Here is a 51,910-nt window from a genome sequence, read left to right on the forward strand (position 1 = left end):
TCGCCCGAGCCTGCTAGGTCGGCTATAACCAGGGCATGCCCTCGGAGGAATGCTCTCGGAGCTAGCAAACGAGTGATGATGAAGCGGGCCGACTCACGTCGCCCGCCATTGCCGTTCTGGGCTCGCGTGCCGTCGCGCATGTTCCAGCGCGGACCAGAATCGTTCAATGAACCGGTCTGGGTCGTGGAGGTCCGCCCACGTCCACCGGTGCACATGCCAGCCTGCCGCGCGGATCGCGTCCTCTCGGCGCTTCTCCCTCGCGAGCGCATCACCTGGCGTTTCGCCAGGAAGTCGATGCTTCGCGTACTTGCCCATGCCGTCGAACTCGCCGACAAGACCGTCGTCGTGGACGAAATCACCACGGGCAATGATGGTTCCATCAGGGCCAAGGATCGCTCCTTGCGGGTGCACGTCCTGAATTCCTGACATATGCATGAGCACGCGGCTACGGGACTCGCCGACGCTCTCGGACCGTCCGTCGAGCAGTCTCACGACTTCGCGCGCTCGCGGAATGCCTACGCGCCCCCGTGCTCGCTCAAGGGCGATCGCGAGGGCCGCGCGCGTGACGGCATTGCGGTGCAGCGCTGCATCGCCCACCACGACAGCCTGCTCGAACATCTCTGAGCGTGCGATATCGACTATGGTGCGAGCGACGTTGGTTACGCGTATTCCTTGCTGGACCACCAGCTCATCCGCCATCACTGGCATCGAATGGATTCGGCACTCGCTTCGCGAACGGCCTTGGAACGAGCCTGCATGAGCAAGATGGACCGTTCGAAGATCGATTCCCCAGACTGGTAGGCCGTGCGCGACCGCGGCAGACACATGGCACGCCACCGCATCGCGCCGTTGTTGCTGCTCCAGGACTGCCCGTGCTCGTAGTAGATGCCTGGCCTCCGGCAGCAGTGCATCCCATTCCCTCTCGGCAACGTAGCAACCACGCCTGATGCGGACCAACTCGCGCGACCGCGGCCCTGGGCCGCTCGCAGCGGGAGCAGGGCGATGCAGAATCCTGGGCAACCTGGAACTCGGGGGAGTCGACATGGGACCAGCATCGGGCTATCTGGCACACATTCCAAAGCGTTGGCACCGGTCTGTGGAGAACTGGGGTGAGTGTGGATAACTGCCTTGGCGCAGCTTTTGTTGCCGTACCGGTGTGCTCCTCGGTCGGCGGACTTAATGCGGGCAGTGCGAGGCGCTGGCCGCCGCGCTGGCCGCCGGGGCTGGCCGCCGCGCTGGCCGCCGGGGCTCGAAGGCTGCTGTGGCAGCCACCGATGCGGGCGAGCAGCCACCGATGAGGGGGAGCAGCCACCGAAAGGACAGTGCGACCACCGAAATATCCGTGGCACCTGCAGATAGGGGTGCCGGCCGTGCCGCAAGGGTGGCAGCTCCGGGCCGCCCGTGGCGCAAGGGTGGCAGCCCCAAGCCCAAACCCCCAAGCCGCTAGGCCCAGTCGTAGGTGCGCTCGACGGCCTTGTTCCATTGCGCGTAGAGGTGCTCGCGCTCGTCGGCATCCATGCTGGGCTCCCAGATCTTGTCCTCGACCCAGTTCTCCCGGATCTCGTCCTCGCTCGACCAGTAACCGACTGCGAGCCCGGCAGCGTATGCCGCTCCGAGAGCGGTGGTCTCGGAGACGACGGGCCGGATGACGGGCACGCCGAGGATGTCGGCCTGGAATTGCATGAGCAGCTCGTTGGCGACCATGCCACCATCGACCTTGAGGGCGGACAGCTGCACGCCCGAGTCGGCGTGGGCGGCCTCGAGCACCTCGCGGGTCTGGTACGCGGTGGCCTCGAGGGCCGCGCGGGCGATGTGGTGCTTGGTGTGGAAGCGGGTGAGCCCGACGAGAGCGCCGCGGGCGTCGGGCCGCCAGCGCGGAGCGAAGAGCCCGGAGAACGCGGGAACGAAGTAGACATCCCCGTTGTCGGGCACTTCGCGGGCGAGCACCTCGACCTCGGGGGCGTCGCGGATCATGCCGAGGTTGTCGCGGAGCCATTGCACGAGGGAGCCCGTGACGGCGATCGAGCCTTCGAGCGCGTACACAGCGGGGGCGTCGCCGATCTTGTAGGCAACCGTGGTGAGCAGGCCGTGGGTGCTGGTGACGGGCTCGGTCCCGGTGTTGAGGAGCAGGAAGTTGCCAGTGCCGTAGGTGTTCTTGGCCTCGCCGGGGGAGAGGCATGCCTGGCCGAAGGTGGCGGCCTGCTGGTCGCCGAGGATGCCAGCGATGGGGACGTCGTCGAGGCCACGGCGCGGACGGATGGTGCCGTAATGCTCGGAGGAGCTGCGGATCTCGGGAAGCATGGCCATGGGGATGCCAATGGCCTCGCACAGCTCCGGGTCCCACTCGAGGGTGCGCAGGTCCATCAGGAGCGTGCGCGAGGCGTTGGTGACGTCGGTGACGTGGATGCCGGCGGGCTCGCCATTGCGCCCCGGCCCGCCCGTGGCATTCCACAGCACCCACGTGTCCATGGTGCCGAAGCACAGCTCGCCGTTCTCGGCGCGCTCGCGGGCCCCCTCGACATGGTCGAGGATCCAGCGGATCTTGGGTCCCGCGAAGTAGGTGGAGATCGGCAGGCCGGTGCGGTCGCGGAACCGATCGGCGCCGTGCTCGGCGGCGAGCTCCTCGCAGATCGGCTCGGTGCGGGTGTCCTGCCAGACGATGGCGTTGTAGAGGGGCTTGCCGGTGGCGCGCTCCCACACGACGGTGGTCTCGCGCTGGTTGGTGATGCCAAAGGCGGCGATGGCATCCTTGGGAAGGTCAGCCTTGGCGATGGCGCCACCGACGACCTCGCGCACATTGGTCCAGATCTCGAGAGGATCGTGCTCGACCCATCCGGGGTGGGGGAAGATCTGCCGGTGCTCCTTCTGCACCGTGGTGATGATGCGCCCGGCGTGGTCGAAGATGATGCAGCGGCTCGAGGTGGTGCCCTGGTCGATCGCGGCGATGTACTTCGAGGGATCTGCGGCGGGGGTCGCGGTCACGTCTGCTCCTGCGGATGGGGCGTGCATGTGGTGCCCAAGCTACTAGGCGGACGGGCATTCCACGGTCGTTCCGCGTCTTGCAGGGCTTGCCGGGCGCATCACGTTCGTGTGTCGCTGTTAGTGAGGCCATGCAGGATCGTGCAGGTGCCTCTAGCCTGGGCATTGAGGCGACAATGCACCGTGGGCCCGGACAGGGGCGCGCGGGACGATGCCGAGGGAGACATGGTGGCACACCGTTCGGACAACCATGTGCTGGGGCCGCGCCAGCGCGCCGAGGCCTGGAACGCGCTGACGACCGAGATGTTCGACGTGCTCGTCATCGGAGGTGGCATCGTCGGCTGCGGGGCCGCGCTCGACGCTGCGACCCGGGGCCTGCGGGTGGGCCTGGTGGAGGCTCGTGACCTGGCATCGGGCACGTCCAGCCGATCATCGAAGATGTTCCACGGTGGCCTGCGCTACCTGGAGCAGCTCGAGTTCGGCCTGGTCCGAGAGGCCCTGCACGAGCGGGAGCTATCGATGAGCCGGCTCGCGCCGCACCTCGTCAAGCCGCTGGAGTTCCTTTTCCCCCTCACCAAGCGCTACTGGGAGCGGCCCTACGTCTCCGCGGGCATCTTCCTGTATGACCGCATGGGCGGCGCCAAATCAGTGCCAGCGCAGAAGCAACTCACGCGGGCCGGGGCGCTGCGCCTGGCGCCCGCGCTCAAGCGACGCTCCCTGATCGGCGGGATCCGTTACTTCGATACCGTCGTCGACGACGCCCGGCACACCATGACCGTCGCCCGCACCGCCGCGAACTACGGGGCGATCGTGCGCTCCTCGACCCAGGTCGTCGGATTCCTCAAGGAAGCGGACCGCGTCGCCGGGGTGCGCGTGCAGGACTGCGAGACCGGCGAGATCGGCCAGGTGCGCGCGCACGCCGTGGTCAACTGCGCCGGGGTGTGGACCGATGAGCTGCAAGAGCTCTCGGGGCAGCGCGGCCGCTTCCGGGTACGCGCCTCGAAGGGCGTGCACATCGTGGTGCCGCGCGATCGCATCATCAGCGAGTCCGCGATCATCCTGCGCACCGAGAAGTCCGTGCTGTTCGTCATCCCTTGGGGCCGGCACTGGATCATCGGCACCACCGACACCGACTGGCACCTAGACCTCGCTCATCCGGCCGCGACGCACGCCGACATCGAGTACATCCTCGCCCACGTCAACAAGGTGCTCGTGACCCCGCTGCGTCCCGAGGACATCACCGGTGTGTACGCAGGCCTGCGTCCACTGCTCGCCGGCGAGAGCGACAGCACCTCCAAGCTCTCCCGCGAGCATGCCGTCGCGGAGGTCGCGCCCGGGCTCATCGCCATCGCCGGCGGCAAGTACACCACCTACCGGGTGATGGCGGCCGACGCGATCGAGGCTGCGGTCCAGTACGTGCCCGTCCGGGTAGCGCCGTCGATCACCGAGCAAGTGCCACTGCTCGGCGCGGACGGCTACCACGCGCTGGTCAACCAGGCCGATCACCTTGGCGCGCAATATGGCGTGCACCCTTACCGGGTGCGCCACCTGCTCGACCGCTACGGATCCCTCATCGGCGACGTGCTCGCCCTCGCCGAGAACGATGCGACGCTTCTCGAGCCGATCACCGAGGCTCCCGACTACCTCAAGGTCGAGATCGTGTATGCCGTCGCCGCCGAGGGAGCCCTGCACCTCGAGGACATCCTCGCCCGGCGCACCCGCATTGCCATCGAGTACTCCCACCGGGGCGTCGACTGCGCCGAGGAGGTCGCCTCCCTCGTCGCGCCGGTGCTCGGCTGGAACGAGGAGGAGCGCCGCCGCGAGGTCGAGCTGTTCGACGCGCGGGTCAAGGCCGAGATCGACTCCCAGCAGCAACCCGACGACGCCTCCGCCGATGCGCTGCGCGCTGCCGCCCCCGAATCACGCGAGTACCTCCTCGAGCCCGTCACTGCGGTGGTCGAGGCGCGGCGGTAACGGGGGCGGGTGCTTCCCGCCAGGGTGCGATTTGCTGGCTCAGCCGCACGAGTGTGCGAAGAACGACAGCGAATTGCGCTGGACCTGTCGTTTTTCGCACACTCGCGGCCATTTCGCGGCCGCGAGCCAATCGCCGGCCTCCACCAGCTAGACGACTCCCGTCAGCTGGCCGCGTCGTGCCGCTCGTCGATCTCGAGGTCGACGAGCAGCTCCGCGGCGATGCGCTCGAGGTCGGAACGGATGGAGGACACTTCGATATCGCGTGGCAATCGCACCTCAAGGTGCGCCTCGAAGAGCATGCCCCCGGCCATGGGTGCCTCGCGGGTGCTGGTGGTGACCTTGTCGATGCTCAGCCCACGCGAGCTGAGGGCGGAGGAGAGCTCGTGGACGATGCCGGGATGATCGTTTCCCAGCACACTGATCGCGAGATGCCGCGGCTTCTCACCGGCCGCGGCGGGCCTGGCGCCCTCGTGCACCGAGACATCGAGGAGCCCGTCGAGCGCCCGGGTCGCGGCGATCAGTTCATCAGCCTGCTCAGCCGGAACGGTGACGACGAGGATTCCAGCGAACTTGCCCGCTAGCTCGGCCATCTGGCTGCGTTCCCAGTTGCCGCGATGGGCGGTGATGACGTTCGCTAGCGCCGATACGAGGCCGGCGCGGTCATCGCCGATGACGGTCATGACGAGATTTCGCTGCACCCGCGAATGCTAGCAATAATCGGTGGTTGCTCGCGGTGCACCAGGCCCACCCAACCGGCCCGCAACGCCGCCGCGACTTACGGATCGTCGCGCTTCAAGGAAGCCTGGAGTTCTTGCCCGCTATAGCGGCATGGGTAACACTGGTCTTGTGCTGGGCGCAGGCATGGGCGAGCTATCGCTGGTCAGGCGAGGCCTGTGGATCGGTCGCGCTCCCGAGCATGGGGACCCGGGAATGCCGGGGGAACTCGTCGGAGCCTATGCGCGCCACGGTATCCGCTCGGTCGTGGACCTGCGCGCCGACGCTGACGACAGTGCGTTCTGGGGTGCCGGAGGGATCGAGTACTTCAACCACGGCATCGAGGACTCGGGCGCGCCCATTCCGTTCGCCTGGTTCAGCATCGGCGTCGAGCACATCCTCGATCGGTGGGTAGGGCACCGCAAGCATCTTCTGGTGCACTGCGAGCACGGTGCGCACCGGAGTCCCTCGCTGGTGTACGCCGTGCTTCTGGTGCTTGGCCATCGCCCGGAAGTGGCCGAGCACATCGTCCTGCGGGCGCGCCCCGATGCGTTCCTGCGCTACGCCGACGATGCGGTGCGGTGGTTCGAGCACTACTCCGGCACGCCACCGGCGACGTGACCGCCGACAGGGCTGCTAGCAGTTTCCTGCCACGGGGCGGTCAGCGATCCGGTCGTTGATGAAGGTGATGGATTCGGCGATGCCCGCGACGTAGGGGACGGCGTGGTTGACGGCGAGGCCGGGCAGGATCGGCGGCAGCGGGTTCTCGGTGAGCTGGACGGTCGCGCCGCGGGAGCACCAGTCGGCGGCGAGCTGGCGGACCTGCCCGGCGGGGACGAGGTCGTCGGCGGTGCCGATCTGCAGGAGCACGGGGGCGCTGGGGCCGAGATTGCCGAGCTTCTGGTCCTCGAGGATGCGCGCGGCGACCTCGTAGCGGGCGATGACAGCGGAGAGGGGCTCGCCGGTCCGGGTGAAGCTGCTGGTCTGCTGGAAGCCGTAGGTGAGGGCGGTCTCGGCGACGCATTGCCCGGCCACGTCGCGGAGCATGGTGGCGCCACGCTCGTTGATCTCGGACTCGATGATCGGGGTGACCTCGGGATAGGTCTCGGTGATGCCGTTGAGGGCGTAGCCGATGGCGCCGGTGAGGATGGTGCCGTCGATCTCCTGGAGGACGGCGGCGAGGTCGGCGGGTGGTGCCCCGGCGTAGGTGCCCTTGAGGTCCAGCTCGGGCGCGTAGGTGGAGTGCAGCTCGGCGGCGGAGGCGGCGGCGGATCCGCCCTGGGAGTAGCCCCATAGCGCGACGGGGCCGTTGTTGGTGATCCGGGTTCCGGGGAGCTTCTGCGCGGCGCGTGCTGCGTCGAGGACGGCGTGGCCCTGGGCGAGGCGGTTGACGTAGGTGTGGTGGCCGGGGGTGCCGAGTCCTTGGTAGTCGGTGACAACGACGGCGATGCCCTGGGCGAGCATGGCGGTGATGAACGGGATCTCGTACTCGCCGCGCAGGTCGAGTGGCGGGGTGTACTGGATGAGCTGGCTGGCGAGCTTGGATGGGGCGCACTGGTCGCCTTGACCCTGGGTGCCGGGCGCGAGGCTGACGAGGGGGCGCTGGCCGGGCCCGTTCCAGGGAACAGCGGGGTCGAGATAGGTGCCGGTGACGGCGGTGGGTTGCCCAGCGCCGTCGGTGCTGCTGTACATGATGCGGGTGCCCGCGGCGGGCAGGATGCCCTCGGGGGTGGGGATCTCGAGCAGGAGGGTGAGGGGCTCTGCCTTGACGATGTTGCCGGGACTGGAGGTGCTGGCCGCAGCGGGTGGTGTGTAGAAGCCGGGCGATTGGGCCTGCGCGGTGGTGGCGAGGCTGGTCGCGGCGACGGCGGTGAGCGCGGCGAGCGCGATCGCGCCCCACTGCTTCGATAGTGTGATCCCCGGCATCATCGCAGTGTAGGCGATGGGATTCGTTGCCGTATCGAGACCTTCGATCTTGCTAGATCTTGCTGATGGCAAACTTCATGTAGCCGGGATAGCGCAGGGGATGCAGCGGATTGCGGCGGCGTTGCAGCTCAACGGCCCGCACATGCTGGAGGCGGGCGAGCGAATCTCGATTGCGGGAGAGCCGGGGCACCAGCCCGGAGGACTTGGTCTCCTTGCCCACTTCGTTGAGGCACTCGCGGGCCGCGTGGAGGCGGCGGCGAATGCGCCGGTCCCGGACGGTGCGGGCGAGGATCTGGAGCTCCTGCTGCACGGCGCGGAGGATCTCCGCATCGCTCGCGGTGAGCACCGGCGGCTCGGGCTCGGGCGCCGGGCGGGGCGTCAACGAGTGGGAGGCATGCACGATGGCGTTGCGCGCCGGGGTGAGCGCGCCCTTCGCGGTCTTGCCAAGATGGCCGGGGACCGACGCCACCGAGCGCAGCGCATCGGGGACCCGCCCGTTCGTCGTGGCGGAATCGTCGTCGATTGGCTCGAGCGGCTCGGGATCGGCCGAGCGGCCCGGGCTGTTGATACCAAGCGGGAGTGGCAGCCTCAGGCGGACGCGCGATGCTCTCGCTACCGGGCTGGCCGGTGCGGAGGCCTTGTCGCGCGCATTGCTCACAGTAGCTACTCTACCGCTTCCGGCGCGCGGGGAAGCGTGCCCCGGGCGTGCTGCCGGGGGAATCGCTCGCCTGGTGGACGGTACTTGCACAGTCACGCCGGTTCCTCGCTTCGTGCGTCAAATAGCTTGGTGTACAACAGGATTCCCATTATCGCACCCACTGCATCGGCGATAGCATCCAACGGATCCGGTGACCGATCGATGGGCAGCGCGCCTTGCAGCACCTCCGAGAGCGCCGCGAACACCAGCAGCCACACGAGGGTCGCGAACACCGGGATGCGGGCGAAGCGAGATGCCACGGCGAGGGCGAGGAACATGCCCGCATGGATCGCCTTGTCGATGTGCGGTATCGCGCTGCTGGTCTCCGGCGCGGGGGCAAACAGCATCACGCACACCACCCCGAAGGTGATGAGCAGCGGCAGCGCGCGCACCACGATCACCCCGGCAGCAGCCCGAGAGCCTCGACCGCCGCGCGCTCCTCCTCGAGCTCCGCCACCGATGCCGCGATCCGCCGCCGCGATAGCTCGCCATGCTCGAGCCCCTCGACGAGCTCCCACTCGCCGCCCCGCGAGACCACCGGGAACGAGGACACCAGGCCCTCGGGCACGCCGTACGAGCCGGGGGAGGGCAGGGCCACCGACGTCCAGGTGCCCTCGGGCGTGCCGAGCACCCAGTCGCGCACGTGGTCGATCGTCGCGTTCGCCGCGGATGCCGCCGAGGACGTGCCGCGCGCCTCGATGATCGCGGACCCCCGCTGCGCCACGGTGGGGATGAACTGCTCGGTCAGCCACGCCTCGTCGCGGGCGAGCTCCGCGCCGGGAGCCCCGGCGACGTCGGCATGGAAGATGTCGGGGTACTGGGTGGCGGAATGATTGCCCCAGATGGTCACGTTGCGAACCCGCCCCACCGGTGCCCCGGCCCGGATGGCGAGCTGCGCCAGAGCGCGATTGTGGTCGAGCCGCGTGAGCGCGGTGAACCGCGACGCCGGGACATCGGGGGCGTGCGCCCGCGCGATGGCCGCGTTGGTGTTCGCGGGATTGCCCACCACCGCGATGCGCACATCGTCGGCGGCCACGTCGTTGATCGCGCGCCCCTGGGGGCCAAAGATCGCGCCATTGACCTCGAGCAGGTCCTTTCGCTCCATTCCCGCGGCGCGCGGGCGGGCGCCGACGAGCAGTGCCACGGAAGCGCCCTCGAACGCGAGGCGCGGGTCGTCGGTGATGTCCACGCCGTCGAGCAAGGGGAACGCGGAGTCCGCGAGCTCCATCGCGACGCCCTCCGCGGCGCGCAAGGCCTGCGGGATCTCCAGCAGGCTCAGGCGGACGGGGACATCCGCGCCGAGCATGGCGCCCGAGGCGATGCGGAACAGCATCGAGTAGCCGATCGTTCCCGCCGCGCCCGTGACCGCGACCCGGATGGGTGAGCGAGTGGACATGAGCACCTCCCTGCGCCTCGTCTCACTAGTACGCTACCCGCGGCGACGGTATCCAGGCCTGCTTGGCCGACAAGATCACATCGGCTGAGCCACATCGACGCCGAGCCCGCCGCGCGCGAACCGCAGCACCGAGTCGCGGCCGGTGGCGATGGCCTCCTCGGTCCCGTCGAGCCCCCAGGACTCCAGGCGCGCCGCGCCGCCCTCGCGCAGGGGCGGGTCCACGGGCTCCACGATCACCTCGCCCAGCATCTCTCCCGTGGTGGGCTCGCACACGGCCCAGGTGAGGCGCCGCTCGCTGGCCCAGTCGCTCGAGCATCGGGCCACGTACGCGGCGGGATCGGCGATGCCATGGGCGAGCAGGGCAGCGGAATCATTGACGCGCTCGTCATGGCGCAGGGCGCGCAAGTACCACTGGCCGGCATTGATCTCGACGGGTTCCATGCTCCCCAGTCTGCCGTGTGGCTAGCCTCGCGTATCGCCAGGCTTGCCAGAGTCCTTGTCGTCGTCCTCGTCACCGGCGTACAGCACGATGCCCATCACCGGGATCAGCAGGAACAGCAGCCAGTCGTTGGGGAAGTCGACGATGATGAACAGCGCGAGCGTCACGAACGGCGTGAGCGCCATGATCGTGTCGCGGGGGATCCGCTGCCGCAGCGGCGTGCTTTGCTGCTGCTGGCCAGGCACTGCGGGCGCGGTGGATGCGGTGCCGAGCGCGGGCAGGTCCTGGAACAGGGGCTCGAGCTCGGCCCGGGTGATGGCCGCGATGGCACGTGCGGTCCGCTCGTCGAACTCGTGCAGCGTGAGCCTGCCCGCGCTGAAATGCTCGTTGAGCGCATCGAGGGCAGCTTGCCGCTCGGCATGCCCGATGCGCACTTCTGGACGCCTATCCGGAGAATCCCCCATGCCGCCGAGTCTATCGGTGGAATGGGGGATCCGTGGACCGTGGGGCTGGCTCGTGCTACTTGAGCTCGAACAAAACGGTGCCCTGGGTGACGGCGGTGCCGGGGCTGACCTCGAGCCCAGTGACGGTGCCGCTCTTGTGCGCGGTGACGGGGTTCTCCATCTTCATTGCCTCGAGGACCACCACGAGCTCGCCCTCCGCGATCTCCTGGCCTTCCTCGACCGCGACCTTCACCACGGTGCCCTGCATGGGGGCGACAACGGCGTCGCCGGAGGCTCCAGCACCGCCGGCAGCTCCGCGGGCGCGCGCCTTCGGCTTCTTGCGGGCGCCGCCATTGCCGTTCGCGGCGACGGAGAAGTCACCGGGCAGCGCGACCTCGAGGCGCTTGCCACCGACCTCGACGACGAGCTTCTGCCGGGGCAGCGCCTCCTCCTCGGCGGCGAGCCCGCCACCGAACGGCTCGACGTTGTTCTCCCACTCGGTCTCGATCCACCGGGTGTGCACATCGAACCCGTTGGCATCGCCGACGAAGGCGGGATCCTCGATGACGGCCCGGTGGAACGGGATCACCATGGCCATGCCGTCGACGACGAACTCGGCGAGGGCGCGGCGGGAACGCTCGAGCGCCTCCAGGCGAGTGGCGCCGGTGACGATGAGCTTGGCGAGCATCGAGTCGAACTGGCCACCGATGATGCTGCCTGCCTCCACGCCCGAGTCGACGCGCACGCCGGGGCCGGACGGGAGCTCGTAGGTGGTGATCGCGCCGGGGGCGGGCAAGAAGTTGCGGGCCGCGTCCTCGCCGTTGATGCGGAACTCGAACGAGTGGCCGCGCGGCTTGGGATCTTCTTTGAGATCGAGGACCTGGCCCTCGGCGATGCGGAACTGCTCGCGCACGAGGTCGATGCCCGAGGTCTCCTCGGTCACCGGGTGCTCCACCTGCAGGCGCGTGTTGACCTCGAGGAACGAGATCAGCCCATCCTGGCCGACCAGGTACTCCACGGTGCCAGCTCCGTGGTAGTGGGCCTCCCGGCAGATGGCCTTCGCGGAGCTGTGGATCTCATCGCGCTGCGCATCGGAGAGGAACGGCGCGGGGGCCTCCTCGACGAGCTTCTGGAAGCGGCGCTGCAGCGAGCAGTCACGCGTGCCCACGACCACGACGTTGCCGTGCTTGTCGGCGATCACCTGCGCCTCGACGTGGCGGGGCTTGTCGAGGTAGCGCTCCACGAAGCACTCGCCGCGACCGAACGCGGAGACCGCCTCGCGGGTAGCGGAGTCGAACAGCTCGGGAATCTCCTCCATGGTGCGAGCGACCTTCATGCCGCGGCCACCACCACCGAAGGCTGCCTTGATCGCGATGGGCAGGCCATGCTCCTTGGCGAAGGCAACGACCTCGTCCGCGTTCGCTGCCGGATCGGCGGTGCCGGGCACGAGCGGGGCACCGGCGCGCATCGCGATGTGGCGGGCGGTGACCTTGTCGCCGAGATCGCGGATGGACTGCGGGTCCGGACCGATCCAGATCAGCCCGGCGTCGATCACGGCCTGCGCGAAGTCGCCATTCTCGGAGAGGAACCCGTAGCCGGGGTGGATCGCGTTCGCGCCGGACTGGCGGGCGGCGTCGATGACCTTGTCGAAGACGAGGTAGGACTCCGCCGAGGTCTGCCCACCGAGGGCGTATGCCTCATCGGCGAGCCGCACGAATGGAGCGTTGGCATCGGGCTCGGCGTACACGGCGACGCTCGCGATGCCCGCGTCCCGCGCCGCCCGGATCACCCGCACCGCGATCTCGCCACGGTTGGCAACGAGGACCTTGGTGATGCGTGCAGTCGACTCGCTGGGCACTGACCCTCCTGGGTTCACCAAGGTTGCTCACCGGGGGCCGGCACGGTTGTGCGACAACCCCCGGGAACAACGGATCGAGGTTGCGTCGGTGATGAGTCTATGCAGTCGGTGCCGCGATGTGTGAGCCGGCTGCCGATCTGGCGAGAACTCGTTCCCCCTGACTCTCGCAGAACCGGGGGCGCGACGGCGTGACCGACGCGACAGAAAATCCGCCCGGATCCTGTGCGCGCCGGTGCTGGACCTGTCGCCTCAGCCCTCGCGGACCCGGCGCTTGACCCGCGTGAGCATCGCTGACATGCCACGCAGCCGCAACGGGCTGACGATCGACTCGAGGCCGAGGCTCAAGTAGAAGTCGTCGGGCACGCCGAGGATCTCGTCGGCGCTGAGCCCGTCGAGCCCTTGATGGAGGATGGAGGCGAACCCGCGAGTGGTCGGTGCCTCCTGTGGCGCGCTGAAGTGCAGCACGACCGCCGACCTGTCGGTGGCATCGACGGACAGGAACAGCGGCGACTGGCATTCCGGCACCGGTTCCATCGCTGCCTCCTCGAGCTCGGGCGGCAGCGGCGGCAGCTCGCGGCTGAACTCGAGGAGCAACTGCACCCGCTGCTCGCCCTCCATGGCCTGGAAATCGTCGATGATCTCCTGCAATGACTCGGGAACCGTGGCGCTGGTCATGAGGATGCGGGGGCCGGACCGGGCTGCTCGCCCTTGGCGATCGGGACGCGCACCGTGTTGCCCCACTCGGTCCACGAGCCGTCGTAGTTGCGGACGCGGGTGAAGCCGAGCAGGTAGGTGAGGACGAACCACGTATGGCTCGATCGCTCGCCGATGCGGCAGTACACGATGGTGTCGTCGGCGGGATCCATGCCGCCGTAGACCTCCTCGAGCTGGGCGCGCGGCTTGAACCGGCTGTCGCTCGCCGCGGCCTTCGCCCACGGGATGCTCACCGCGGTGGGGATGTGCCCGCCGCGCAGCGCGCCCTCCTCCGGGTAGTCGGGCATGTGGGTGCGCTCGCCGGTGTACTCCTGCGGGGATCGCACCTCCACCAGCGGGCCCTCGCCAAGATGCTGGAGGACCTGGTCGCGGTAGGCGCGGATCACGGTGTCATCCCGCTCCACCACGGGGTAGTCGGTGGGAGGGAAGCGAGGCACGTCGAAGCTGGTGTCGCGCTCCTCGGAGATCCACGCATCGCGCCCGCCGTCGAGCAGGCGCACATCAGGATGCCCGAACAGGGTGAAGACCCACATCGCGTAGGCGGCCCACCAGTTGGACTTGTCTCCGTAGATGACGACAGTGTCGTCGCGGCTGATGCCCTTGCGGCGCATCAGGGCGGCGAACTGCTCGCCATCGATGTAGTCGCGCCGCACGGGATCATTGAGATCCAGGTGCCAGTCGATCTTGATGGCGCCGGGGACATGGCCGATGTCGTAGACGAGCACGTCCTCATCGGACTCGACGACCTTCAGCCCGGGCCTGCCCAGGTTCGAGGACAGCCACTCGGTGGACACCAGACGCTCGGGATGGGCGTATTCGGCAAACGCTGGGTTGTTCTCAGGAGGTACAGGCACGGTGTCAACTCCTTTTGAATGCCCGTGGGAATGTTGTCACCACAACGGTAGCGGTTTCCGCGCGCGGCGACGATCACCTCAACCGCATCGCCGCCCGCCCAGCCGTGAGCGGAGTCACACTTTTGGTCGCCGTGCTAGAGGCCCAGCAACCGGTCCATCTGCACGAGGATCTCCAGGGCGGTGTAGACCGAGCCGTACGCCACATCCCCGGTGACCACGAGACGTCCATCACGGACCGCGGGAACCGTGCCGAACACCTCATCGCCAGCGAGGGAGGCCGCATCGAGGCCCGGCTCATTGGTCACCACCAGCAACCGGCCCGCGCGCGCGAGCAATTCCCCGGCCTCGCGCCCGAGCTGCTCGTCCGCCGAGGGCGTGAAGCGCAGCACCGGCACGTCGAGGTCGGCGAGCACGGTCGAGGGCACTCCGGGAGGATGGCTGAGATCGCCCACCTGGCCCGGTGCGCGCAGGTCCACGACCGCGACCGGCTCCGTCATCGCAGCGGTCCCGTGCCGCTCCCGGACGCGCTCCAGCCGATCCTCGTACCGGTCCAGCGCTGCGCGCGCGGCCTGCTCCGCGCCCAGCCACCCCGAGACCGCCCGCAGGTTCTCCGGCCACGGCGCGGCGGGATCGATCGGGAGCACCGGCGCCACATCGACCAATCCCGGCGCGAGCCAGTACTCGTCCTCGATGCTCGTCGCCAGGATGAGATCAGGGCCCAGCTCCCGGATCTCCTCGACGTCCACCGGAGATTCCAGCCGACGCGCCCCGCCGCCGAGCGGCACCCACGGCTGCACCATCCGCGACGTGTAGCCCACCACGGGGAGACCGAGCGCGAGGGCGATCTCGAGATCCTGCCGCGAATCGATCGCCACGACGCGCCGGGGCTCGGCCGGGACCTCCACCGCGCCCAGGGGCGTGGTCACGGTCCGGGCCGGCACCGGCGCCTCGCCGGAGGTGCCGGCATCACCGTCCCCGGAGCATCCCGCGAGCAGGACCGTCGTGGCGGCGAGGGCGAGGAAATCACGGCGCGTGGGCATGCGGATCGTCAACCGTCCGTTCGTAGGGCTGGGACGGCCCCATCATGCCAGCCATGCGCGTGCCGGGCCGTCACCTGCTGATGCGGGGCGGCAGCTGCGCGCGCGCCAGCTTGCCGGGGTTGCGCACTAGGTACACGGCCGTCACCGGGCCTTCCGCGGCAGCGGCCTCGATCAGCATGATCACAGTGATCTGGCCGTCCTCGCGCACCACGACGCCAGGGAGCGCGTTGAACACGCCGAGCTCGACCTCCACCTCGTCGCCGCCCTTGCGCGCGAGCCCAGCAAGGAACCGTGCCACGCGCTCCGCCCCGTGCACCGGGCGCCGCGCGGCCGAGACCACGCCGCCACCGTCGGACATCGCGACGGCATCAGGGGCGAGCATGCCGATGAGCCCGGCGATGTCGTTGCCGCGCGCCGCCAGCAGGAACCGTGCCGCCAGCGTGCCGGCCTCGCGCGGGTCCGGCGCGAAGCGGGGCTTGCCCGCCTGCACCCGCGTCCGCGCGCGGTGGGCGATCTGCCGGATCGCGGGCTCGCTGCGGCCCAGCGCCGTGCTGATCTCGGAGTAGGGGAAATCAAAGACATCGCGCATCACGAGCACGGCCCGCTCGACTGGTCCAAGGGTCTCCAGCATCAGCATCATCGCCATCGACACCGACTCCGCGAGCTCGGCGTCATCGCCGATATCCGGGCTGGTCGCGACCGGCTCCGGCAGCCATGGACCGATGTATTCCTCCCGCTTGCGGCGGGCCGCGCGCAGCACATCGATGGCCCGCCGGGATACCGCGCGCGCCAGGTAGGCCCGCGGGTCCGCCACGTCCTCCCCATCGATCCGCATCCACGACAAGTACGTGTCCTGCACGGCGTCCTCGGCGTCCGCCGCGCTGCCCAGGATCTCGTAGGCGATCGTGAACAGGAGCCCGCGATGCTCCTCGAACACGGTGGTGAGGTCGGGCATGGCGCTTACCTCCTCGATGCGGCCATGGGGCCACGGGGCCATTGGGTCGCAGGGCCGGACGGCCAGCGGTACGAGCCGGGCCTGCGTGCTTCCCGGGCTAGCCACCGCGCGGTGGCCGCGCAGATCTGCTCCTTCACCAGCGCCGCGGGGCGCCCGGACAGCGCCCACCCGCGGGGCTGGTCATCGCGGTGCACGGGCTGCACGATGCCGCCCCGGCGCCCGGCACTGACGCATTGGACCACGAAGCCCCCGGAGAACGGCGCGGGATCGCGCCCCTCCATGAGGTCGATGACGGTCCGTGCCGCGGAAGCGCCCAGCGGTAGCGCCGCGGCGCAGCTCATCCGCAGATGATCGCCTGCCCGGCCCGGCAGGGCTACCGAGTCGCCGCAGCCGATGATCGTTCCCGCGTCGATCGAGCGCAGCGCCGCATCGACACGGAGCCGTCCGAGCTCATCGGTGGCGAGACCGCTCGCGGCGGCGAGGCCGCTCGCGCGCAGCCCCGTGGCGAGGACCGGCACCGCGTGGCCGGGCGGCTCGACGGTGGTGCCCTCCTGCACGGCGACGCCGAGGCGCTCGAGCTGCTGGCGGGCGGCCCGCTGCCCGCGCGGGGACAGCCCCGGCCCGATCTCGCCCTTCGTGATGAGCGTGACCGTGCCCGCGAGCCCGGCCTCGGCGATCTCGGCCGCGGTCTCGATCCCGGTGAGGCCACCGCCAATGACAGTGACCTCCCGCGGACGCTGGCGCAGCACCGCGGCGAGCTGGATGGCGTCCTCCAGGGTGGTGACGCCGTGGACGTGCCCCGGGGCCGCCTCCAGCGGAGCGGCTGCCCGGCTACCGGTGGCAAGGACGAGGTAGTCATAGCCGAGCGCGCGGCCATCGCCGAGCAGCACCCGCTGGTTCGCGGCATCGATCCGCTCGGCCGTGGCGATCTCGAGGGTCGCGCCGGGATGCAGCACGTCGGTGAGCGGGAAGCGCGCGGAATGGTTGCCCGCGGCGAGCTGGTGGAGGCGGATGCGCTCGACGAACTCGGCGCGGGGATTGACCACGGTGACGTCGGCGCGGGGATGCGCTGCCAGCCTCGCCGCGGCCATGACCCCGGCGTAGCCGGCGCCAATGATGAGGATCCTGGTGCGTGGAGATGTAGTCATGCCCATAGGACGATCGGGGCGCCCGAGTTGTGACAGCCGCGCTGTCGTCGTGGCTAGCGCCACAGCGTGGCGACGGTGACCCCGACCTTGCCGAGCAGTTGCCGCACCAGGGGGCGGCCGATGCCGATGACCGACGAGGGATCGCCCTCGATGCGATCGATGAACCAGCCGCCGCGGCCATCGAGGGTGAACGCCCCGGCCACCTCCAGGGGCTCGCCGGTAGCCAGGTACGCCTCTAGATCCTGCTCGGACGGCGTACCGAAGTGCACGCGCGTGGTGGAGCACCCCGTGGCCTCATCGACGACCGCGCCGTCGCGGATCCGCACCACGCAGTGCCCGGTCAGCAGTTCGCCGGTGGTCCCCATCATCGACTTCCAGCGCTCCCGCGCCACCTCCGCGGAGAGTGGCTTGCCCTGTAGCGCGCCGCCGATGCGCAGCATGGAGTCGCACCCGATCACCACGCAATCGAGCACGTCCGCTGCGCCCGCCCAGCACACCCCATCGAGGTCGGGAACAATATCGTTCGCCACCGAGTGCGCCTTGGCCTCGGCGAGGCGGATCACGGTCTCCTCCGGGCCCGCTCCCGGCCCGAGGCTATCGATGATCGCGTCCTCGTCCACCGCGGAGACACGCACGAGCGGCTCGACGCCTGCCGACCGCAGCACCGCGAGCCTCGCGGGCGACGCGGAGGCGAGCACGAGCCGGGTAGTCACCGCCACGCGCGACCGTACACGTACGCGCGCGGGGGCAGGGGCGGGTTGTGCCGCAGGTTGTCCACCGGATCCCCCCACAGCTCGCGGGGGCGCGGGTCCTGGCTCCCGGCCCGGGCGCTCGAGGCGGCCGCGCCGGCCAGCACCGCCACCAAAGCGGCGAGCTCCTCGGCAGTGGGCTCGCCCCGCTCCACCCGGAGGAACACGGGTGCGCCCCCTTCTGTGTTGCCCACTTCTGGGTTGCTCTCTTCTGGGTTGCTCGCTCCGGAAGTGCTCACAGCGGAATGTTCCCATGCTTCTTCGCCGGAACATTGACGACCTTGCGCTCGAGCAGGCGCAGCGCGGTCGAGACATGCCAGCGTGTGTGCGACGGCGGGATGACCGCGTCGAGGTAGCCGCGCTCGGCCGCCATGTAAGGATTGACCAGCGTGTCCTCGTACTCCTGTTGCAATTGCAGGCGCAACGCGTCGACGTCCTCGCCGTTCTTCGCGGCCTCGAGCAGCTTGCGGCGGTAGACGAACCCGACGGCGCCGGATGCGCCCATCACGGCGATCTGGGCGGTGGGCCAGGCGATGTTGACGTCCGCGCCCATGTGCTTGGAGCCCATCACGTCGTAGGCACCGCCATAGGCCTTGCGGGTGATGACGGTGATCTTGCCGACGGTGGCCTCGCCGTAGGCGTAGAGCAACTTGGCGCCACGGCGAATGATGCCATTGAACTCCTGGTCGGTGCCGGGCAGGAAGCCCGGGACGTCGACGAGGGTGAGGATCGGCACGTTGAACGCGTCACAGGTGCGCACGAACCGGGCGGCCTTCTCCGACGCGGCGATGTCGAGCGTGCCCGCGAACTGGGTGGGCTGGTTGGCGACGATGCCGACGCTGCGGCCCTCCACGCGCGCGAACCCGCACAGGATGTTCATCGCGCGCTGCGCCTGCACCTCGAGGAACTCGCTGTCGTCGACGATGCGGGCGATCACATCGTGCATGTCGTACGGCTGGTTGGGGGGGTCGGGGATGATCGTGTCGAGCTCGAGGTCCTCGGCGGTCAGGGAATCCTCGGCACTGCCGGAGATGGGGGAATCGGCGGGGAAGCGAGGTGCCTCGCCGCGGTTGTTGCTCGGCAGGTATCCCAGCAGCTCCCGCACATAGTCGAGGGCATCGGTCTCGTCGTTGGCGACATAGTGGGCCACGCCGGACTTCACCATGTGCGTGTGGGCGCCACCAAGCTCCTCCATGGTGACTTCCTCGCCGGTGACGGTCTTGATGACGTCGGGACCGGTGACGAACATCTGGGACTTCTGGTCCACCATGATCACGAAATCCGTCAGCGCGGGGGAGTAGACGTGCCCTCCCGCCGCGGCGCCCATGATCAGCGAGATCTGCGGGATAACGCCCGAGGCCAGCACGTTGCGGTGGAAGATCTCGCCGTAGAGGCCGAGGGAGACGACGCCCTCCTGGATGCGCGCGCCCGCGCCCTCGTTGATGCCGATCAACGGACGGCCGGTCTTGATGGCGAGGTCCATCACCTTGACGATCTTCTCGCCATACACCTCGCCGAGGCTGCCGCCGAACACCGCGGCGTCCTGGCTGAACACGCAGACCTCGCGGCCATCGATCGTGCCGTAGCCGGTGACCACGCCATCGCCGAGCGGCCGGTTATCGACGAGCCCGAAGTTGGTGGACCGGTGCCGGGCCAGCGCGTCGAGCTCGACGAAGGAGCCGTCATCGAGCAGCAGCTTGATCCGTTCCCGCGCGGTGAACTTGCCCTTGTCGTGGACCTTCTGCACCGCGGCCTCGCCCACCGGGTGCTTGGCCTCCTCGAGGCGGCGCTGCAGGTCCGCGAGCTTTCCCGCTGTGGTGTGGATATCCGCCTTCGCCGCATCAGTGCCGGGGGACGCGTCGGGCGAGGTTCGCTCTGGCTCGGTCACACTGGTCATGGCGGCGAGTGTATCGAGAAACCCGGGCCCCACGGGGACAGAGGTCTCCAAAACCCGGGACGTATACCTAAGCGATACTGCCAAAAACCTGCCCCGGCGCGGATCTGGAGCGCCCGGATCGCCCCTTGGGACGGTGCCCGGGCGTAACGTCACCACCATGCCCGAGAACCAGCCGCCCGAACCTGCTAGCCCCACCCCCGGCGGAGGGCCCCCACCCCTGGACGCGGCCCAGCTCGCCCCCCGGCTCGCCGAGGCCGGGTGGAACAGCGTGCACGTCATGGGCACGACGGGCTCCACGAATGCCGACCTGCTGGCCAGCGCCCCCACGGCCACCGATCGCACCGTGCTCCTCGCCGAGCAGCAGACCGCTGGGCGCGGTCGCCACTCGCGTACCTGGGAGACCACCCCGGGGACCTCCCTGATCGCGTCGGTGCTGCTGCGCGCCGCGGGCGTGCCGCCGGCGCGGCTTGGCTGGCTCCCGCTGCTCACCGGCGTGGCGCTCGCCTCGGCCATCCGTGACGAGACCGGCGTGCGCGCCACCCTCAAATGGCCCAATGATGTGCACGTGGGCGGGCGCAAGGTGGCAGGCATCCTCGCCGAGGTCGCGCCCGTTCCGGGCCCGGCGACCGTGGTAGTCGGATTCGGCATCAATGCCTCGACCGAGCGCGACGAGCTTCCGGTGACCGATGCCACATCGCTCTATCTCGAATCCGGCAGCCACCCGGACCGCTCCGGGCTCGCCGTGGCCGTGCTGGCCCGGCTCTCCCGTGCTCTGGACGTGTGGATCGCGAGCGGCGGGGCACCAGGTCCCTTGCGGGAGCAGTACGTTGCCCTCTCCTCGACCCTCGGGGAAGAGGTATCCGTGGCGCTACCGGGCGGAACCGTCACCGGGCTGGCCGAGCGCATCGACGAGGCTGGTTGCCTGGTCCTCTCGGTGCCCGGGGAAGGGGAGCACGTGGTCTCCGCGGGTGACGTTACGCACCTGCGCAAGGCACAATAACGCTCATGGAGCATTCGGGTGGAGCGCTGGGGGAGCGCGTGCTGCTGCGCCGCCATCCGCATTGGAAGATGATGCTGGGCCCCGCCGTCCTGACGATCATGCTGACCGGCATCGCAGGCGTGATCGTGGGGTTCCTCGACGCGCGGGCCCCGGACGGGGTGCGCGGGATCGCCATCCTCCTCGTCCTCGCCCTCTGGGCACTCATCGTCGCGCGGCGGTTCGTCAAGCCCTTCGTCGGGTGGTGGCGCACCGCGCTGATCGTCACCTCGCACCGCATCGCCGTCCGCGAGGGGCTGCTGCGCGCCCGCGGGTTCGACATCCCGCTGCAGCAGGTCGCGGGGGTCCGGTACCGCCGCGGCATGCTCGACCGCTTCGCGGGCACCGGCACGTTGCTCATCGCGCCGATCGGCGAGCCACCGTTCGAGTTCGCGCACGTGCCCGAGGCCAGGCTCACCCATGCGTTGATCCACCATCAGGTATTCGGCAACCAGCCCGTGGCACGGCCCCGGCGGTTCCTCCATGCCTTCCGCCCGCGCTGAGCCGGAGCCGGAGCCGGAATGTGACCCCTGCCATGATCTTCGGCCAGCGTGGCGCTGCGCATTGTCAACGGGGATGCGAGCCATTGCGGGGCATTCTCACTAGGCTGGTTCCGTGAGGACCGTTCTGCTCGCCGAAGATGATGACGCCATCGCTGCCCCGCTCGCGCGGGCGCTCGAGCGCGAGGGCTATGAGGTACGCATCGCGCCCACCGGCGATGAGGCATTCGCGCGCGTCGTCGCAGCACCGCCGGACCTGCTGCGCCTCGACCTGGGCCTGCCAGGCATGGACGGGCTCGAGGTGTGCCGCAAGATCCGCTCGCAGGGCATCGACGTGCCCGTGCTCATGCTGACCGCCCGCACCGACGAGGTCGATTTCGTGGTGGGCCTCGATGCTGGTGCCGATGACTACGTCGGCAAGCCGTTCCGCCTCGCGGAGCTCCTCGCGCGGGTCCGGGCGCTCATGCGCCGCCGCGGCAGCAGCGCCGACGATGCCGTCATCGAGATCGGTGACATCACCCTGGACAAGCCCGCCCGCCGCGTCACCCGCGACGGCCGGGAGCTGACGCTGGCGAACAAGGAGTACGAGCTACTGAAGCTCCTCATGGAGCACGCCGGCGAGGTCGTCGAGCGCGAGGAGATCCAGCGCGAGGTATGGGGCGATGTGGATCTACGGGGATCCAAGACCCTCGACATGCATATGTCCTGGCTGCGCCGCAAGATCGGGGACGAGGGCAAGGAGCTGGGGCGTCACATCGCCACCGTGCGAGGGGTAGGATTCCGCTTCAATGCGGACCAGTAGCGCGACACCCCCCGAGCATCCATCGCCAGGGGATCCACCGAGCCCCGCCGCGGGCCAGGAACAGCCAGGATCGCGCGAACAGGAAGCGGTGCGGTGAAGCGGCGGATCCTGCTGTCGACCATCGCGGTGGTCGTTGTGGTCGTGCTCATGCTCGGCCTCCCGCTGCTCCTCGCCTCCTGGCGCCTCGTCGAGGACTTCACCCGTGCTGATCTCAAGCTCAGGCTCGATCAGATGGCCGCCGAGGTCCGGAACCAGCAAGGACAGGAAGGCCTCGTGCCGGGCCGCCTCAACACCGAGCCGCTGCGGCTCGTCGTGCCGCCCGGCGGTCGGCTCGAGGTGATCTATCCGAGCCCCCTCGACAGTGCGTCCCGCGCCTCCGTCGGCGCCCCCTACGTGGAGAACGCGATCATCGAGTCCTTGTCGCTCGGCGTCTCGGGATCGCTGCGCCTCGAGGTTCCCCCGGGAGAGATGCGGGCCTCGCAATGGAGGTCCGCGGCGATCGTGACCGCCCTCGTGCTGGCGTCCGTGTTCGCCGGAACCGTCGTCGCGATCGTCACGGCGCGCCGACTGTCCGATCCGCTGCGCGATGTTGCTGCCCGCGCCGCGCGACTCGGCGCCGGTGACTTCCGGCCCGATCCGAGGCGCTACGGCATCGCCGAGCTCGACCGTGTGTCCGACGTGCTTGACGCCGCGAGCGTGGAGATCTCCGAGCGGCTGCAGCGCGAGCGCAGCCTCGTCGGCGACGTATCGCACCAGCTGCGCAGCCGCTTGACCGCCGTGCGGCTGCGCCTTGACGAGCTTTCCGTCCACAGTGACCCCGACGTCGTGGAGGAATCGACAGCAGCGCTCTCCCAGGTGGACCGGCTCACCCAGGCCGTCAACGATCTCGTGCGCGCCTCGCGCGACCAGAACCGCTCCGATGTCTCCGCGATCGAGGTCATGCACGAGCTCCGCCTCGCGATCAAGGACTGGGAGAAGCAGTTCGCCGAGGCAGGGCGGCACATCAAGCTGTACGGCCACGAGGGCACCCTCGCGCACGCCACTGCAACCCGGCTCCGCGAGGCCGTCGCCGTCCTGGTGGACAACGCGCTCGCCCACGGCGATGGCACGTGCACGCTCTCGGTGCGCCACGTCAGCAGCGGTGAGCGTCGCCCCATGGTGTGCGTCGAGGTCAGCGACGAGGGGTCCGGCGTGCCCGACGACATCGCGTCGCGGATCTTCGAGCGGGGCTTCTCCGGCCGCGGCTCGTCCGGGGTGGGGCTCGCGCTCGCCCGCGCGCTCGTCGAGGCGGACGGCGGGCGCATGGAGCTGCAGGATCGCAGCCCCGCGCGGTTCGCGATCTTCGTGCCCGCGCGCGATCCGCACCTGCCGCTCGGAGCCGGAGGCGCCAGCATTCTTCCCGTGATGCCGCCGGAGCCGCGCTAGGCATCGATGCTGGCCGGCGCGGGGCGCCGTCGCTCGGGGCGCCACCGCTCGGCGCGCCGTCGCTCGGCAAAAAGCACCGGAAACCGCCAAACGCGATAGAAGCTGACCTGCGATTCGCGCAGCTTCTATCGCGTTTGCGGAAGGGCGCACCCGCGCGCCACAAGCCCGCGCCAATAGCGGCAGCCGCGATCCCGGCTCAGCTATGCCCGAGCTGCTCCTCGTAGAGGTCGACCGGGGTGGGCAGCACGATCGTCGATCCAGCGGCGGCGCCGCGCACGTCCTCGTCCGGGAACACCCACCGGCGCATCGCCCAGAACCGGAACACCATCTGCAGGATGTTGCCGATCAAGTAGGCGCTGATGAAGTCGGCGATGTTCTCCACGGTGAGCGACACGTTCGGCTGGCGGAACCCGAGCATGTACGACGAGATCCACAGCGGGATGAACGCGAGCACCACGCCACCAGCACTGACCAGGAAGAACAGGAATGCCTCATGGTGGCGCTCGCGGCCGCCCCGGTTCTTGAACGACCATTCCCGGTTGAGCACGTACGACAGGATCACGGCCATCACGCCGGCGATGATCTTCGCGGTGACGGGATTGCTGTCGAGGATGGTCAGCTTGAGGGTGTAGAAGATCGCAAGGTCGAAGATGAACGTGGTCCCGCCGACGATGGCGAACTTGATGAACTCACGATGCTTCAGCGCGATCGCCCGGTAGGGCTGCGGTATGCGCGTGATGACGCTGTCGGCCAAGGACACAAACCCGGAGTCTACTGAACGCTTCCTTCGCTGTACGGCCATCGGTGGTGTTCGGCGTGGGGAGGGACGCGTTTTCCATCCCGGCGCATCGTCTGCCACCATAGGTGCTTGTGGAATCAGACCAGTTCACGCCTGCTGCCGGGACGGCTCCCCGCTATCACCGCGATGCCTCCGGTGTGCCCACTGTCACCATGATCGGTGGCGGCCAGCTCGCTCGCATGACCCACCAGGCCGCGATCGCGCTCGGCCAGTCAGTGCGCGTGCTCGCCGCGGGCGCCGGGGAATCCGCCGCCCAGGTGGCGCGCGATGTGGTCCTCGGGCGCCACGATGACCTCGCCGCGCTGCGCGAGGCGGCGCAGGGCAGCGATGCGCTGACCTTTGACCATGAGCATGTGCCACCGCAGCATCTCGAGACGCTGATCAGCGAGGGCGTCAACGTCCAGCCGCCACCCACGGCCCTGATCCACGCCCAGGACAAGCTCGTGATGCGCGAGCGCCTCGCCGCGATGGGCGCGCCCGTGCCCCCGTTCGTGCCGGTCCGGGCGGTCAGTGACGCGCTGGCGTTCGGCACCGAGCACGGGTATCCGTTCGTCCTGAAGGCCACCCGCGGTGGCTACGACGGCAAGGGCGTCTGGATGATCGACACCCCGGAGCAGGCCGAGGAGCGGGTCGCCGAGCAGCTCGGCGCGGGCGTGCTGCTGCTCGCCGAGGAGAAGGTCGCGATGCGGCGCGAGCTCTCCGCGATGGTGGCGCGGTCCCCGTTCGGGCAGGGGGCCACCTGGCCGGTGGTCGAGACCGTCCAGCGCGACGGAGTGTGCGCGGTCGTCACCGCTCCCGCCCCCGGGCTCGATGAGCGCACCGCGACGGAGGCGCAGGCACTGGCGCTGCGCATCGCCACAGACCTCGGGGTGACCGGCTGCCTCGCGGTGGAGCTGTTCGAGACGATGGACGGCGGCATCCTCGTCAACGAGCTGGCCATGCGCCCGCACAACTCCGGGCACTGGACGATGGACGGGGCCGTGACCTCGCAGTTCGAGCAGCATCTGCGCGCGGTCCTCGACTATCCCCTCGGCAGCACCGCGACCACGGCGCCGGTGACGGTGATGGCGAACGTGCTGGGCGCGGCCGAGCCGCCCGCGATGAGCATGGACGAGCGGGTGCACCACCTGTGCGCGCGCATGCCGGACGCGCGCATCCACCTCTACGGCAAGGGCGAGCGGCCTGGCCGCAAGCTCGGGCACGTCAACATCGTCGGCCCGCCCGGAGGCAGCAGCGAGGACCCCGACTACGTCCGGGCAGTCCGGGAGCGAGCGGAGCTCGCCGCGCAGTGGCTCATCCACGCCACCTGGGCCGACGGGTGGGACCCGCACACGGGCAGCTAGCCTGCTCTACGCTCCACAACGACAGCGATCATGCTCTCGCGCCCCGGTGCGCGTCCCACGGAACGAGGAGGCAGGATGACCCCCCAGGTCGGCTTGATCATGGGCAGCGCCTCCGACTGGCCCGTCATGCAGGCCGCGGCCGAGGCGCTCGCCGAGTTCGAGGTGCCTTTCGAGGTGGGGGTGATCTCCGCGCACCGGACCCCGCAGCGCATGCTCGACTACGCCACGGGCGCCGCGGCGGCGGGCATCAAGGTGATCATCGCTGGCGCTGGGGGAGCGGCACACCTTCCAGGCATGGTCGCGTCGGCCACGCCATTGCCCGTGATCGGCGTGCCCGTGCCGCTCAAGCACCTCGATGGCATGGATTCCCTGTTGTCGATCGTGCAGATGCCGGCTGGTGTGCCGGTGGCGACTGTCTCCATCGGCGGTGCCCGCAACGCGGGATTGCTCGCGGTGCGCATCCTCGCTGCCCAGGACCCCGCGCTGCGCCAGCGCATGGAGGAGTTCCAGCAGCAATTGCACCAGATGGTGCTCGGCAAGGACGAGAAGCTGCGCCGCTCCCTGCTCGGCGGCTAGGCACGCTGCCGCATCGCCGGACGGCAATCGATGCTGCCTTCGTGCTCCGCGCGTTCCGCCGGTATTGTCAGCACCAGGGCATGCTCCCGCACGATGGGGAAGGCATGGCCGCTGCGTACGCAAACCCGTACTGGATAATCGCACTATCGCACGCGAAGGAGCTGCACGAATGGCCGGCAACCCCGATTTTGATCTCTTCCAGCTCGCTGACGAGCACAACGAGCTGCGGGCCGCCATCCGGGGCCTGTGCGAGAAGGAGATCGCGCCCTACGCCGCCGATGTCGACGAGAACGAGCGCTTCCCCCAGGAAGCCCTCGATGCGCTCGTCGCCTCCGGCTTCAACGCGATCCACGTGCCCGAGGAGTATGACGGCCAGGGCGCTGACTCCGTCGCCACCTGCATCGTCATCGAGGAGGTCGCCCGCGTGTGCGGGTCCTCGTCGCTGATCCCCGCGGTCAACAAGCTCGGCACCATGGGCCTGATCCTCAGTGGCTCGGAGGAGCTCAAGGCGAAGGTCCTGCCCTCCATCGCGTCGGGCGAGGCGATGGCGTCCTACGCGCTGTCCGAGCGCGAGGCCGGTTCCGACGCGGCCGCCATGCGGACCCGCGCCAAGGCCGACGGCGATGACTGGATCCTCAACGGCTCCAAGTGCTGGATCACCAACGGCGGCAAGTCCTCCTGGTACACCGTCATGGCCGTCACCGATCCCGACAAGGGCGCGAAGGGCATTTCGGCGTTCATGGTCCACAAGGATGATGAGGGCTTCGTCGTCGGGCCCAAGGAGAAGAAGCTCGGCATCAAGGGCAGCCCCACCGCCGAGCTGTACTTCGAGGATTGCCGCATCCCCGGCGACCGCATCATCGGCGAGCCCGGTACCGGATTCACGACCACCCTGCAGACGCTCGATCACACCCGCCCCACCATTGGCGCGCAGGCTGTGGGAATCGCCCAGGGCGCCCTTGATGCGGCGATCGAGTACACCAAGGACCGCAAGCAGTTCAAGACCGCCATCGCGGACTTCCAGGGCGTGCAGTTCATGCTCGCGGACATGGCGATGAAGCTCGAGGCGGCGCGCCTGATGGTGTACCACGCCGCAGCGCGCGCCGAGCGCGGCGAGAAGAGCCTCGGCTTCATCTCCTCCGCCTCGAAGTGCTTCGCCTCCGATGTCGCCATGGAGGTCACCACCGACGCCGTGCAGTTGTTCGGCGGCGCCGGGTACACCCGTGACTTCCCGGTCGAGCGGATGATGCGCGACGCTAAGATCACCCAGATCTACGAGGGCACCAACCAGATCCAGCGGGTCGTCATGGCCCGGTCGCTGCTGCGCTGACCGGTTTGCGCTGACCAGCTCCACGACCATGGCACCGGCACCAGCCTCGCCGCGCGATCAGCGGCGGGCTGGTGCCGGTCTCGTCGAGCGATGGTTCCGGTTCACGCGAGCTCGTTGGCTGGGCATCGACATCGCCATCGCGGCGGTCGTCACGCTGGCCGCGCTAGCGTCACAGAGCGGACTGTTCACAGGCCCGCACGAGGTAGTGCTCGCCCTGCTGATGACGGTGCCGCTGGCATGGCGGCGCCTGCGACCAGCTTGGTCCGGCTTCACCATCGCCGCCGCGGCGTACCTGCACCTGTTGATATTCCAGGACTCGACCAGCGCCGGGCTCGGCGTGCTCTTCGCTGTGTACGGGCTCGCCGCCTATGCCGGCCCCTGGGCGAGCCGGATCGCCTGGCCACTGGCTGCTCTGGGCGTGGGCGTGTCCGCGTACCTCAGCGCGGCCGAGTTCGACCGCGAGCCGCGCTCGGCCGCGATCAACATCGTCTCCGTCGTCGCCCTGACCACGGTGGTCTACTTGTTCGGCCTGATCCGGCGCTTCCGGATCAACGAGGTGTCCGGGCTCACCGAGCGGGCGCGGCTCCTCGAGCTCGAGCGGGAGCAGGAGACCAAGCTCGCCGCCATCACCGAGCGCACTCGTATCGCCCGCGAGATGCATGACATCGTGGCGCACTCGCTCACTGTCGTTATCGCCCAGGCCGACGGCGGCCGCTACGCCGCCCGGGCCAGCCCGGAGGCAGCTACGGAGGCGCTCGAACAGATCTCCGCCACCGGTCGGCAGGCGCTCACCGACATGCGCGCGCTGCTGTCGGTCCTGCGCGACGGGTCTCCCCGCGAGACCGGAAGCACCCCGTCCGCCGAGGACATCCCCGCGCTGATCGAAGACATGCGCCGCAGTGGACTTGACGTCGAGCTCGTCATCGACGGCGAGGCCCGCGAAGTGCCCGCGGGACCCTCGCTCACCGCCTACCGGATCGTGCAGGAATCCCTCACCAACGTGCTCAAGCATGCCGGGCCCCGCGCGCGCGTGACCGTGGCGATCGAGTGGACGGACACGGCCCTGCGGCTGCGCATCACCGACGATGGCCAGGGTCTCGCCGGGATCCTCCCGCGGCCGGAGACCGCGGGGCAGGGCGTGCGCGGGATGCAGGAACGCGCCAGCCTGTACGGCGGCGACGTTACTGCCGGGCCGCTCGACGGCAGCGGGTACGAGGTCACCGCCCGGTTGCCCCTCGCCAGCCCGCGCTAGCCCCCGGCAACCACACCCGCCAGGACGGCGAGCCCAGCGCATCCCGCCAGCACCACCACACTGATCCGGGCACGCTCGACCAGGATGGCGACGAACTCCCGGAGGAAGGCGCTCGGAAGGAAGTAGGCGGCGGTGCGAGATCCGACCACATCGGCGTCGAGCCCCACTGCCCGGGCCGTCAGGGCGGCGCGCAGCGCGTGATAGTTGCTTGTCACCACGACCACTGGTCCGGGGATCTCGTTGGCGGCGAGCACGCGCGACGAGTAGCGCAGGTTCTCCTCCGTGTCCCGGGCCTGGTCCTCCACCAGGATGCAGGCGCCCGGAACTCCTTGTGCCAGCAGGTATTCCGCCATCGCCGTGCCCTCGGCGCGGGGCTCGTCCGGCCCTTGCCCGCCGCTCGGCACCAGCACTGGCCGCGTCGCGGCATCCGAAGAGCGCCAGAGCCTGATCGCCCGGTCGAGCCGATGCCGCAGCAGCGGCGGAATGCCGCCATCGAGCAATCCCGCGCCCAGCACGACGATCGCGCCCGGGGCCGCAACCCGGACCACCAGGCCGTAGAACACCGCGTAGGCAGCAACCACGAGGAACAGCACGGTCAGGTACGTTCCCGCGAGGAAGAGGAACACTGCCAGGCCAGTCAGGGCTGGCTGGCCCGCCATAATGAGCTGCAACGCCACTAGCGGCAGCACCAGCAGGGCGAGGCCGGCGAGGAACGACAGAAGGTTGCCCAGGTTGCGCCCCTCCCGCTGCATCATGACCACGCCGTTGGCCAGGAGTAACCCCACCAGCGCGATCGCGAGGAACGGAAGCAGCAGGAACGCGGCGAACCATACGATCCGCACCCCGGGAATCGCTGTTGCCACCAGTTCCACCAGCGCGATCGTGCCGAACCACACGGTGCCCAGCAGCAGGAACCCGTTGCGCAGTCGCCGTTTCTCGGTGCTCCAGCTGCGCCACAGGGCGAGACCGAGCACCAGGGCCATCACGAGGCTGAGCACGACCCATTAGATCACCGCGCTGGCCATCGTGCCGATCGCCAGCCTGGCCGCATAGGGTGAATCCATGGTGGAGCAGCCGATCAAGGTAGCACTCGTCGACGACCAGCAGCTCGTCCGCGCGGGATTCCGCATGGTGATCGATTCCCAGCCCGACATGCACGTGGTGCTCGAGGCCTCCGACGGCCAGCAGGGATTGCGGGAGATCGACCGCGTCGGCTGCGACATCGTGCTCATGGACGTGCAGATGCCCACCATGAACGGCATCGACGCAACCCGCGCCATCACGAGCCACAGCGCGGGCGCTCCGCGCGTGGTGGTGCTGACGACCTTCGACAACGACGAGTACGTGCTCGGCGCGATCAGCGCCGGGGCAAGCGGATTCCTGCTCAAGGACGCCGATCCCGAGCAGCTCCTCGACGCCATCCGCACCGTCCACCGTGGCGATGCCGTCATCGCGCCCCGCGCCACCCGCAACCTGCTGCGCCCCCTCGGCCCCCTGATCGCGCCCGGATCCACTCGCGCGGAAACGTCCGCCCGCGCGCTGCCGAGCGAGCTCACGCCCCGCGAGGTCGAGGTGCTCGCCGCGATGGCGCGCGGGCTCACCAACGGCGAGATCGCCGAGCAGTTCTTCGTCTCCGAGGCAACCGTGAAGACCCACGTCGGGCGCATCCTCGCCAAGACACAATCCCGCGATCGGGTGCAGGCCGTCATCCTCGCCTACCAGGCGGGCCTCGTCGATCCCGACGACGTGCTGCGCGGCGACTAGGCGTCCCTGCCCTCGGCATGGTTGGGCAGCGGGCGGCCGGCGCGGCAGAATGGACACGCACACCATCCGGCCCCGCCAGCCCGCGCGGGGGAAGAAGCCCCAGGAAAACTCGCTGTGTCGATACCCAAGATCGTGCTGTTCTACGTGTTCGCGCCATTGCCCGACCCCGAGGCGATCCGCTTGTGGCAGCTATCCCTGTGCCAGTCCAATGGCCTGACAGGGCGCATCATCATCTCTGGGCACGGGATCAACGCGACCGTGGGTGGCGAGCTCGCGGCGGTCAAGCAGTACGTGCGAGCCACGCGAGAGTACGCCCCGTTCAAGAAGGCCGACATCAAGTGGTCCGACGGGACGGGCGAGGATTTCCCCAGGCTGAGCGTGCGGGTGCGCTCGGAGATCGTCACGTTCGGCGCGCCCGAGGAGATCAAGGTCGATGCGGACGGCGTCATCGGTGGGGGAGCTCGACTGCGTCCCGAGGAACTGCACCAGTTGGTCGCTGAGCGTGACGATGTGGTGTTCTTCGACGGCCGCAACGAGCTGGAGGCACGCCTCGGTCGCTTCCGCGGCGCCGTGGTGCCCGATACCTCGACGACCCGCGATTTCCTCGCCGAGATCGAATCCGGCAAGCTCGATCACCTCAAGGACAAGCCCGTGGTCACGTACTGCACGGGCGGCGTTCGCTGCGAGGTGCTGACCGTCCTCATGCGCAACCGCGGCTTCTCCGAGGTGTACCAGCTCGACGGCGGCATCGTGCGCTACGGGGAGAAGTACCGCGACGAGGGCCTGTGGGAGGGCGCGCTCTACGTCTTCGATGGCCGCATGACCACTACGTTCTCCGACACCGCCCGCATCATCAGCAGGTGCGAGCTGTGTGACGCTCCCACGACGCGGCTGGAGAACTATCCCGATCCGCACGGCCGCGAGCTGACCCTGGTGTGCGAGGCGTGCAGCCCGCGAGCACAGGCGCTGGAGCGAGCAGCATCCGATGGCAGGTAGGACACCGCTGCCCGCGCGGGACGGCCTCGGCCCCGCTCGGGTGCGCATCGAGCACGGGGCCAGTGCGGCAACGATGCTCGACTACCTCCTCGAGCGGTTCCCCGGCAGCGACGGCTTCTGGCAGGCCGAGATGAGCCGCGGGCACGTCGTGGACCAGCACAGCCGCGTGGTGACGCAGTCCAGCCCCTACCGGCCCGGCCGCATCCTGTACTACTACCGCCAGCCCGTGCCCGAGCGCACGGTGCCGTTCGAGTTGCGGGTGCTGCACCAGGACGAGGCGATCGTGGTGGTGGACAAGCCGCACTTCCTGGCGACCATCCCGCGGGGGCAGCACATCACCGAGACGGTGCTGGTGCGCGCCCGGCGGCAGCTAGGGCTCGACGATCTGGTGCCTGCGCATCGCCTCGATCGGATGACCGCGGGCGTGCTGGTGCTCGTCGCCGACCCGCGCTGGCGCAAGGCCTACCAGGAACTATTCGCGCAGCGCCAGGTGCGGAAAGCCTACGAAGCGATCGCTCCGCACGATCCGGCGCTGGGACTGTCCCGCGCAGGGCAGGGCCCGCCGCGCACGGTTCGCAGCCGCATCACCAAGCAGTCCGGGGTGATGGTCGCCGAGGAAGTGCCGGGCGAGCCAAACAGCGAGACCCTCGTCGATCTCCTCGAGGTACACGGTGGCCTCGCCCGCTACCGGCTTCGGCCCGTCACCGGCAAGACCCACCAGTTGCGCCTGCACATGTCATCGCTCGGGGTGCCGATCCTCGGGGATACCTACTACCCGGTGTACCGGCCCTCGCGCGGCGACGACGACTTCACCGATCCGCTTCGGCTGCTCGCGCAGTCGCTGGAGTTCACCGACCCGATCACTGGCGCGGAGCGTCGTTTCGACAGCAGCCTCTCGCTGCGGTTCTAGAGTGGACGGCGTGGGCGAGACGTTCTGGGGACGAGTCCGTGCGGCGGCGCGCGGCCGAGCCTCGGTGATGCTGGTGACGATGCTGGCGCTCGGGTGGGCCCGCGTGTGGGGCGGGCGTCCGCGGTTCGTGCCAGAGCATTGGTTCTTTATCGCGCCCGGAATGCGCGGCGGTTTCGCGCGCGGCGGCACCACCGTCGGTGGAGTGTTCCTCACCGACCGGGAGCCATCGCCTCGCGTGATCCGGCACGAGGCGATCCACGCGGACCAGTGGGCACGCCACGGTCTGCTGTTCCCGTTGCGCTACTGGCGGGAGGAACTGCGGCACCCGATGGCGCGCAACCGCTTCGAGATCGAGGCGGGGCTCGAGGACGGCGGCTACCGGGCGCCCCGTGGCGGGGATTCTGCCTAGCGCGGGTTGCGCCGGGTCGACAGCGGGCCGGGTCGTGGAGTGGGCCGGGCCCAGAGTGGGCCGGGCCCCAAAAGCACCGGAAACGGCCAAACGCGATAGAAGCGGCCCTGGGTTGAGGGCTGCTTCTATCGCGTTTGCGGCGCCAGCGGCTCCAGCGGCGCCAGCGGCGCCAGTTGCGGCGCAAGCGGCACCAGCGTTCCCACGACTGGGCGCTACCCGATGCGGTGGGTGGCCTTCTCGCTGGCGGAGATCCTTCCGAGCGCGGCGGCATCGGCGTTGGCGACCTGGATGAGCGAGGCGCCCGCGGCGAGGACAGCGATGAATCCTTCGATGATCGACCCCGCATCAGTCCACGCTCGCGTGGAGATGATGCGGGAGCTGCTGTCCCAGCCTTGTTCCTCCGCGAAGGCACGCCCGCGGGCAAGCACGCTGGTGGCCGTCATTCCGTCGAGGGCCGGGGCATCGCTGCTAGGTGTCGCCTGGAACTGATCGCCATGCCCGGGCACGGTGGTCGCGAAATCGGTGACGCCGACGGGCAGGCCGGGCAGTGCGCGACCGAACGGGTCGAGCGAGAGCGCCGCGATCTCCTCGGCGTCACCGGCACCAGCGAGGGTGTCCGCGGTGGTGAACGCGAGCTGGGCATCCTCCGCCGCGCCGGCAAGCACCTCGCACCCGGCCCACCAGGCGCCGAGCAGGACGGTGGCAGTCTGCCAGTGCGCGGGAAGCAGCACCGCCACGCGATCGCCGGGGGCGAGCCCGAACTCGTCGCGCACCATGTTGCCGGTCTTTGCGGCCCAGTTGGCAGCGGTGGTCCCGGAGAGCTCGATGCGCTCCCCGGATGCCTGGTCGTAATAGGTGATCAAGGGGCGGGCGGCCTGGGCGCGGAGGATCGGGTCGAGCAGGGTGTCGGTCACATTCATGGTTTTCCCATCGATCGAGGGATCAGTCCGCGGAGGGTTTCATCAACGCCGGGATCAGTCCACGCAGGGTGGCCCGGCGTGCTCGGCGCTGACCGGGGGCGGAACGTCGCCCTCAGCGAGCACCACCTGCTCGTCAGGCTGGGGCATCTCGGGCGGGGCGGCTGCACCGGGGCCATCGTAGCGGGTGGTGAGCACTACCTGGATCTGGTCTTTGCGCAGGTCGAGGTCCTGCTCGAGCGGCAGTCCGCCCAGGTAGTCGGCGATGGCCCGCGCGGCGTCGCTACCGGTGTCGGCGGTGATGACCTTGCTGCCCATGGTTGGCTTGCCCAGCCAGTTGCCCACCTCGCCCTCGACGAACCCGACGCGGGTGAGCTCATCGACGACGCGAGTGGCGAGGCCCTCGAGGAGGCTGGCGTTGGCGACATTGACGGTGATATCGGAGGGGTCGAACCCGAAATCGGGGAGCGGTTCCTCCTGCTCGACCGAATCCGCGAGGACCTGCGCGAGCCGGGCCTCCACCTCTTCCGGATCGACCTCGACGACGCTTTGCGAGCCGTCGCTGCTCCAGGCGTTGGTGGTGACCACCGGGATGGTCTCGAACTGCACGTTGCCCGCGGCGAGGTCCTGGAACTGCTTGGCGAACGCCAGGATGTCCCAGTTGTCGTCGATGACCACGGATCGCTGGATGGCACTGCTCAGCTCACTGAGCTTGGAGGGGCTAGTGAGCACGTCCGTGCTGAGGACGCGGCGGGAGAGCGACGCCATGAATACCTGCTGGCGGTGGATGCGGCCGATGTCCATGCCCGGCAGGCCCTCGCGCTGCCGGACGAAGCTCAGGGCATCCGCGCCATCGAGCACCTGGCGCCCGGCGGGGAAGTCGGCTCCCGAGAGGGGATCGTACACGGCATTGTTCAAGCAGACCTCCACGCCGCCGATCGCATCGGTGAGCAGGAGGAAGCCCAGCAGCCCGATCTCGGCGTAGTGATCGACCGAGACACCGGTCAGCTCGGCGACGGTCTTGATGAGGGCGTCGCGGCCCGCGGCGGTAGCGATCGTCGCCGCCTCGTCGCGATCCATGCCCTCCTCCTCGACGAGCCGCACCAGCTCCTGGAAGCGGGTGGAGCCAAAGACGCTATTGATCTTCACCCTGCGGTCGCCCGGCCAGTCATCGCCCGGAACCTCGTCAGGAACGGTCACGTAGGAGTCGCGGGGGATCGAGAACGCGGAAGCGGACTCGCCATTGTCGGGCACCCGGATGAGCACGATGGTGTCCGTGTTCGTCGCATCCGCGTCGCCGGCATGCAGCTTGTCCCGTTCCTCCTGGGTCAGGGCGTTTCCATGCGCATCGGTGCGGCTGTCTGTGCCCACGAGAAGAATATCGATAGCGCCGTCCGCATCCTGCCCGAGCTCGAGGCCAGCGGCGGTGGCAAGGCGCGAGGCGAACGCGTCGTATTGCTGCCAGGCGAGACCGGTGGAGAGGAGCACGATGATCGAGGCCGCGGCAACGAAGGCCTTCGCCCGGCGCTCGAACCGGGCGCGGCGCGCGCGGGGGCCGTCCTGGTGGCCACGAGCAACGCGGGCCCGCTGCGGAGGCGGCGACCGGCGGGCTTGACGGGCAGGGGGCGGGGTACGGCCGCTGCGGGAGCGTGCCTGGTCCGGACGCGGAGCCCGCGCTCCCGGGCGGCGTCCCGTCCCGCGGGGGCGTCCTGGCTCCTCCCACTCGGGCACGATGCTGGTCCTTCCTTGGCGCTGCGGGCGATCGTTGATAACAAGTTAGGACTCTCAGGCTAACGAGGAGTCATCAACTATCGTTGGCGGCGCTCCGGAGCAGGTGGTGACGTGCAACACTGGATCCATCGAGTGGGCCGAAGCGTGCCGGACCGGCACGACCAGACATAGGGACAGGTGCTGAGCGTGCGGATCATCGTGATCGGAGCATCGGGACAACTCGGCAAGCAGGTGGCGCGCCTCGCGGCGGGCGCGGCCCACGACGTGCTGGGGTGGTCCTCGCGGGATGTCGACGTCACCGACGAGCATGCCGTCGCTGCGGCCATCGAAGCGGCACGGCCTTCCGTGGTGATCAATTGCGCGGCATACACGGCGGTCGATGCCGCGGAATCGGATTATCGCGCCGCCGCGGCGGTCAATGTGTCGGGCGCGGGGAACATCGCTGCGGCGTGCACGCGATCGCGGGCGCACCTGATCCATGTCTCCACCGACTATGTCTTCCCGGGGGATGCCCGCGAGCCCTATGAACCGGGATCGCGAGTGGGGCCGCGCACCGTGTATGGCCAGACGAAGTACGCCGGGGAGCTCGCTGTGCACGCGGTCCTGCCCTCGGCGCACATCGTGCGCACCTCCTGGGTGTTCACCGGGACAGGCAGCGACTTCGTGGCCACGATGCTGCGGCTCGAGCGCGAGCGCGACACTCTCCGCGTCGTCGATGACCAGTGGGGCTCGCCCACCTATTCAGTGGATCTCGCGGCTGGACTGGTGGAGCTCGCGACCAGCCGACGAGCAGGCCCGCTGTCCACCCAGCAGGCCACGTCGACGGCGCAGGAAGGCACGATCCTGCACGCCACGAATTCCGGCATCACCACGTGGTGGGGCCTCGCGCGCGAGGTCTTCGCCGCGGCGGGCGCCGACCCGGAGCGGGTGCAGCCCTGCTCGACCGCTGAGTTCCCGCGGCCCGCTCCACGGCCTGCCTCCTCCGTGCTCGGTGGCGAGTCCTGGCGGGCCGCCGCGCTCCGTCCCCTGCGGCCGTGGCGCGACGCGGTGCGGGAGGCCGTGCGGGTGGCTGTGGCGGACCCCCAGCGAATGATCGTCTCCGAGTCCCCGTGATCGACGTCCCCATGATCGACGTCCCGGTGATCGACCCCTTCGGGAACAGGCTCCCCATCGGAGCGTCGTAGTGGCATCGCACGCGCCGCGGGCCTCGTTGGCTACGCTGGCCGGTGTGCAGACACGACTTCCCGTGGTGACGGTGACCTACTCTCCCGGCGAGCATCTGGCAGGGTTCGTGACGTCCCTGGCGGAGGCGACCCGGCTCCCTGTCGATGTGATCCTCGCCGACAACGGCTCGGTCGATGGCGCGCCGGAGGCCGCGGAGCGCGACTATCCCAATGTCCGGTTGCTGCGCACGGGCGCGAACGTCGGCTACGGGGGAGCGATCAACCGCGCGGTGGCCGAGGTCGATCCGGCTGCCGAGTTCGTGATCGTCGCCAACCCCGACGTGCGGTGGGGGCCTGGTTCGATCGACGCCCTGCTCGAGGCCGCGCTCCGATGGCCGCGAGCCGGATCCCTCGGCCCCCTGATCCGCGATCCCGACGGCACCATCTACCCCTCCGCCCGGCATGTGCCGACGCTCTGGGGCGGCGCGGCCCACGCCATCCTCGGCGGGGCCTGGCCGTCGAACCCCTGGACGCGGGCGTACCGGCAGGAGGACGAGGACATCAGCGAGCGCCCCGTCGGCTGGCTCTCCGGATCGTGCTTGCTGCTGCGCCGGGCCGCGTTCGACTCCGTCAACGGATTCGACTCCCGCTACTTCATGTACATGGAGGATGTGGATCTCGGTGACCGCCTCGCTCGGGCCGGTTGGCTCAATGTGTTCGTGCCGACCGCCGAAGTGACGCATGCTAAAGGGCATGCCGCGGGCCGGCATCCCGAGCTCATGCTGCCCGCGCATCACCAGAGCGCGTACCGGTTCCAGGCGGATCGGCATCCAGAGTGGTGGCAGGCCCCTTTGCGCCTGGCGCTGCGTGGTGGCCTCGGCGCGCGATCGCGGATCGCGGTCGCGGTGGCGGAACGCAAGCAACGCGGGCAGAGAGGACAGTAGAAGGTCATGGCAGGCAGAGTTTTTCGCTTCACCCAGGGGCCGAGCGCGCAGGCGACGCCGAGCGCGGTGGACCGCAGCCTCGCGGACAACACCGACGCGGTGGTCCTCGTCGGGGGCAAGGGAACCCGATTGCGCCCCCTGACCCTCTCCGCGCCCAAGCCGATGCTGCCGACCGCGGGCCTTCCGTTCCTGCAGCACCTGTTGTCCCGGATCAAGGCGGCGGGCATCACCCATGTGGTGCTGGGCACCTCGTTCAAGGCCGAGGTGTTCGAGCAGCATTTCGGTGATGGCTCCGAGATGGGCCTCGAGATCGATTACGTGATGGAGGAGGAGCCACTCGGCACGGGCGGCGGCATCCGCAACGTGTACCCGAAGCTGCGGGGCGACACGGTGCTCGTGTTCAACGGTGATGTGCTGGGCGGCACCGATCCGCTCGCGGTGCTTGGCACGCACCACGAGAAGGACGCCGACGTGACGATGCACCTCGTGCGGGTGAGCGATCCGCGCGCGTTCGGCTGCGTCCCCACCGACGGCGACGGCCGCGTGCTGGAGTTCCTCGAGAAGACCCAGGATCCGCCGACCGATCAGATCAACGCGGGCTGCTACGTGTTCAAGCGCTCGGTGATCGAGAAGATCCCCGCCGGGCGCAACGTCTCCGTGGAGCGGGAGGTGTTCCCGAAGCTCCTCGCCGATGACGCCCGCGTGTACGGCCACGTGGATTCCGCCTACTGGCGCGACATGGGCACCCCCGAGGACTTCGTGCGCGGATCCGCTGACCTCGTGCGTGGCATCGCGCCGTCCCCAGCTCTGGAGGGGCAGAGCGGGGAGTCGCTCGTCCACGAGGGGGCGGGCATCGCCCCGGGCGCGCTGCTCATCGGCGGCACCGTCGTGGGCCGCGGCGCGGAGGTCAGCGGCGGCGCGCGGCTTGATGGCGCTGTCGTCTTCGATGGCGCGAAGGTCGATGCCGGCGCGGTCGTGGAACGCTCGATCATTGGCTACGGGGCGCACATCGGTCCGCGCGCGCTGATCCGCGACGCGGTGATCGGCGACGGCGCGCAGGTCGGCGCGCGCTGCGAGCTCATCGGTGGTGCCCGCGTGTGGCCGGGAGTGATGATCCCCGACGGTGGCCTGCGCTTCTCCACCGACGTCTAGCAAGCCCGCTGAATCGGTCGTCCTCGCAGCATGCGGTGGACTACGGTTGGCGTGGACGCCCGTTCCTGGGGCGGCCGCTGCGTAACCACGTATGAGGAGTGATCGCTGTGGGACATCGGCATGCTCAGCCAGGGCGGCACCATGTCGTCATCATCGGATCCGGCTTCGGCGGCATGTTCGCCGCCCAGAAGCTGAAGAACGCTGATGTGGACATCACGTTGATCGCCCGCACCACCCATCACCTGTTCCAGCCCTTGCTCTACCAGGTCGCCACCGGCATCCTCTCGGTCGGCGAGATCGCCGTGCCGAACCGAGTGATCCTGCGCAAGCAGAAGAATGCCCAGGTGCTGCTCGGCGAGGTCATCGACATCGATGTGCGCAACCAGACGGTGACCTCCGAGTACTCCGACCAGCAGCGCGTCACCTCGTACGACAGCCTGATCGTCGCGGCGGGCGCCGAGCAATCGTATTTCGGCAACGATCACTTCGCCGAGTTCGCCCCCGGCATGAAGACCATCGACCATGCGCTCGAGCTGCGTGGCAAGATCATCGCGGCTTTCGAGGAGGCAGAGCTGTCGGCCGACCCCGCCGAGGTGGAGCGGCTGCTCACCTTTGTCGTTGTTGGTGCGGGACCCACCGGAGTCGAGATGGCCGGGCAGATCGCCGAGCTCGCTCGTGACACCCTCGCCGGCGCCTACCGCAACATCGACACCTCGATGGCCCGGGTCATCCTGCTCGACGCCGCGGGCCAGGTCCTGCCGCCCATGGGCAAGAAGCTCGGCGCGAACGCGCAGCGCCAGCTCGAGAAGATCGGCGTCGAGGTGATGCTCAATACGTTCGTCACCGATATCGACGACCGTGGCCTCGTGGTCAAGCAGGGTGACGGCGAGCCGATGCGCATCCCGGCGAACTGCAAGATCTGGGCGGCCGGGGTCTCCGCGAGCCCGCTCGGGAAAGTCCTCGCCGAACAGACCGGGACCGAGCTCGACCGCGCGGGGCGAGTCCAGGTCAACCCTGATCTGACCATTCGCGATCACTCCAACATCTTCGTCGTCGGCGACATGATGGCGCTTGAGGGCATCCCCGGCATCGCGCCGGCCGCGATCCAGAGCGGGCAGTACGTGGGCAAGCTGCTCCGCGCGGAGGCCGAGGCGGCGAGCAACGGCGAGCAGCCAGCGGAGCGCAAGCCGTTCAAGTACCTCGACAAGGGCAGCATCGCCGTCGTCTCCAAGTACAACGCCGTCGGCAAGGTCATGTTCGGCAAGCTCGCTGTCTCCGGCGTCATCGGCTGGTTCATGTGGCTCGCGGTGCACCTGTTCTACCTCGTGGGCTTCAAGAACCGCTATGCCACCCTCTTCTACTGGCTCGTCACCTTCATGTCGAGCTCCCGCGAGCAGCTCAACGTCACCGAGCAGTGGATGCACGGCCGCAACGCGATCGAGCAGTACGAGGAGGATCGCAAGCAGCTCGACGGCAAGAACGGCTGAGCATCCGGCCGCGGTCGCCCACCGCCTGCCGCCCTTCGGCAAACGCGATAGAAGCTGCCCAGAATCCAAGGTGGCTTCTATCGCGTTTAGCGGTTTCCGGTGCTTTTGGCTAGATCCGCCCGACGAGACGCGAACGCGTGGAAACCGGTTGTCGGCGCGGTCGCAGGATGTGGAAAGCTGTGCCCATGAGCGATCGTTCCCACAGCGCCACCGCCCCCGCTGGCTTCCACGGCATCACCGGAAACATCGGGATCAAGGATGACGCGCCGGACTTCTTCACGGTGATCTCGGAGGTCCCCGCGACCGTCTCGGCCGTGTTCACCAAGTCACGGTTCGCTGGTCCCAGCGTCGTCATCAGCCGCGAGACGGCGCGACGCGGTACCGGGCGCGGCATCGTGGTGACGGCGCGCAACGCGAATGTCGCCACCGGCGATCAGGGCCTCGTCAACGCGCGCGAGATCCGGGCCGCGGTCGCCGGGCTCGCCACCGCCGAGCCCGAGGACATCCTCATTGCCTCCACCGGGGTCATTGGCCGCCAGTTGCCGATGGATCGCGTGCGGGAGTTCCTCGATGGCCTGCAGCCGCCGTTCCCGCCCGCGGACTTCGCTGCCTGCGCCCAGGCCATGATGACCACCGACACGCACCCGAAGCATGTGGCGGCGCGGTGCGGCGAGGCAACGATCGTGGGCATCGCCAAGGGCGTGGGCATGATCGAGCCGAACATGGCGACGATGCTGGCGTACTTCTTCACCGATGCGCGCATCGCGCAGGCCGATCTTGATGCGCTGTTCCGGCGCGTGGTGGATCGCACGTTCAACGCGCTGAGCATCGACACGGATACCTCCACCAGTGACACCGCGGCGATCCTCGCCAACGGGCTCGCGGGCGATGTCGATCTGGCGGAGTTCGAGGCGGCGCTGCACGACCTAGCGCTGCAGCTGGTGAGGATGATCGCGGCGGACGGCGAGGGCGCGACGAAGACGATCGTCGTGCGGGTGACGGAGGCGCGCGATGAGCGGCAGGCCAAGCGGGTCGCCAAGGCCATCGTCAACTCGCCGCTGGTGAAGACCGCCGTGCATGGCGCGGACCCGAACTGGGGCCGGGTGGCGATGGCGATCGGCAAGTGCGACGACGAGACCGATATCGATCCGGAGCGGGTACGCATCGACTTCGGGGACGTGACCACCTACCCCATCCCCGAGGAGGATGTGCTCGACGCCGCGGCCGAGCATATGAGTGGCGATGAAGTGACGATCACGGCGTCGCTGGGCACTGGTGACGCGGCGTTCACGGTGTATGGCTGCGACCTCACGGACGGCTATATCCGCATCAACGCTGACTACACCACCTGAGGCCGGGCGAGGCGGTCAGCGGGCGCGGGCGAGCCGTACCATCTCGGTGATGGTGTGGTGCTCGGCCTTCTCCGGCAGGTCATCGACGGGCCACCATTGCAGGGCGGTGGACTCATGGCTCCGCGTGATCCGTGCGCCGCGGGGTGCCCGGATCAGGAACCGCATATCGAGGTGGCGCGTGGGCTGCCCGAGCGAGCAGGTGATCGGATGGGTGTGCAGCGAGAGCACTGCCGGGTCGAGCTCGAGATCGTGGATGCCGGATTCCTCCCGGGCCTCGCGCAGCGCCGCGTCCTGGATCGTGCGGTCGTCCTCCTCGCAGTGCCCGCCGAGCTGGATCCACCGACCCACGCGCGGGTGCAGGGTGAGCAATACCTCGGTTCCGTCGTGGGAGAGCAGCAGGCTTGAAGCGGTGATATGACCCGCAGCGCAGGCGCGCAGGCAGCCGTTGGGCGCGGCGGCGAGGAACGCGAGCATCGCGTGGCGCATGGAGTCCTGCTCGGCGGTGGGCGCGGCAAACTCCTCGAGGGCCTCGCGGGCGGAGTCATGCAGGGTGCTCATCACCACTCCTCGAGCAGGCCATGGGTATCGCGGGGAGCGCGGGTGGACAGTGGCTCGGTGGGATAGCCGATCCCGATAGCGCCCATCGGGGCCCAGGATCCCTCGAGGCCGAGCTGATCGCGGACGACGTCCGCCGCGAAGATGGTCGAGCCGATCCAGCATGATCCGATGCCTCGCGCGGCGAGGGCGGTGAGCAGGGCCTGCACCGCGGCTCCCACCGCAACGGTGAACATGGTGCGCTCGGCGTCCTGCCGCGCCTCGTCGGGGTAGTCGTGGGCACCCTCGGGGACGAGGAACGGAATGACCATCTCGGGCGCGTCGTAGAGCAGTTGCCCGCGCGCGAGGCGGGCGGTGATGCGTTCCTCACTGAGCCCATCGCGCTCGAGGTCCGCGCGCCAGGCGTCCCGCATCGCGTCGAGCAGCACGATGCGGCGTTGGTGGTTGCGGATCCACCCGAACCGCACGGGCCGGGTGTGGTGGGGCGCGGGCGCGGTGAGGGCCTCGGCGACCGCGGCGCGCACCTGGTCCTCGGGAACGGGATCGCGGGTGAACTCGCGGACCGTGCGGCGGCGCAGCACGGCCTCGCGCCAGCCCTGGCCGAGCGCCTCCTGGGTGCCGAGGCGGAAGAGGTCCTCGTGGGCGGGGCGCACCAGGTCCCGCGCGGTGGATCCGTCGTCGACGGTGCTGAACCCGCGGATCACCGCGATGGGTGTGCCGTGGAGCTTGCCCTTGACGAGATCAGCGGCGGCCGCGAGCTCGTCGGCGACGGCGATGTTGGTGACCTGCAGGTCGTTGCCATGCCGATCGGTGGTGCCGGTGTAGTCGTGCAGCACGGACAGGCCCGCGGCGCCGATCGCCGCATCGGTCTGGCCATTGCGCCAGGCGCGCCCCATGGTGTCGGTGAGGAGGATGGCGACGTCGGCCCCGAGCTTGTCCCGGATGCCGTCGCGCAGGCGTGCGGCACTCGCATCGGGATCGACGGGCAGCAGCGCTATCGCGGAGACATCGACATTGGAGCCATCGACCCCCGAGGCGGCCTGCACGATGCCCAGATGGTTCTCGGTGATGAGGGTGCGGCCGTGCCGGGCGAGGGTACGGGTGGACTCGCTGAGGACGAGCTCGCGGCGCAAGGCGTCCCGCTCGCCCGGATCGGCGGGCGCGGGCACGATGCGCCCCTCGGCCTTCGAGATGATCTTGCTGGTGATGGCGAGGATGTCACCGTCGCGCAGCCACGGCAGGTGCTGCGCCACAAGGTCGACGAGATCGTCCCCGGGCATGATCTCGGGAATGCCAGGCACGGCGCGGATGCGGACCTCGTTCTCCGCGCCGTGGTCGCCCACGGTCACCGGGCCACCCCGGCAAGCTCGAGGGCCTGCTCGATCATCGAGGCAGTCGCTGCGGGATCGTGCATCACGATGTCGGTCTCGCGCACCGCGATGCCGGGGATGGAGACGGGGTCGCCGATGTGGGTGAGCCAGCCGTCGAGGATCCCGGTGGCTGTGCGGGCCCCGTAGTACTCGGCAACGCCCTGCGAGGACACCTCGGCGCCGATGATGCGCAGGCAGCGATCGGCCATGCCGCGCAGCGGGGCCCCGCCGATGATGGGGGAGACGCCCACGATCGGTGCCTCGGTGGTGCGCAGGGCCCCGCGGATGCCGGGGATGGCGAGGATCGGCGCGATGCTCACGACGGGGTTGGAGGGCGCGATGAGGACGATGTCGGCCTCTGCGATCGCGTCGAGCACCCCGGGCGCGGGACGTGCCTCGTCGGTGCCGACATGCACGAAGGAGTGCGTCTCGATGTCGGACCGGTGCTTGACCCACCATTCCTGGAAGTGGATGGCCTTCTTGTCGCCGCTCTCGGGATCGGTCACCACGGCGAAGGTCTCGGCCCGGTCGTCGCTAGCGGGCAGCAAGCGCACACCGGGGTTCCAGCGGGCGCAGAGGGCGGTGGTGATGTCGGAGAGCCGGTAGCCCGCCCGCATCATCTGGCTGCGGATGAGGTGGGTGGCGGTGTCGCGATCGCCGAGGCCGAACCAGTCGGGCTGGGCGCCGTAGGCGGCGAGTTCCTCGCGCAGGCTCCAGGTCTCGTTGGCCCTGCCCCAGCCCTTGTTGCTGTCGATGCCGCCGCCAAGGGTGTACATGCAGCTGTCGAGGTCCGGGCACAGGCGCAGGTCGTGCATCCAGGTGTCGTCGCCCACGTTGACGATCGCCGTGGGGGCCAGCGAGCCGGATTCTGGTACGGTTGTACTAGTCCTTGCGGTGCTGCTCCCGTCCGGTTCCCGTGCCGCCGGCTCGTCCGTGCTGGGCGGTGCGCTCGATGGATCGCTCGGCTCGCGAGGCGTCCCAGGGCTCCCGGCCCCCGCGAGGGGGGCCTTGCTGGTGAACTCCTTGGCGCCGAGCAGGAATCGGGCGCCTCCGACGCCTCCGGTGAGAACAGTGACCTTCACAGCGTCACAGCCTACGTGGTGCCGCGCGGGGGTAGGAACTCGTGCGGCGGGAGGGGCTTGCTCGGACTAGCTCGAAATATGCTCGTTTCGGAAACGACGCTGTGTCGCTTGACGCGCCGATGTGGAAGGGTGGTAGGGGATTTCCCAGTTTTGCTTGCAATAGGCAGCAAGAAAGTGTCTAATCACACATGTGTCATTCACTTCCTGACACTCGCCCACTCGGGACGGGCCACGAGCGAGGCGAATACCGATGCATGCTGTTGCCCCCGCGGGGTGGTAGTGGCTGCGGCCCGGCAAGCTTCATTGCCAGCAGTGCGCGATAAGAGGTTGGGGATACATACTATGCCGCACTTTCCAGGAGTCCAGGGCGTCGATCGCCCGGCCACATTCCGCGTGGTTTCCGACGACATGGCTGCAATGCGATCGACCGACGTGTCGATGCCGCGCGAGGACCGGAACGACGGGGCGAGCGGGCCGAAGCTCAGCCTGGTGGATGCTGGTTTCGACCATCTGTTCACCGCTGTCCAGGAGGAATGGCAGGATCGGGCGCTGTGCGCGCAGACCGATCCAGAGGCGTTCTTCCCGGAGAAGGGTGGCTCCACGCGCGAGGCCAAGCGGATCTGCCTGGGGTGCGAGGTTCGTGATGAGTGCCTGGAGTACGCCTTGGCCAATGACGAGCGCTTCGGGATCTGGGGCGGCTTGTCGGAGCGCGAGCGTCGGCGGCTGAAGCGCGGAATCGTCTCCTGAAGCCTCGGTGGCCCGTCGGCCGCCGAGCAAGACTGCGGGGATGCATGCAGAGGGTGCGTGCATCCCCGCAGTCTCATTCTTAGAAGTTCCTGAGAGATTCTCTAAACGAATTATGGGCGTACGCGGCAATGACACAATATGCCGCGTACGCCCATTCTGCTAGGCGGGGATCATAGGGGCCATTCCGGCCCGCGTTGTCGCTTTCTGGGGAATCTCTTAGAGAACTCTTTGAATTGGTGCACGGACGACGATGCGCGCCCCTAGTCGAGGTCGCCACTGCCGTTCGGGGCCACCATGTCCGGCGGCAGCCCGAGATACGTCGCGACTTGCTGCACCAGGACCTCATGGATGAGCTGCACCAGTTCCTCGGGCGTCTCGCCCCGCAGCTCGAGCGCGCGACGGAACAGCACGATCCGGGCGCGCGTGGGCTGCCCGGACGAATCGATTCCCGCTGGGATCAGCCGCGACAAGGGGACAGGCCCATCAGCGAGGATCTCGGGCGGCCACGTCACGGTATCGGGGTTCCGCGCGCGCACCCGCGGCACATCATCGACCGCGATATCGAGCTTCGCGAGTCTCTTGCGCCAGCGCGCCTCGATCGGCTCGAAAGCATCGAGCACGATCGCGTCGAAGCGCTCCGCCCGCGTCTTGCGAGCCGGGAGCCCCGGGGGAACGAGGGCCCCCCGCAGGCCGCGCCCACGCTTCTCGACCCCCCGCGTGGTGCGGCGCCGCCCGCGGGACTGCCCGGGCGCAGCCACCTGGGTCCCGGCGCGCGCGATCTGTCCGCCCCCCGCGGCCCCGCGCTCATGATCTGGCATGGATGCACTGTACCGGGGGTCGTCCGTTCGCCGGTGGGATCCGGTCGCCGGGCGTGAAAAATGCTGCCGAGTGCGGCGAGTCGCGACGGTGAACGAGAGGCTAGCGGCTAGTGTCCGCTGTGTGAGTATGCGCCGTCGTTGTTGCAAGCCGGGTTGCAGGAACCCTGCCGTCGCGACGCTGACATATGTCTATGCGGACTCCCAGGTCGTTCTCGCGGACCTGTCGCCCCTGGACAGTCCGCACTCCTGGGACCTGTGCGAGCAGCATGCGATCCGGCTGGCTCCACCGATGGGCTGGGACCTGGTGCGCGAATGGGTGCCGGAATCCGAGCGCGAGCCGGAGCCCGCCGCCCCCGCGGAAGCGACGGCCGGGGTGGTCGCTACGACGCCCGATGACTTCGATCCACCGCGCTTCGGTGCATACCTGGATGACGCCTCCCTGGATGGGGCTCCGCTGCGCGACGCCCCCCTGGATGGCGCCCACGTCAACGACGCCCAGCTGGGCTCGCCGCAGATCGATGACGGCGCATGGATGTCACTGCCCGACGGAGAGCATGGGGGAGCGCAGCACGCTATTGCTCCAGCCCGGCGCCCGCACCTCCGTGTTGTCACCCACGCGGACACCGAATAGCCATTGCGCCAGTGCTCCGCAGCGCGCTCTCCGTCGCGCCGCGGGATCGGCGCTTCCCCCGCATCCGGCGCGAAACCTGACTAGGCTCTGTCCGGAAAGCGCAGTGACGCAAGCAGGACGGGAGTGCCGGAGATGAGTCGACCAGCCGATGCCGTGAACGCGGTGATCAAGGCATACGACGTGCGGGGCGTGGTCGGGGAGCAGATCGATGCCGCGTTCGTGAGGGATGTGGGCGCGGCGTTCGCGCGACTGATGCGCACCGAGGGCGCGGCACGCATCGTTGTCGGTCATGACATGCGAGCGTCCTCGCCCGAGCTCGTCGAAGCATTCTCGGAGGGCGTCACCGCCCACGGGCTCGATATCGTCAACATCGGCCTCGCGTCCACCGATCAGCTCTACTACGCCTCGGGCACCCTCGAGTGCCCCGGTGCCATGTTCACCGCTAGCCACAACCCGGCCAAGTACAACGGCATGAAGCTCTGCCGCTCGGGCGCGAAGCCAGTGGGCCAGGATACCGGGCTCGGCACCATCGCGGACGAGGTGATCCACGGCGTCCCCGTCTACGACGGCGCGCCGGGTGACAGCTCCACCCAGGATTTGCTCGAGGACTACGCGGCGTACCTGCGCAAGCTCGTGGCGCTCGAGAGCATGCGGCACCTCACCGTCGCCGTCGATGCGGGCAACGGCATGGGTGGCCATACCGTCCCCGCCGTGCTGGGACCCTTGCCGCTCACCGTCGAGCCGTTGTTCTTCGAGCTCGACGGCACCTTTCCCAACCACGAGGCCAATCCGCTGGACCCCGCCAACCTCGTCGACCTGCAGCGCCATGTGCGCGAGACTGGCGCGGACATCGGCCTGGCCTTCGACGGGGACGCCGATCGATGCTTCGTCATCGACGAGAAGGGCGATCCCGTGTCGCCCTCCGCGGTCACGGCGCTGGTCGCGGAGAGGGAGCTAGCGAAGTCACCGGGCGCGGCGATCATCTACAACCTCATCACCTCCCGGGCAGTGCCGGAGATCGTCGAGGAACAGGGCGGCTCCCCGGTGCGCACCCGCGTCGGGCACTCATTCATCAAAGAGACCATGGCGCAGACCGGTGCCGTGTTTGGCGGCGAGCATTCCGCGCACTACTACTTCCGGGACTTCTGGGGCGCCGACTCGGGGATGCTCGCGGCGCTGCACGTCCTCGCTGCGCTCGCCGAGCAGGACAAGCCCCTCTCGGAACTGATGGCGCGGTACAGCCGCTACGCGGCGTCCGGCGAGATCAACTCCACCGTCGATGACGCTGCCGCGCGGATGGAGGACGTCGCCGAGGCGTTCGCCGAGCGCGCCAGGGGCATTGACAAGCTGGACGGGATGACGGTCGACCTTGGCGATGGTGCCTGGTTCAACCTGCGCGCCTCCAACACCGAGCCTCTGCTCCGGCTCAACGTCGAGGCGCCCGATGCAGGCACCGTCACGGGGATCACCGATGAGGTGCTCGCGATAATCCGGCGGTGACACGCCCCGGGCGCTGCAGGATAATAGGAGTGCACCTGGAAGGAGGTGGCCGTGGTGAACACGCTCGCGCCTGGCATAGACCTCGACGACGGGGCCGCGCTCGCTTCCGCGGACCGATCAGGGCTGCTCCGCCACGCAGCGCTCTCGGGCGCGCAGGCCAGGGCCGTCGATACTGCCGTCAACGAGGGCGCGCTTGCCCGCCTGCCCGGGACCCGGCCCCGCTCGCTGGTCGTCGTGGCACGCCGCGCCGTCCCGATCGCGGCGAGCCGCCTGGTGCTCGATGCCGTAGCGGCCGAGCTCTCGTTCCCCGCCGTGGTCGTGGATCACGCGCCCACCTGGATCGGACCGCTCGACGTCATCATCGTCATGGGCGATGACCCGGGCGATCCCGCCATGGTCGCCGCCGTTGACCGGGCGGTCCGGCGCGGCTGCGGCGTAGTCGTCGCAACGCCGAGCGAGGGGCCGATGCGCGCTGCTGGGGCACCGCACGCGATCCCGATGCCGCCGCGCGTTGCGGTCCCCGAGATCTTTGCCACCTGTGGCTACGCGGCCGTGGTGCTCGCCGTGCTGCGTCACATCGGGCCAGGGGAGGCGGTCACGGCGATCGAGCTGGGTGCCATCGCGGATGTGCTTGATGACGAGGCGCTGCGGGGGCACCCCGAGCGCGAGATCCTCGCCAACCCCGCGAAATCCCTTGCGAGCAAGCTGCTGGGTAATCGCGTGGTCTTCGCGGGGGACGCCACGGGGGACCAGGGCCTCGCGGCGCACGCGGCGTCCACGATGCTGCGGGCTGGCGGGATGGTGGCAGCCTCGGCGAGCCTGCTGGAGGTCGTGGAGGTATTCGACCATCTGGCTGGCCCGGCCCCCGCGAGCGATGTGGACCCGATCTTCCACGATCCCGAGATCGACGGGCCGCTGGGTACCGAGCCGGTGAAGGTCGTGGTGGTCTCGCGCACATCGCCGGGGACGGGAACGAGGAGCCGCGCCGCGCTGCTCGGCAGTGCAGCGGACTACCTCTTCGCCAACCCGCAGGACTCCGCCGATGACCAGCCACCCGGCGTCGAGGCACCCGTCCGCAGCCTCGGCCAGGTGCTCACGAATACGCTCCAGCTATGCGTGCGGCTGGATATGGCGGCAGCATACGCACGCCTAGCGAGGTCGCACTGATGCAGCTGCTCGACTGCCCGGTCCGCAACTACGCCTGGGGCTCGCGCACCGCGCTCGCCGAGCTCCGTGGGCAGCCCGGCCCCTCGCCGCACCCCGAGGCAGAGCTGTGGATGGGCGCCCATCCCGCGGATCCCTCGCGGCTCGCGGGCTCGGGATCGACCCTGCTCGGGCAGATCGCGGAGGATCCTGTCGCGGCGCTCGGCCAGCGCGTCTGCGAGCGCTTCGACAAGCGCCTGCCCTTCCTGATGAAGATCCTCGCAGCGGAGGAGCCCCTCTCCATCCAGGCTCATCCCTCCCTCCAGCAGGCGCGGGAGGGATTCGAGCGCGAGAACCATCGGGGCATCTCGCTCGCTGCCCGCTCCCGCAACTACAAGGACGACAACCACAAGCCGGAGCTGATCGTGGCGCTCACGCCATTCTCGGCGATGGCTGGCTTCCGGGACCCAGCCTCGACCGTCGAGCTTCTCGAGCAGCTCGGCTCGGAGCGGTTCGTGCCCTACCGGGACCTCCTGGCGGCGCAGCCCGACGGCTCCGGGCTTCGCGCGTTGTTCACCACGTGGATCACCCTGCCGTCGAGCGACGTCAGCGAGCTCGTGGATGATCTCGCGGAGTCATGCGTGGCCCTGCTTGCCCGCTCCCAGCGAGGGCGCTTCGCCGCGGTTGCCCGCAACCTGCTGCAGCTCGTCGAGCGCTATCCGGGGGACGCGGGAGTGCTCGCGGCGATCCTGCTGAACCACATCACTCTGCGGCCTGGGGAAGGGATCTTCCTGGATGCGGGCAACCTGCACGCTTACCTGCATGGCGTGGGGGTGGAGCTGATGGCGAACTCGGACAACGTCCTGCGCGGGGGCCTCACGCCGAAGCATGTGGATGTTCCCGAGCTGCTGCGGGTCGTCGATTTCGAGCCGCTGGAGCTGGCGCCGGTGCCCCTGCGCAACGCCGAGCCGGGTGGCACCGTCGAGCAGGTCTACCAGGCGCCCATTGATGAGTTCGCGTTGTCGCGCATCGAGCTCGACGCCACGGGGCTGCTTCACAGCGTCTCGCATGGGCTCTCCCGCGGGGGGCCGCAGATCATCGCGTGCACGCGTGGCGAGGTCATCGCTCGTGGTGGCGAGCAGGAGGTACGTGTGCCCGCGGGCGGGGCCCTGTGGATCCCTGACTCCGACCCCGAGGTCATCCTGCATGCGGTGACGGCTCGCGACGAGGTATTCCGGGCCGTGGTGCCCCATTAGCGACTGGGTTGTCCGGGCCTTGGCGACTCAAGGGGCGCGGGCGCCGGTGCCCAGGGGGGCTGGCAGGGGGGAGCGGGCGCCGATTTCGACATGTGTGCGGTTTTGCACCCTTTGGGGGTCGCGAAGGGGTGCATCCGGTAACACTTCCGGCGTGGCGGCGCGCCACTCGCGGCCCGCGGCTGGCAATCGCCGCGCATCGCCCTGCGGCTAGCGCGCAGCGCGCGGGGGAGCGGCCTCCGGGAGCATTCGCGCAGTTCAAGGCTCAACTATGTGCGAGCTGCTGCAAGCGCTTTGGCCAGTTCTGCTTGCTGCAGTTAAAATCTGAATCGATACAGTTATACAAAACATGGACCCGTGTCTAGTGCGCAAACGGCCTAGGGCTTATAGTCAAACAGGCAAGCCGCTATGACATCGGGGTCTAGCGCATGGACAAAGTTAGGCATGATGTAATGACTGCATCGACGCACGATGCGTCCGCCGGGTCCAACGGTGACGCGCAGGAGAACACAGACAACCTCGAGCGCTGGCGGGATCGCAAGCGCCACCTGTGGATCTACTCGCTAGTCCCGGCGGCCGCTGTCTTCATCGCGGTCGGGCTGGTGGAGCTCACTGGCTGGGGATGGCTCTACTGGGGCGGGCCGATCATCGTTTTCGGCTTGATCCCGCTGCTCGACATCATCTTTGCCGCCGACGGCCAGAACCCGCCGGACGAGTTCATGGATGAGCTCGACCAGGATAAGTACTACCGCTGGGTGACCTACGCGTACATCCCGCTGCAGTATGCCGGCTTTGCCCTGGCGATCTACCTCTGGGCCACTGGCAACCTCTCCGTCTTCGAGAGCATCGGCCTGGCCACCACGGTCGCCGTCACCTCCGGCATCGGCATCAACGTCGCGCACGAGATGGGCCACAAGAAGGAGGAGCACGAGCGCTGGCTCTCGCGCATCGTCCTCGCGCAGTCCTTCTACGGGCACTTCTACATCGAGCACAACCGTGGCCACCACGTCCGCGTCGCCACCCCCGAGGATCCCGCTTCCTCGCGCTTCGGCGAGTCGTTCTACAGCTTCTGGCCGCGCTCGGTGAAGGGCGCGCTGACCTCCGCCTGGGAGATCGAGAAGAACCGCCTCGAGCGCCTCG

Annotated in this window: 51 protein-coding genes; 25 read left to right on the top strand and 26 right to left on the bottom strand. The window is 69.1% G+C overall.

Annotated elements, in window-relative coordinates; genetic code table 11:
• Nucleotides 1-93: 93 nt before the first annotated feature.
• Both HT102_RS08685 and glpK read right to left on the bottom strand, forming a co-directional pair.
• Nucleotides 94-699, bottom strand: a complete 606-nt coding sequence (locus HT102_RS08685) for a hypothetical protein (protein WP_192039021.1) — start codon at nucleotides 697-699, stop codon at nucleotides 94-96.
• A 744-nt stretch (nucleotides 700-1,443) separates the two neighbouring features.
• Entirely contained in the window at nucleotides 1,444-2,982 is a 1,539-nt protein-coding gene (gene glpK / locus HT102_RS08690) for a glycerol kinase GlpK (protein WP_333473351.1), read from the bottom strand.
• Nucleotides 2,983-3,204: 222 nt separating this feature from the next.
• Between glpK and glpD the strand changes: the two genes are divergently transcribed.
• The gene (gene glpD / locus HT102_RS08695) at nucleotides 3,205-4,953 is read left to right on the top strand and encodes a glycerol-3-phosphate dehydrogenase (protein ID WP_192039023.1); all 1,749 of its coding nucleotides are present in this window, start codon (nucleotides 3,205-3,207) and stop codon (nucleotides 4,951-4,953) included.
• 161 nt (nucleotides 4,954-5,114) lie between these two features.
• On the opposite strand, the gene HT102_RS08700 is transcribed toward glpD, so the two are convergent.
• Nucleotides 5,115-5,651, bottom strand: coding sequence for a glycine cleavage system protein R (locus tag HT102_RS08700; protein ID WP_333473352.1), 537 nt, complete (start codon nucleotides 5,649-5,651; stop codon nucleotides 5,115-5,117).
• A 130-nt stretch (nucleotides 5,652-5,781) separates the two neighbouring features.
• On the opposite strand from HT102_RS08700, the gene HT102_RS08705 reads away from it, so the two are divergent.
• A complete protein-coding gene (locus HT102_RS08705) occupies nucleotides 5,782-6,288 on the top strand; it encodes a protein-tyrosine phosphatase family protein (RefSeq protein WP_192039024.1) in 507 nt (168 codons plus the stop codon).
• Between the two features lie 15 nt (nucleotides 6,289-6,303).
• On the opposite strand, the gene HT102_RS08710 is transcribed toward HT102_RS08705, so the two are convergent.
• The 15 genes from HT102_RS08710 to HT102_RS08780 form a co-directional block, all read right to left on the bottom strand.
• On the bottom strand, nucleotides 6,304-7,593 hold the full coding sequence (locus tag HT102_RS08710) for an alpha/beta fold hydrolase (RefSeq protein WP_408611333.1): 1,290 nt from the start codon (nucleotides 7,591-7,593) through the stop codon (nucleotides 6,304-6,306).
• Nucleotides 7,594-7,645: 52 nt separating this feature from the next.
• Entirely contained in the window at nucleotides 7,646-8,251 is a 606-nt protein-coding gene (locus tag HT102_RS08715; RefSeq protein WP_192039026.1) for a hypothetical protein, read from the bottom strand.
• A 92-nt stretch (nucleotides 8,252-8,343) separates the two neighbouring features.
• Nucleotides 8,344-8,682 carry a VanZ family protein gene (locus tag HT102_RS08720; protein ID WP_333473353.1) on the bottom strand — a complete coding sequence of 113 codons (339 nt, stop codon included), beginning with the start codon at nucleotides 8,680-8,682 and terminating at the stop codon, nucleotides 8,344-8,346.
• 5 nt (nucleotides 8,683-8,687) lie between these two features.
• Complete coding sequence (locus HT102_RS08725; protein ID WP_192039027.1) at nucleotides 8,688-9,686, bottom strand: malate dehydrogenase; 999 nt, start codon at nucleotides 9,684-9,686, stop codon at nucleotides 8,688-8,690.
• Between the two features lie 75 nt (nucleotides 9,687-9,761).
• Nucleotides 9,762-10,127, bottom strand: coding sequence for a GNAT family N-acetyltransferase (locus HT102_RS08730; RefSeq protein WP_192039028.1), 366 nt, complete (start codon nucleotides 10,125-10,127; stop codon nucleotides 9,762-9,764).
• A 21-nt stretch (nucleotides 10,128-10,148) separates the two neighbouring features.
• Complete coding sequence (locus tag HT102_RS08735; RefSeq protein WP_192039029.1) at nucleotides 10,149-10,589, bottom strand: DUF1707 SHOCT-like domain-containing protein; 441 nt, start codon at nucleotides 10,587-10,589, stop codon at nucleotides 10,149-10,151.
• Nucleotides 10,590-10,644: 55 nt separating this feature from the next.
• Complete coding sequence (locus tag HT102_RS08740; RefSeq protein ID WP_192039030.1) at nucleotides 10,645-12,426, bottom strand: acetyl/propionyl/methylcrotonyl-CoA carboxylase subunit alpha; 1,782 nt, start codon at nucleotides 12,424-12,426, stop codon at nucleotides 10,645-10,647.
• A 249-nt stretch (nucleotides 12,427-12,675) separates the two neighbouring features.
• Nucleotides 12,676-13,101 carry a SufE family protein gene (locus HT102_RS08745; RefSeq protein ID WP_192039031.1) on the bottom strand — a complete coding sequence of 142 codons (426 nt, stop codon included), beginning with the start codon at nucleotides 13,099-13,101 and terminating at the stop codon, nucleotides 12,676-12,678.
• Entirely contained in the window at nucleotides 13,098-13,994 is an 897-nt protein-coding gene (locus tag HT102_RS08750) for a sulfurtransferase (protein ID WP_192039032.1), read from the bottom strand. Before HT102_RS08750 ends, HT102_RS08745 begins: the two co-directional genes overlap by 4 nt.
• A 134-nt stretch (nucleotides 13,995-14,128) precedes the next feature.
• Nucleotides 14,129-15,046, bottom strand: a complete 918-nt coding sequence (locus HT102_RS08755; protein ID WP_192039033.1) for a twin-arginine translocation signal domain-containing protein — start codon at nucleotides 15,044-15,046, stop codon at nucleotides 14,129-14,131.
• A 58-nt stretch (nucleotides 15,047-15,104) separates the two neighbouring features.
• The gene (locus HT102_RS08760; RefSeq protein ID WP_192039034.1) at nucleotides 15,105-15,989 is read right to left on the bottom strand and encodes an RNA polymerase sigma-70 factor; all 885 of its coding nucleotides are present in this window, start codon (nucleotides 15,987-15,989) and stop codon (nucleotides 15,105-15,107) included.
• A 5-nt stretch (nucleotides 15,990-15,994) separates the two neighbouring features.
• A complete protein-coding gene (locus tag HT102_RS08765) occupies nucleotides 15,995-17,137 on the bottom strand; it encodes an NAD(P)/FAD-dependent oxidoreductase (protein ID WP_192039035.1) in 1,143 nt (380 codons plus the stop codon).
• Nucleotides 17,138-17,190: 53 nt separating this feature from the next.
• Nucleotides 17,191-17,850 carry a Maf family protein gene (locus HT102_RS08770; RefSeq protein WP_333473363.1) on the bottom strand — a complete coding sequence of 220 codons (660 nt, stop codon included), beginning with the start codon at nucleotides 17,848-17,850 and terminating at the stop codon, nucleotides 17,191-17,193.
• Nucleotides 17,847-18,125 carry an acyl-CoA carboxylase epsilon subunit gene (locus tag HT102_RS08775; RefSeq protein ID WP_192039036.1) on the bottom strand — a complete coding sequence of 93 codons (279 nt, stop codon included), beginning with the start codon at nucleotides 18,123-18,125 and terminating at the stop codon, nucleotides 17,847-17,849. The genes HT102_RS08770 and HT102_RS08775 overlap by 4 nt, the downstream gene beginning before the upstream one ends.
• On the bottom strand, nucleotides 18,122-19,783 hold the full coding sequence (locus tag HT102_RS08780; protein WP_192039037.1) for an acyl-CoA carboxylase subunit beta: 1,662 nt from the start codon (nucleotides 19,781-19,783) through the stop codon (nucleotides 18,122-18,124). The genes HT102_RS08775 and HT102_RS08780 overlap by 4 nt, the downstream gene beginning before the upstream one ends.
• Before the next feature lie 157 nt (nucleotides 19,784-19,940).
• On the opposite strand from HT102_RS08780, the gene HT102_RS08785 reads away from it, so the two are divergent.
• The 4 genes from HT102_RS08785 (at nucleotide 19,941) to HT102_RS08800 (ending at nucleotide 23,546) form a co-directional block, all read left to right on the top strand.
• A complete protein-coding gene (locus HT102_RS08785; protein ID WP_192039038.1) occupies nucleotides 19,941-20,783 on the top strand; it encodes a biotin--[acetyl-CoA-carboxylase] ligase in 843 nt (280 codons plus the stop codon).
• Nucleotides 20,784-20,788: 5 nt separating this feature from the next.
• Nucleotides 20,789-21,322 carry a PH domain-containing protein gene (locus tag HT102_RS08790; RefSeq protein WP_192039039.1) on the top strand — a complete coding sequence of 178 codons (534 nt, stop codon included), beginning with the start codon at nucleotides 20,789-20,791 and terminating at the stop codon, nucleotides 21,320-21,322.
• 112 nt (nucleotides 21,323-21,434) lie between these two features.
• Nucleotides 21,435-22,121: a response regulator transcription factor gene (locus HT102_RS08795; protein ID WP_192039040.1), complete on the top strand. Its 687-nt coding sequence runs from the start codon at nucleotides 21,435-21,437 to the stop codon at nucleotides 22,119-22,121.
• Nucleotides 22,122-22,214: 93 nt separating this feature from the next.
• Nucleotides 22,215-23,546, top strand: a complete 1,332-nt coding sequence (locus HT102_RS08800; RefSeq protein ID WP_192039041.1) for a sensor histidine kinase — start codon at nucleotides 22,215-22,217, stop codon at nucleotides 23,544-23,546.
• Between the two features lie 196 nt (nucleotides 23,547-23,742).
• Here HT102_RS08800 and HT102_RS08805 read toward each other — a convergent pair whose 3' ends face one another.
• The gene (locus HT102_RS08805) at nucleotides 23,743-24,306 is read right to left on the bottom strand and encodes a GtrA family protein (protein ID WP_192039042.1); all 564 of its coding nucleotides are present in this window, start codon (nucleotides 24,304-24,306) and stop codon (nucleotides 23,743-23,745) included.
• Nucleotides 24,307-24,416: 110 nt separating this feature from the next.
• On the opposite strand from HT102_RS08805, the gene HT102_RS08810 reads away from it, so the two are divergent.
• The 4 genes from HT102_RS08810 to HT102_RS08825 all read left to right on the top strand — a co-directional run bounded on the left by HT102_RS08810 (nucleotide 24,417) and on the right by HT102_RS08825 (nucleotide 28,846).
• Complete coding sequence (locus tag HT102_RS08810) at nucleotides 24,417-25,688, top strand: 5-(carboxyamino)imidazole ribonucleotide synthase (RefSeq protein WP_192039043.1); 1,272 nt, start codon at nucleotides 24,417-24,419, stop codon at nucleotides 25,686-25,688.
• 75 nt (nucleotides 25,689-25,763) lie between these two features.
• Nucleotides 25,764-26,264 (top strand): 5-(carboxyamino)imidazole ribonucleotide mutase, encoded by a 501-nt coding sequence (gene purE / locus HT102_RS08815; RefSeq protein WP_192039044.1) that lies wholly within the window; start codon nucleotides 25,764-25,766, stop codon nucleotides 26,262-26,264.
• 169 nt (nucleotides 26,265-26,433) lie between these two features.
• Nucleotides 26,434-27,594, top strand: a complete 1,161-nt coding sequence (locus tag HT102_RS08820; protein WP_192039045.1) for an acyl-CoA dehydrogenase — start codon at nucleotides 26,434-26,436, stop codon at nucleotides 27,592-27,594.
• A gap of 28 nt (nucleotides 27,595-27,622) precedes the next feature.
• The gene (locus HT102_RS08825) at nucleotides 27,623-28,846 is read left to right on the top strand and encodes a sensor histidine kinase (protein WP_192039046.1); all 1,224 of its coding nucleotides are present in this window, start codon (nucleotides 27,623-27,625) and stop codon (nucleotides 28,844-28,846) included.
• On the opposite strand, the gene HT102_RS08830 is transcribed toward HT102_RS08825, so the two are convergent.
• Complete coding sequence (locus HT102_RS08830) at nucleotides 28,843-29,844, bottom strand: YdcF family protein (RefSeq protein WP_192039047.1); 1,002 nt, start codon at nucleotides 29,842-29,844, stop codon at nucleotides 28,843-28,845. The genes HT102_RS08825 and HT102_RS08830 overlap by 4 nt on opposite strands.
• A gap of 64 nt (nucleotides 29,845-29,908) precedes the next feature.
• Between HT102_RS08830 and HT102_RS08835 the strand changes: the two genes are divergently transcribed.
• From HT102_RS08835 to HT102_RS08850, 4 genes are all read left to right on the top strand, one after another.
• A complete protein-coding gene (locus tag HT102_RS08835) occupies nucleotides 29,909-30,610 on the top strand; it encodes a response regulator (RefSeq protein WP_192039048.1) in 702 nt (233 codons plus the stop codon).
• Nucleotides 30,611-30,724: 114 nt separating this feature from the next.
• On the top strand, nucleotides 30,725-31,606 hold the full coding sequence (gene trhO / locus HT102_RS08840; protein WP_192039049.1) for an oxygen-dependent tRNA uridine(34) hydroxylase TrhO: 882 nt from the start codon (nucleotides 30,725-30,727) through the stop codon (nucleotides 31,604-31,606).
• Nucleotides 31,596-32,516 carry a pseudouridine synthase gene (locus HT102_RS08845; protein ID WP_192039050.1) on the top strand — a complete coding sequence of 307 codons (921 nt, stop codon included), beginning with the start codon at nucleotides 31,596-31,598 and terminating at the stop codon, nucleotides 32,514-32,516. The genes trhO and HT102_RS08845 overlap by 11 nt, the downstream gene beginning before the upstream one ends.
• A 67-nt stretch (nucleotides 32,517-32,583) precedes the next feature.
• Complete coding sequence (locus HT102_RS08850; RefSeq protein WP_192039135.1) at nucleotides 32,584-32,925, top strand: hypothetical protein; 342 nt, start codon at nucleotides 32,584-32,586, stop codon at nucleotides 32,923-32,925.
• Nucleotides 32,926-33,137: 212 nt separating this feature from the next.
• On the opposite strand, the gene HT102_RS08855 is transcribed toward HT102_RS08850, so the two are convergent.
• Together HT102_RS08855 and HT102_RS08860 are read right to left on the bottom strand one after the other, a co-directional pair.
• Nucleotides 33,138-33,845 carry a TIGR03089 family protein gene (locus tag HT102_RS08855; RefSeq protein ID WP_192039051.1) on the bottom strand — a complete coding sequence of 236 codons (708 nt, stop codon included), beginning with the start codon at nucleotides 33,843-33,845 and terminating at the stop codon, nucleotides 33,138-33,140.
• A 54-nt stretch (nucleotides 33,846-33,899) separates the two neighbouring features.
• Nucleotides 33,900-35,573, bottom strand: a complete 1,674-nt coding sequence (locus HT102_RS08860; RefSeq protein ID WP_333473354.1) for an LCP family protein — start codon at nucleotides 35,571-35,573, stop codon at nucleotides 33,900-33,902.
• Between the two features lie 186 nt (nucleotides 35,574-35,759).
• On the opposite strand from HT102_RS08860, the gene rfbD reads away from it, so the two are divergent.
• From rfbD to argJ, 5 genes are all read left to right on the top strand, one after another.
• On the top strand, nucleotides 35,760-36,686 hold the full coding sequence (gene rfbD / locus HT102_RS08865; protein WP_408611334.1) for a dTDP-4-dehydrorhamnose reductase: 927 nt from the start codon (nucleotides 35,760-35,762) through the stop codon (nucleotides 36,684-36,686).
• A 115-nt stretch (nucleotides 36,687-36,801) separates the two neighbouring features.
• Nucleotides 36,802-37,680, top strand: a complete 879-nt coding sequence (locus tag HT102_RS08870; protein ID WP_192039052.1) for a glycosyltransferase family 2 protein — start codon at nucleotides 36,802-36,804, stop codon at nucleotides 37,678-37,680.
• A gap of 6 nt (nucleotides 37,681-37,686) precedes the next feature.
• Nucleotides 37,687-38,832: a mannose-1-phosphate guanylyltransferase gene (manB, locus tag HT102_RS08875; RefSeq protein ID WP_192039053.1), complete on the top strand. Its 1,146-nt coding sequence runs from the start codon at nucleotides 37,687-37,689 to the stop codon at nucleotides 38,830-38,832.
• A 107-nt stretch (nucleotides 38,833-38,939) separates the two neighbouring features.
• Nucleotides 38,940-40,319, top strand: a complete 1,380-nt coding sequence (locus HT102_RS08880) for an NAD(P)/FAD-dependent oxidoreductase (protein WP_192039054.1) — start codon at nucleotides 38,940-38,942, stop codon at nucleotides 40,317-40,319.
• 185 nt (nucleotides 40,320-40,504) lie between these two features.
• Nucleotides 40,505-41,671 (top strand): bifunctional glutamate N-acetyltransferase/amino-acid acetyltransferase ArgJ, encoded by a 1,167-nt coding sequence (gene argJ, locus HT102_RS08885; RefSeq protein WP_192039055.1) that lies wholly within the window; start codon nucleotides 40,505-40,507, stop codon nucleotides 41,669-41,671.
• 15 nt (nucleotides 41,672-41,686) lie between these two features.
• Here argJ and HT102_RS08890 read toward each other — a convergent pair whose 3' ends face one another.
• From HT102_RS08890 to cofD, 3 genes are read right to left on the bottom strand one after another with little or no spacing between them, the layout of a single operon-like run.
• On the bottom strand, nucleotides 41,687-42,235 hold the full coding sequence (locus HT102_RS08890; protein WP_333473355.1) for an NUDIX hydrolase: 549 nt from the start codon (nucleotides 42,233-42,235) through the stop codon (nucleotides 41,687-41,689).
• Nucleotides 42,229-43,575, bottom strand: coding sequence for a coenzyme F420-0:L-glutamate ligase (locus tag HT102_RS08895; protein WP_333473356.1), 1,347 nt, complete (start codon nucleotides 43,573-43,575; stop codon nucleotides 42,229-42,231). The genes HT102_RS08890 and HT102_RS08895 overlap by 7 nt, the downstream gene beginning before the upstream one ends.
• Nucleotides 43,572-44,678 (bottom strand): 2-phospho-L-lactate transferase, encoded by a 1,107-nt coding sequence (gene cofD / locus HT102_RS15930; protein WP_333473357.1) that lies wholly within the window; start codon nucleotides 44,676-44,678, stop codon nucleotides 43,572-43,574. The genes HT102_RS08895 and cofD overlap by 4 nt, the downstream gene beginning before the upstream one ends.
• A 417-nt stretch (nucleotides 44,679-45,095) precedes the next feature.
• On the opposite strand from cofD, the gene HT102_RS08900 reads away from it, so the two are divergent.
• Nucleotides 45,096-45,425: a WhiB family transcriptional regulator gene (locus tag HT102_RS08900; RefSeq protein WP_373876780.1), complete on the top strand. Its 330-nt coding sequence runs from the start codon at nucleotides 45,096-45,098 to the stop codon at nucleotides 45,423-45,425.
• A gap of 260 nt (nucleotides 45,426-45,685) precedes the next feature.
• On the opposite strand, the gene HT102_RS08905 is transcribed toward HT102_RS08900, so the two are convergent.
• On the bottom strand, nucleotides 45,686-46,243 hold the full coding sequence (locus HT102_RS08905) for a metallopeptidase family protein (RefSeq protein WP_192039058.1): 558 nt from the start codon (nucleotides 46,241-46,243) through the stop codon (nucleotides 45,686-45,688).
• Between the two features lie 127 nt (nucleotides 46,244-46,370).
• Between HT102_RS08905 and HT102_RS08910 the strand changes: the two genes are divergently transcribed.
• From HT102_RS08910 to HT102_RS08930, 5 genes are all read left to right on the top strand, one after another.
• The gene (locus HT102_RS08910; RefSeq protein WP_192039138.1) at nucleotides 46,371-46,874 is read left to right on the top strand and encodes a DUF3499 family protein; all 504 of its coding nucleotides are present in this window, start codon (nucleotides 46,371-46,373) and stop codon (nucleotides 46,872-46,874) included.
• Between the two features lie 132 nt (nucleotides 46,875-47,006).
• Nucleotides 47,007-48,374: a phosphomannomutase/phosphoglucomutase gene (locus tag HT102_RS08915; RefSeq protein ID WP_192039059.1), complete on the top strand. Its 1,368-nt coding sequence runs from the start codon at nucleotides 47,007-47,009 to the stop codon at nucleotides 48,372-48,374.
• Between the two features lie 51 nt (nucleotides 48,375-48,425).
• On the top strand, nucleotides 48,426-49,541 hold the full coding sequence (locus HT102_RS08920; protein WP_192039060.1) for a tobH protein: 1,116 nt from the start codon (nucleotides 48,426-48,428) through the stop codon (nucleotides 49,539-49,541).
• On the top strand, nucleotides 49,541-50,773 hold the full coding sequence (manA, locus tag HT102_RS08925) for a mannose-6-phosphate isomerase, class I (RefSeq protein ID WP_192039139.1): 1,233 nt from the start codon (nucleotides 49,541-49,543) through the stop codon (nucleotides 50,771-50,773). The genes HT102_RS08920 and manA overlap by 1 nt, the downstream gene beginning before the upstream one ends.
• A 449-nt stretch (nucleotides 50,774-51,222) precedes the next feature.
• The coding region (locus HT102_RS08930; RefSeq protein WP_192039061.1) for a fatty acid desaturase at nucleotides 51,223-51,910 on the top strand (688 nt) is incomplete at its 3' end.

The sequence above is a fragment of the Lolliginicoccus lacisalsi genome (genome assembly GCF_014841105.1).
Lineage (GTDB): Bacteria > Actinomycetota > Actinomycetes > Mycobacteriales > Mycobacteriaceae > Lolliginicoccus > Lolliginicoccus lacisalsi.

Excerpts from the sequence above, each read along its gene's own strand:
- HT102_RS08900 (WP_373876780.1), top strand. The coding sequence starts at position 45,096 with ATGCGATCGACCGACGTGTCGATGCCGCGCGAGGACCGGAACGACGGG.
- argJ (WP_192039055.1), top strand. The coding sequence starts at position 40,505 with ATGAGCGATCGTTCCCACAGCGCCACCGCCCCCGCTGGCTTCCACGGC.
- HT102_RS08735 (WP_192039029.1), bottom strand. The coding sequence starts at position 10,589 with ATGGGGGATTCTCCGGATAGGCGTCCAGAAGTGCGCATCGGGCATGCC.
- HT102_RS08785 (WP_192039038.1), top strand. The coding sequence starts at position 19,941 with ATGCCCGAGAACCAGCCGCCCGAACCTGCTAGCCCCACCCCCGGCGGA.
- HT102_RS08780 (WP_192039037.1), bottom strand. The coding sequence starts at position 19,783 with ATGACCAGTGTGACCGAGCCAGAGCGAACCTCGCCCGACGCGTCCCCC.
- HT102_RS08710 (WP_408611333.1), bottom strand. The coding sequence starts at position 7,593 with ATGCCGGGGATCACACTATCGAAGCAGTGGGGCGCGATCGCGCTCGCC.
- manB (WP_192039053.1), top strand. The coding sequence starts at position 37,687 with ATGGCAGGCAGAGTTTTTCGCTTCACCCAGGGGCCGAGCGCGCAGGCG.
- HT102_RS08845 (WP_192039050.1), top strand. The coding sequence starts at position 31,596 with ATGGCAGGTAGGACACCGCTGCCCGCGCGGGACGGCCTCGGCCCCGCT.
- HT102_RS08730 (WP_192039028.1), bottom strand. The coding sequence starts at position 10,127 with ATGGAACCCGTCGAGATCAATGCCGGCCAGTGGTACTTGCGCGCCCTG.
- HT102_RS08725 (WP_192039027.1), bottom strand. The coding sequence starts at position 9,686 with ATGTCCACTCGCTCACCCATCCGGGTCGCGGTCACGGGCGCGGCGGGA.
- purE (WP_192039044.1), top strand. The coding sequence starts at position 25,764 with ATGACCCCCCAGGTCGGCTTGATCATGGGCAGCGCCTCCGACTGGCCC.
- HT102_RS08855 (WP_192039051.1), bottom strand. The coding sequence starts at position 33,845 with ATGAATGTGACCGACACCCTGCTCGACCCGATCCTCCGCGCCCAGGCC.
- HT102_RS08850 (WP_192039135.1), top strand. The coding sequence starts at position 32,584 with ATGCTGGTGACGATGCTGGCGCTCGGGTGGGCCCGCGTGTGGGGCGGG.
- HT102_RS08835 (WP_192039048.1), top strand. The coding sequence starts at position 29,909 with ATGGTGGAGCAGCCGATCAAGGTAGCACTCGTCGACGACCAGCAGCTC.
- HT102_RS08760 (WP_192039034.1), bottom strand. The coding sequence starts at position 15,989 with ATGCCCGACCTCACCACCGTGTTCGAGGAGCATCGCGGGCTCCTGTTC.
- HT102_RS08825 (WP_192039046.1), top strand. The coding sequence starts at position 27,623 with ATGGCACCGGCACCAGCCTCGCCGCGCGATCAGCGGCGGGCTGGTGCC.
- HT102_RS08820 (WP_192039045.1), top strand. The coding sequence starts at position 26,434 with ATGGCCGGCAACCCCGATTTTGATCTCTTCCAGCTCGCTGACGAGCAC.
- HT102_RS08915 (WP_192039059.1), top strand. The coding sequence starts at position 47,007 with ATGAGTCGACCAGCCGATGCCGTGAACGCGGTGATCAAGGCATACGAC.
- glpD (WP_192039023.1), top strand. The coding sequence starts at position 3,205 with ATGGTGGCACACCGTTCGGACAACCATGTGCTGGGGCCGCGCCAGCGC.
- manA (WP_192039139.1), top strand. The coding sequence starts at position 49,541 with ATGCAGCTGCTCGACTGCCCGGTCCGCAACTACGCCTGGGGCTCGCGC.
- HT102_RS08905 (WP_192039058.1), bottom strand. The coding sequence starts at position 46,243 with ATGCCAGATCATGAGCGCGGGGCCGCGGGGGGCGGACAGATCGCGCGC.
- HT102_RS08745 (WP_192039031.1), bottom strand. The coding sequence starts at position 13,101 with ATGACCAGCGCCACGGTTCCCGAGTCATTGCAGGAGATCATCGACGAT.
- HT102_RS08765 (WP_192039035.1), bottom strand. The coding sequence starts at position 17,137 with ATGACTACATCTCCACGCACCAGGATCCTCATCATTGGCGCCGGCTAC.
- HT102_RS08790 (WP_192039039.1), top strand. The coding sequence starts at position 20,789 with ATGGAGCATTCGGGTGGAGCGCTGGGGGAGCGCGTGCTGCTGCGCCGC.
- HT102_RS08685 (WP_192039021.1), bottom strand. The coding sequence starts at position 699 with ATGGCGGATGAGCTGGTGGTCCAGCAAGGAATACGCGTAACCAACGTC.
- HT102_RS08910 (WP_192039138.1), top strand. The coding sequence starts at position 46,371 with ATGCGCCGTCGTTGTTGCAAGCCGGGTTGCAGGAACCCTGCCGTCGCG.
- HT102_RS08705 (WP_192039024.1), top strand. The coding sequence starts at position 5,782 with ATGGGTAACACTGGTCTTGTGCTGGGCGCAGGCATGGGCGAGCTATCG.